Annotated in this window: 49 protein-coding genes (1 of these 49 running past the window's edge); 30 read left to right on the top strand and 19 right to left on the bottom strand. The window is 54.5% G+C overall.

The genetic code is table 11. The features are described from left to right. Nucleotides 1-715, bottom strand: the 5' portion of a protein-coding gene (locus tag RISK_RS21415) for a sulfotransferase domain-containing protein (protein ID WP_150122664.1). 131 nt of this gene lie to the left of the window's left edge; 715 of the gene's 846 nt are visible here — the first part of the coding sequence; it begins with the start codon at nt 713-715; the stop codon falls past the left edge of the window. Between the two features lie 224 nt (nt 716-939). Here RISK_RS21415 and RISK_RS21410 point away from each other — a divergent pair, with 224 nt between their 5' ends. Next, a complete protein-coding gene (locus RISK_RS21410; protein WP_047816376.1) occupies nt 940-2268 on the top strand; it encodes a glycosyltransferase family 25 protein in 1329 nt (442 codons plus the stop codon). A 261-nt stretch (nt 2269-2529) separates the two neighbouring features. Here RISK_RS21410 and RISK_RS21405 read toward each other — a convergent pair whose 3' ends face one another. Next, nucleotides 2530-3156, bottom strand: a complete 627-nt coding sequence (locus RISK_RS21405) for an ankyrin repeat domain-containing protein (RefSeq protein ID WP_236696543.1) — start codon at nt 3154-3156, stop codon at nt 2530-2532. 232 nt (nt 3157-3388) lie between these two features. Between RISK_RS21405 and parA the strand changes: the two genes are divergently transcribed. The 4 genes from parA (at nt 3389) to RISK_RS21385 (ending at nt 6827) form a co-directional block, all read left to right on the top strand. Next, nucleotides 3389-4009, top strand: coding sequence for a ParA family partition ATPase (gene parA / locus RISK_RS21400; protein WP_047816375.1), 621 nt, complete (start codon nt 3389-3391; stop codon nt 4007-4009). Further along, entirely contained in the window at nt 4006-4236 is a 231-nt protein-coding gene (locus RISK_RS21395; protein ID WP_047816374.1) for a plasmid partition protein ParG, read from the top strand. The genes parA and RISK_RS21395 overlap by 4 nt, the downstream gene beginning before the upstream one ends. Nucleotides 4237-4406: 170 nt before the next feature. Continuing rightward, on the top strand, nt 4407-5987 hold the full coding sequence (locus tag RISK_RS21390; protein WP_047816373.1) for a DUF4365 domain-containing protein: 1581 nt from the start codon (nt 4407-4409) through the stop codon (nt 5985-5987). Nucleotides 5988-6251: 264 nt separating this feature from the next. Beyond that, on the top strand, nt 6252-6827 hold the full coding sequence (locus RISK_RS21385; RefSeq protein ID WP_261340229.1) for a transposase: 576 nt from the start codon (nt 6252-6254) through the stop codon (nt 6825-6827). A 105-nt stretch (nt 6828-6932) separates the two neighbouring features. On the opposite strand, the gene RISK_RS21380 is transcribed toward RISK_RS21385, so the two are convergent. From RISK_RS21380 to RISK_RS33180, 5 genes are all read right to left on the bottom strand, one after another. After that, the gene (locus RISK_RS21380) at nt 6933-7949 is read right to left on the bottom strand and encodes a nucleotidyl transferase AbiEii/AbiGii toxin family protein (RefSeq protein ID WP_047816372.1); all 1017 of its coding nucleotides are present in this window, start codon (nt 7947-7949) and stop codon (nt 6933-6935) included. Further along, nucleotides 7942-8559 carry a DUF6088 family protein gene (locus RISK_RS21375; RefSeq protein ID WP_063838448.1) on the bottom strand — a complete coding sequence of 206 codons (618 nt, stop codon included), beginning with the start codon at nt 8557-8559 and terminating at the stop codon, nt 7942-7944. Before RISK_RS21375 ends, RISK_RS21380 begins: the two co-directional genes overlap by 8 nt. A gap of 218 nt (nt 8560-8777) precedes the next feature. Then, on the bottom strand, nt 8778-9263 hold the full coding sequence (locus tag RISK_RS21370; protein WP_160311481.1) for a DUF4145 domain-containing protein: 486 nt from the start codon (nt 9261-9263) through the stop codon (nt 8778-8780). A 247-nt stretch (nt 9264-9510) separates the two neighbouring features. Further along, a complete protein-coding gene (locus tag RISK_RS33185) occupies nt 9511-9783 on the bottom strand; it encodes a hypothetical protein (protein ID WP_047816371.1) in 273 nt (90 codons plus the stop codon). A 39-nt stretch (nt 9784-9822) separates the two neighbouring features. Next, complete coding sequence (locus RISK_RS33180; RefSeq protein WP_236696542.1) at nt 9823-9972, bottom strand: type I restriction-modification system subunit M N-terminal domain-containing protein; 150 nt, start codon at nt 9970-9972, stop codon at nt 9823-9825. A gap of 23 nt (nt 9973-9995) precedes the next feature. On the opposite strand from RISK_RS33180, the gene RISK_RS33175 reads away from it, so the two are divergent. From RISK_RS33175 to RISK_RS21350, 3 genes are all read left to right on the top strand, one after another. Next, nucleotides 9996-10781 carry a hypothetical protein gene (locus RISK_RS33175; protein WP_150122662.1) on the top strand — a complete coding sequence of 262 codons (786 nt, stop codon included), beginning with the start codon at nt 9996-9998 and terminating at the stop codon, nt 10779-10781. A 187-nt stretch (nt 10782-10968) separates the two neighbouring features. Next, complete coding sequence (mobF, locus tag RISK_RS21355) at nt 10969-13875, top strand: MobF family relaxase (RefSeq protein ID WP_047816369.1); 2907 nt, start codon at nt 10969-10971, stop codon at nt 13873-13875. Nucleotides 13876-13877: 2 nt separating this feature from the next. Then, nucleotides 13878-14285, top strand: a complete 408-nt coding sequence (locus RISK_RS21350) for a hypothetical protein (protein ID WP_047816368.1) — start codon at nt 13878-13880, stop codon at nt 14283-14285. 209 nt (nt 14286-14494) lie between these two features. On the opposite strand, the gene RISK_RS21345 is transcribed toward RISK_RS21350, so the two are convergent. From RISK_RS21345 to RISK_RS21335, 3 genes are all read right to left on the bottom strand, one after another. Continuing rightward, nucleotides 14495-14785 (bottom strand): hypothetical protein, encoded by a 291-nt coding sequence (locus tag RISK_RS21345; RefSeq protein ID WP_236696541.1) that lies wholly within the window; start codon nt 14783-14785, stop codon nt 14495-14497. Between the two features lie 201 nt (nt 14786-14986). Then, nucleotides 14987-15988 (bottom strand): ArdC family protein, encoded by a 1002-nt coding sequence (locus RISK_RS21340; RefSeq protein WP_047816366.1) that lies wholly within the window; start codon nt 15986-15988, stop codon nt 14987-14989. Nucleotides 15989-16132: 144 nt separating this feature from the next. Beyond that, nucleotides 16133-16576 (bottom strand): DUF6876 family protein, encoded by a 444-nt coding sequence (locus RISK_RS21335; protein ID WP_047816674.1) that lies wholly within the window; start codon nt 16574-16576, stop codon nt 16133-16135. Nucleotides 16577-16849: 273 nt separating this feature from the next. Between RISK_RS21335 and RISK_RS21330 the strand changes: the two genes are divergently transcribed. Further along, on the top strand, nt 16850-17074 hold the full coding sequence (locus RISK_RS21330; protein ID WP_047816365.1) for a hypothetical protein: 225 nt from the start codon (nt 16850-16852) through the stop codon (nt 17072-17074). A gap of 637 nt (nt 17075-17711) precedes the next feature. Here RISK_RS21330 and RISK_RS21320 read toward each other — a convergent pair. Further along, nucleotides 17712-18686: a DUF3991 and TOPRIM domain-containing protein gene (locus tag RISK_RS21320; protein ID WP_047816673.1), complete on the bottom strand. Its 975-nt coding sequence runs from the start codon at nt 18684-18686 to the stop codon at nt 17712-17714. Between the two features lie 685 nt (nt 18687-19371). Between RISK_RS21320 and RISK_RS21315 the strand changes: the two genes are divergently transcribed. The 14 genes from RISK_RS21315 (at nt 19372) to RISK_RS21240 (ending at nt 31585) form a co-directional block, all read left to right on the top strand. Continuing rightward, nucleotides 19372-20445, top strand: coding sequence for a replication initiator protein A (locus RISK_RS21315; RefSeq protein ID WP_047816363.1), 1074 nt, complete (start codon nt 19372-19374; stop codon nt 20443-20445). Nucleotides 20446-20790: 345 nt separating this feature from the next. After that, a complete protein-coding gene (locus tag RISK_RS21310; protein WP_047816362.1) occupies nt 20791-21843 on the top strand; it encodes a hypothetical protein in 1053 nt (350 codons plus the stop codon). Continuing rightward, nucleotides 21843-23225 (top strand): hypothetical protein, encoded by a 1383-nt coding sequence (locus RISK_RS21305; protein WP_047816361.1) that lies wholly within the window; start codon nt 21843-21845, stop codon nt 23223-23225. The genes RISK_RS21310 and RISK_RS21305 overlap by 1 nt, the downstream gene beginning before the upstream one ends. Before the next feature lie 280 nt (nt 23226-23505). Continuing rightward, complete coding sequence (locus tag RISK_RS21300) at nt 23506-24045, top strand: SprT family zinc-dependent metalloprotease (RefSeq protein ID WP_160311479.1); 540 nt, start codon at nt 23506-23508, stop codon at nt 24043-24045. A gap of 172 nt (nt 24046-24217) precedes the next feature. Next, on the top strand, nt 24218-25045 hold the full coding sequence (locus RISK_RS21295) for a FliH/SctL family protein (protein WP_047816359.1): 828 nt from the start codon (nt 24218-24220) through the stop codon (nt 25043-25045). Between the two features lie 146 nt (nt 25046-25191). Then, a complete protein-coding gene (locus RISK_RS21290; RefSeq protein ID WP_047816358.1) occupies nt 25192-25782 on the top strand; it encodes a MotA/TolQ/ExbB proton channel family protein in 591 nt (196 codons plus the stop codon). Next, the gene (locus RISK_RS21285) at nt 25775-26794 is read left to right on the top strand and encodes a VWA domain-containing protein (RefSeq protein ID WP_150122661.1); all 1020 of its coding nucleotides are present in this window, start codon (nt 25775-25777) and stop codon (nt 26792-26794) included. The genes RISK_RS21290 and RISK_RS21285 overlap by 8 nt, the downstream gene beginning before the upstream one ends. 248 nt (nt 26795-27042) lie before the next feature. Continuing rightward, nucleotides 27043-27951 carry a hypothetical protein gene (locus tag RISK_RS21275; protein ID WP_047816355.1) on the top strand — a complete coding sequence of 303 codons (909 nt, stop codon included), beginning with the start codon at nt 27043-27045 and terminating at the stop codon, nt 27949-27951. Nucleotides 27952-28033: 82 nt separating this feature from the next. Next, the gene (locus RISK_RS21270; protein ID WP_150122660.1) at nt 28034-28573 is read left to right on the top strand and encodes a hypothetical protein; all 540 of its coding nucleotides are present in this window, start codon (nt 28034-28036) and stop codon (nt 28571-28573) included. A 34-nt stretch (nt 28574-28607) separates the two neighbouring features. Next, the gene (locus tag RISK_RS21265) at nt 28608-29306 is read left to right on the top strand and encodes a hypothetical protein (protein WP_236696540.1); all 699 of its coding nucleotides are present in this window, start codon (nt 28608-28610) and stop codon (nt 29304-29306) included. A gap of 128 nt (nt 29307-29434) precedes the next feature. Then, a complete protein-coding gene (locus RISK_RS21260) occupies nt 29435-30208 on the top strand; it encodes a hypothetical protein (protein WP_047816352.1) in 774 nt (257 codons plus the stop codon). Next, entirely contained in the window at nt 30205-30411 is a 207-nt protein-coding gene (locus RISK_RS21255; protein WP_083435100.1) for a helix-turn-helix domain-containing protein, read from the top strand. Before RISK_RS21260 ends, RISK_RS21255 begins: the two co-directional genes overlap by 4 nt. A 497-nt stretch (nt 30412-30908) precedes the next feature. After that, complete coding sequence (locus RISK_RS21245) at nt 30909-31187, top strand: hypothetical protein (RefSeq protein ID WP_047816350.1); 279 nt, start codon at nt 30909-30911, stop codon at nt 31185-31187. Continuing rightward, nucleotides 31184-31585, top strand: a complete 402-nt coding sequence (locus tag RISK_RS21240; RefSeq protein ID WP_047816349.1) for a hypothetical protein — start codon at nt 31184-31186, stop codon at nt 31583-31585. The genes RISK_RS21245 and RISK_RS21240 overlap by 4 nt, the downstream gene beginning before the upstream one ends. Here RISK_RS21240 and RISK_RS21235 read toward each other — a convergent pair. Then, a complete protein-coding gene (locus RISK_RS21235; RefSeq protein ID WP_047816348.1) occupies nt 31567-33156 on the bottom strand; it encodes a type IV secretory system conjugative DNA transfer family protein in 1590 nt (529 codons plus the stop codon). The two genes, RISK_RS21240 and RISK_RS21235, sit on opposite strands and share 19 nt — an antisense overlap. Before the next feature lie 743 nt (nt 33157-33899). Between RISK_RS21235 and RISK_RS21230 the strand changes: the two genes are divergently transcribed. The 3 genes from RISK_RS21230 (at nt 33900) to RISK_RS21220 (ending at nt 39887) form a co-directional block, all read left to right on the top strand. Next, entirely contained in the window at nt 33900-36104 is a 2205-nt protein-coding gene (locus tag RISK_RS21230) for an EF-hand domain-containing protein (protein ID WP_047816347.1), read from the top strand. A 1-nt stretch (nt 36105) separates the two neighbouring features. Further along, entirely contained in the window at nt 36106-37230 is a 1125-nt protein-coding gene (locus tag RISK_RS21225; RefSeq protein WP_160311477.1) for a DUF1559 domain-containing protein, read from the top strand. Between the two features lie 524 nt (nt 37231-37754). Continuing rightward, on the top strand, nt 37755-39887 hold the full coding sequence (locus RISK_RS21220) for a hypothetical protein (RefSeq protein ID WP_150122658.1): 2133 nt from the start codon (nt 37755-37757) through the stop codon (nt 39885-39887). A 24-nt stretch (nt 39888-39911) separates the two neighbouring features. Here the strand turns inward: RISK_RS21220 and RISK_RS21215 are convergent, their stop codons facing one another. From RISK_RS21215 to RISK_RS32310, 3 genes are all read right to left on the bottom strand, one after another. Beyond that, nucleotides 39912-41810 carry an ArnT family glycosyltransferase gene (locus RISK_RS21215; RefSeq protein ID WP_047816344.1) on the bottom strand — a complete coding sequence of 633 codons (1899 nt, stop codon included), beginning with the start codon at nt 41808-41810 and terminating at the stop codon, nt 39912-39914. A gap of 573 nt (nt 41811-42383) precedes the next feature. After that, nucleotides 42384-43193 carry a hypothetical protein gene (locus RISK_RS21210; protein ID WP_047816343.1) on the bottom strand — a complete coding sequence of 270 codons (810 nt, stop codon included), beginning with the start codon at nt 43191-43193 and terminating at the stop codon, nt 42384-42386. Beyond that, nucleotides 43186-44172, bottom strand: a complete 987-nt coding sequence (locus RISK_RS32310; protein ID WP_160311476.1) for a hypothetical protein — start codon at nt 44170-44172, stop codon at nt 43186-43188. The genes RISK_RS21210 and RISK_RS32310 overlap by 8 nt, the downstream gene beginning before the upstream one ends. Nucleotides 44173-45580: 1408 nt before the next feature. Between RISK_RS32310 and RISK_RS21200 the strand changes: the two genes are divergently transcribed. The 3 genes from RISK_RS21200 to RISK_RS21190 are packed head-to-tail and all read left to right on the top strand — an operon-like array spanning nt 45581 to nt 48333. Beyond that, on the top strand, nt 45581-46507 hold the full coding sequence (locus RISK_RS21200; protein ID WP_150122656.1) for a MauE/DoxX family redox-associated membrane protein: 927 nt from the start codon (nt 45581-45583) through the stop codon (nt 46505-46507). Continuing rightward, nucleotides 46491-47339, top strand: a complete 849-nt coding sequence (locus tag RISK_RS28400) for a carboxylesterase family protein (RefSeq protein ID WP_053061259.1) — start codon at nt 46491-46493, stop codon at nt 47337-47339. The genes RISK_RS21200 and RISK_RS28400 overlap by 17 nt, the downstream gene beginning before the upstream one ends. Nucleotides 47340-47358: 19 nt before the next feature. Further along, nucleotides 47359-48333 (top strand): DUF1559 family PulG-like putative transporter, encoded by a 975-nt coding sequence (locus RISK_RS21190; protein WP_160311475.1) that lies wholly within the window; start codon nt 47359-47361, stop codon nt 48331-48333. 228 nt (nt 48334-48561) lie between these two features. On the opposite strand, the gene RISK_RS21185 is transcribed toward RISK_RS21190, so the two are convergent. Next, nucleotides 48562-49659 carry a tyrosine-type recombinase/integrase gene (locus RISK_RS21185; RefSeq protein WP_236696539.1) on the bottom strand — a complete coding sequence of 366 codons (1098 nt, stop codon included), beginning with the start codon at nt 49657-49659 and terminating at the stop codon, nt 48562-48564. A gap of 253 nt (nt 49660-49912) precedes the next feature. Here RISK_RS21185 and RISK_RS21180 point away from each other — a divergent pair, with 253 nt between their 5' ends. Continuing rightward, a complete protein-coding gene (locus tag RISK_RS21180) occupies nt 49913-50839 on the top strand; it encodes a class I SAM-dependent methyltransferase (protein ID WP_047816338.1) in 927 nt (308 codons plus the stop codon). A 314-nt stretch (nt 50840-51153) separates the two neighbouring features. Here the strand turns inward: RISK_RS21180 and RISK_RS21175 are convergent, their stop codons facing one another. The 3 genes from RISK_RS21175 to RISK_RS21165 form a co-directional block, all read right to left on the bottom strand. Then, nucleotides 51154-52434, bottom strand: a complete 1281-nt coding sequence (locus RISK_RS21175; RefSeq protein WP_047816337.1) for an HD domain-containing phosphohydrolase — start codon at nt 52432-52434, stop codon at nt 51154-51156. A 214-nt stretch (nt 52435-52648) separates the two neighbouring features. After that, nucleotides 52649-55612, bottom strand: coding sequence for a response regulator (locus RISK_RS21170; RefSeq protein WP_047816336.1), 2964 nt, complete (start codon nt 55610-55612; stop codon nt 52649-52651). Then, on the bottom strand, nt 55609-57671 hold a 2063-nt coding region (locus RISK_RS21165; RefSeq protein WP_047816335.1), incomplete at its 5' end, for an Ig-like domain-containing protein. The genes RISK_RS21165 and RISK_RS21170, both read right to left, overlap by 4 nt.

Genomic DNA, 57671 nt, shown 5'->3' with positions numbered 1-57671 from the left:
CGCTTAGCTCACCGAAGCCGTTTCGCATCTCAAACTCCTGAAGATGCTCAAATGAACAGTATTCATTCGCTCTGGCAATTCGTTGATGATCCACTGGCCAACCGATGAACCTGAGAACCTGAGTGAACACGGCAATCGCATTTTGCTTTAGGTCCTCGTAGCGAACAATCAAAACCGGAAAGGAATCTTGCTGAGTCCAGGACCGGACGTGGTCAGACCAAGTCCCTAGAAATTGCGTCACGAATGGATCTCCTGGCCCTCCAATCTGATGGCCCGGGTCATTCATCAGCTTGATTGCGTCTTTGATCGACAATCCGTTGTGGTCCGCAAGAGAATCGACAACGTCCACAGGGTTTCGGACGAGATAAACCGCGCACCGAGTAAATTCCGGGAAAATCAATCGTTCCCCAAAAGGCGAGACTGTCGCATTGTGTGTCTTGGCGACTTGAAAGTCTCCAATTTCTTTCGCAATCAACTCCTGTACATCCCGTCGGTAACTTCGAATAGCAGCTTCATCTAGACTAGATTCCTCAATTCCGGAAACCAATCCAAAATACCTGCGGCGACTTTCAGAACGAGAGATTTTCCCGATGTCATTTGGGTTTATGGGGCTACGAGCATCGACTTGGTATGCGCGCAAGAACGCTCGTGTCCACGTGTTTCCAGACTTGGGATACGATGCGAGCCAACAGATTCTTCGATTTTCCGCACCCATGTTCGTTTCGCTCAAAATTGAAGTCCTTTGATATTTTAATATTTGGGTAAGCAAGCACTTACCGCCTGGAAGGCGAGCAATCGTAACGGAGCGGCTTTTGGCGGTGCTAAAAAGGACGCCACGGAAAGCTGGCGCCGAGCCACGCTCTCGCGATACAGCCCGTGCGTGCGATCAATGCAGTGTTGCCCAGATGACGCGACCAAACTTTACACATTGGCAAATGGATGAGTGACGAGATGCAAGAGCTAGCCGATTTTTTTGACCGCGTGGTGGTAATTAGCCTGGCACGTAGCAGAGATCGCTTGGAAGCTTTTTACAGCCAACTGCCCTCGCCTTGGCCGTTCGCTCCTCCCAGCGTCATGCGAGCGATTGACGGCAAAATGGTAAAGCCGCCTCCTGGATACCAAGCGAAGCCGCCTGCGGGTAGCTGGGGCTGTTTCCGGTCTCACTACCGCGTGCTAGAAGACGCACTGAACGATGGCCTCGATTCGATCCTGATCTTTGAAGACGATGTCGCGTTTGTACCTGAATTTGCGGAGCGTGCTCAAACGTTCTTTGCTGCTTTACCTGCCGACTGGGAGATCATTTACCTAGGCGGAAAGCATTTGCACAAAGAGGTTCAGCTGCCGATTCACGTGAATCCCGAGGTGTACCGGCCATTCAATGTCCACTCCGCATTCGCCTATGGATTGCGTGGACGTTCGACAATCGAGCAAGTTTACGAACACATCAATTCACCTGAGCAATGGGGAAGAGGGCACTGCATCGACCATCGCCTAGGCGAGATGCACCACACATACCCGGGCGGCGTCTACGTGCCCGCCAAATGGCTCGCTGGACATCGTGCAGGACGCAGCACGATCCGCAGTTCCGAGAACCCGGACGAGTTCTTCCCAGACGCTGACTGGCTTTGCAATGCGCCAGTGGGAAAGCAGTTCGTAGCGATTGCTGGGAACAATGATCAATTAACAATGGCGGTGGCATCGGCGATTCACCTGCTGGGAATCCCTGTCGGGGAAAACCGGCGTGCTGAACGCATTGGTTCACCGCTGATTGCCCAATCCGTGGCGCCCGGGTTGAACCGGACCATTGGACACCTCTACGATTCGGTCTGGTGGGAACCTTCGACTCATTTCGATCATCGCGTGGCACTGCTACGGCAATGGGCTAGCCGTCGCTGCACTGCGATAAAGAACCGACACCGCACGTTACTGGCTGCCTACCACGAGTGCCTGCCAATCATGTGGCGGGAAGTGCTCGCCGCATGGAACGCACCAATGCTTTTGCTCGTTGAGTCCACGAAACCAAGAAGCTTGCCCTCCAGTCCAACGGCAGCTACACAGGTTCGGCACCGTAAACTTTCGGAAGCCTGGCGGGACATCAATGAAATTGATCCTAGCAAGCTGATTCGGTGCACGGAAAGGGAGCTTCATGCTCCAGATCGCTGCCTAGAGAAAATTGCGGCGGACCTGGGAGCCACTGTTCCTGCAGAGCAGTTGGCGGCAGCCAGCAACTTCCTGAGACAGCACTTGAAAGATGGGCTCTCTTACTAGCCGGACGGGCCGCCGCTGCACGAACCGCCAGGCAGCGACGCAATGCCGTTCCCCACGTGCCCGCCTAGATCAGCAGCACTCCCGGCCGAGCTTCCCGACTCGCAAACCCGCTTTTTTGACGGATTCTATGCGAATCCGGATTCAGGGAGCGCACGATATCGGACTGTTCCTCGCGGGAAGCGTGCGCGTTTCGCGAATGGACTTCGCTTGCCCTTTGCGTGAACACCTCCAACTCGCTTCAACAAGTAGTCCGAACCTCGGCTAATGAAGTTCCAAAGCGGGACCGGCCAAACGTTCTGTAAGGGCGAGCCGTGTTTTATCCTGGCCGTGAAGTTCGGCTACCCGGAGAACACGCCTGGCAAGCTCGGCTGATTCATGCTGTGGCCTGATTGCCTGCTCGTGTTCGAGCAACAACCTCGCGACTTCGGTATTCCCGGCCGCCGCCGCGTTGTGGACTGGAGTGTAAAGCTGATTGTTGGTGATTGAGGCATCTGCGTTGTACCTGAGCAGCAGCTTGATGATTGACAGACTGTTTACCTCCGCCGCCAAGTGCAAAGGAGTATCGCCACGGGCATCAACCGCATCGGGATTGGCACCGTTCTCCAGCAGCATGTTCACCATGAACTCAAATTTGCCTTTGGTAACGTGATGAAGTGCGGTGCGTCGGAGGTTTCCTCGACAATCTGGGCTTACTTCCGCTTCGAGCAAAACAGCTAAGAATCCGATGTCACCAGTCCGGGCGGCAAGATGAATCAGATGATCGCCCTTCTTTCCGATTGCCTCGTTCGGATCGGCTCCCAAGCTCAAGAGTCGCCGAGCGAGATCGGGACGCCCCTGTCGCAGAGCAACTTCCAACAAGCACCGACCATTGAGATCGCGAGCACGCATGGTCGCGCCTCTTCGCATGGCTTCGTTGAAATCTGCAGTGCATCCGCTTTGCATCGCATGGACAAGTTGAAAGTCTGGCAACATCGCGTGGCAGACTGCCACGGCGAGCGCGCGAGCGCAAGCAATGAATCACGTCGACATGGTGATACAGAAAACTGTTGCGCGTCGTGGAAAAGTCCTGTAACGTAAAGTCGTAACAACGCGCAGCCTCATGCACAGAAATACGACGAACATGATTTATGCATTCCTGAACCAAAAAGGTGGTGTCGGCAAGACAACGCTTTCCATCCACACCGCCGCCGAGCTCTCCAACCGAGGACGGCGTGTACTGCTGATCGATGCGGATCCGCAGGGCAGCTCGCTTGGGTGGTCGAACCATCGCGAGACGGCTGATTTCACAGTCGTCGGGATGGCAAAAGCGACCCTCCACAAAGAGATCGAGAGCCTCGCCCAAGACTACGACGACGTTGTGATCGACGGTCCGCCGCGAGTCACCGAATTGGCGAGATCGATCATCCTGGCCGCAGACATTGTGGTCATTCCGCTGCAACCATCACCAATGGACGTTTGGGCTGCAGCCGAAACGGTTGACTTGGTTCGCGAGGCACAGGTGTTTAACCCCGAAATCAAATGCTGCTTGGCTTTGAATCGAAAGATCGCCAACACGGCAATTGGAAGGGACGTGCGAGAGGCGTTGGTGGAACTTGACGTGCCGATCCTGAAAAGCGACATCGGACAACGAGTGGCCTTCGCCGAGAGCGCCGCAAGCGGAACGACGGTTTTGGATCAAAAACGATCGAAAGCCGCGAAGGAAATTACGAAATTTGTCAATGAATTGAGAAGGATCCAATGAACAAGAAAATCACGATGACAGCTCGCCCCAAACCAAAAGCCGAACTCGACAAGTGGGTCGAGACGCGAGAGCCGGCCATCGCGGAGAAGCCAGTCGTCAAACAGAAACGCCTAACTATCGACATCGATCCGTCGCTTCACACCGAACTGAAGGTCAGTTGTGCCAAACGCGGAATTCAGATTGCTGACTTGCTCAGAGCGCTAATCGAGCGAGATCTCAACAGCTGAGGGCAACCCGCCTCAGACAGTTAAATATTGAGATCGAGCCCAATTCGCATACCAAGTGACTATCCTCTCTCACTTTTTCGGTTTTGACCGCCATGGCCAGCAATCGGAATTCGACGGAGGCCCTAACCTATCCCCCTTGATTGGGCCGAAAGAAGCGTTAAACCTAATACATGGCAAAGCGAAGGCGGGAACATGAAATCGGTGATCGAGCGGTCAAAATAGCGTTGTCGCGCGCACCTGATCATTGGGTGCATCAGGAACAGAACCGCGACTACGGGGTTGATCTGAAATTTGAGGTATTCCGTGACGAACGACACTCAGGTTTTGAATTCGGTGTGCAAGTCCGTGGAACGGAAAAGGTAAAGAAGAGTAAGAAGGGCGATTTCATCTCGTGTGCGATCGAGGTCGAAAATCTCGTGGACCATGTCGACAAACGCCGCTACCCTATCTACCTATTCCATGTAGACGTTGTGAACGCGAAAACTTACTGGACGTTTCTCCAGGAACATGCAAGGGAGCTGAGTCGCAAGTGGCGGTGGCAAAAAGAAGTCACCATTCGTCTTCCTGTGTCACAGAATCTTGACGATCTCGAAGATTTCGAATCGCACTTCAATCAACACCTTGAATTCATGAAAGAGCTACACCCAAGCAGTGTAGAGGCGGCCCTGCGGAGAGCTCGAAACGAATACAGTTCGCTCGACAATCGATTTGAGCTCAACGTTGCTTCAACGGGAGAGTATTTGCGTTTGAATTTCACACCGAAGGAGCCCGTCAAATTAGCGTTGAAGATGTCGCAGCAAGACGCGGAGACCCTCCGTCGGTTTGAACAGAGAGAAAATTCGGTCGAGTTCAACGCGGAGGTCAGCGGATCGAAATTAATGGAAGAGATGGGTATCGGCCGAATCTCGCTAAGACGCCGGCCAGACACAGGGTTTTCTATCAAGATCGTTGGTTTTGAAAGCCGCCGACCAGTTGCCTCGATAGACCTGACCGAAACCCGAGTCTCGGGTGGAACGACAGAAGTTCGAATCGAAACATCTGAATCGCATCCGATCACAGTGAACGGAATCTGGAAGCTTGGCAGTAGCAGCGTTCCGACGACGCAATGGAACTGTTCGCTCGCGAAATGGAATAGTCACCGCATTCTCGACCTTCCACATTTCGATGCGACGCTCGCTTTCTTCAGAAAACTTGGTGATTGCGACTCCGTGCAAACCATAATTACAAAGGACAATGTTCAGCTTCCGAGTATTCCAGTGCCGGTGCCCGGCCAGTTGACGCACATCGGACACGCACTTGAGATGCTAAGTAAGTCCCGCGAACTTGCCTATCACTACAAGTTGAATCCCCCACTGGACCTCGATTGCGACCTATCGGATATAGATGTACTTCATTGGTTGACATTCGACCGAAAAAGAAGACACACATCTCACATCTTTTTCCTGGACGACGATCCGAGCCTTGCGCTGGCTGCAGTAGATCGCAAATCACTTCCAAATAAATCGAAGCGATTCGAATGCCCTGGTTTAAGACAAGTATTTTCGAGCCTGACTTTTGACTTATTTGGCGAGCCAATTGAATTGGGACCAATAACACTCGAATACCGTGATATTGAGACTCGGCTGAAGGAAGATGCGAGCCACATTGCTAAGTTGCGTGAAGATCAAGTGCTGCTTGAATTCGTAGGCGGTAAGCGCATGACGGTTGAGGGCTATCTTGATAACCTTGGCAAGCAGCCAATCGATTCATAAAGTCGCTTTGCTCAACCGCCATTCGATCCCATATGACCGGCATCCATCGACAGTGAACGCCTGAGCAGAATCACGGAAGCTTTCCAAAAACCCAGTCCATAATTCAATTTCCGAAATGGGATCTGCTACCCGAAACCGACAAATGCACGGGGCATAACCCCATTACGGATGCATGTCTACTTTGATGCTGGGCTAATCCAATTTTCCGTAAGATACATTATCACACCCAAAGTCGATTGACAGGATGCCCCAGTCCGCTATCGATTGGCCTGCACACCGGTTCGCCGTCACGATGTCGCTCGCCTGGAATACAAGTACCAACGCCATGGAACAACAGGACTCTTTGGCAATCTCCACGTTGCAACGGGACAGATCTGGGCACCGCTTCTTCGAGACACGCGTGGCGAACTGGACATGCTCGAAAACATCAACAATGTAATCAGCCTAGGTGGTGTAGACGCAACCTACCGGTTCGTGATGGACAATCTAAATACTCACTGCAGTGAAACACTGGTGAGGATGATCGCTACGATGATCGGCTTTGAGGACGACCTTGGGCTCAAGGGCCGCAAAGGGATATTGCAGTCGACAGCCAGTCGTCGCGAATTTCTCAGTGATCCGTCTCATCGGATTCGATTTATCTTCACACCTCGCCATTGCTCATGGCTCAACCAAATTGAAATCTGGTTTGGAACGCTACGTCGAAAACTGCTGAGGCGAATGAGCTTCACATCGATCGAGCATCTGGAAGATCGAATCCTGGCTTTCATCGAATACTACAACAGCACGCTGGCAAGGCCATATAAGTGGACCTATCAGGGCACGCTTCTGGCTGCTTGAGGGTCTGGGGGAAATGAGGTCTTCAAGCGGCACAAAATCGTTCCGGAGGCACTAGCTGAAGAATCTTGATGTCGGCGTCTCTGATTAAATCCAGCTCACCCGAATTCATTCAGCTTTATCCTTTGCTATTGTATTGATTTGATTTTCGAGAACATGCAGTCCTGCGATTATATCGCCCCACGTGGGTGGATCAGAGAAGAACATGGGACGCATTGCGTTGTAATCCTTCCGCAAAACCAGATCACCTGCTGCGGTCGGCATTAACCGAAACGATCCCGGCTTTGCCGTTTCGTAGCTTGCCCACGGACTTCGATAGAAACGCTGCTTGAACTTCACCACGTCGTCAAGCAGCGAGAGATCGGCAATCGCGTTTGTGGCGACGTTGCTGCTGGTCATTTGAAACAGGTCGTAGTAGTGCCGTGAGTATCGCGACGGCATCGGCTTGTCTTCAGCGCGGTGAGCTTGTTGATGCAGGATCGTTGCCTTTTCCCAAAACGTCCGTTCGGCGGTGATCGCGACCACCGGACAATCGGGATCATCGAAGACCTGCGGGAAGTCTTCGGCAGCATACGGGCGGACGATGTGATTGCCTTGGGGCACCCACGAGGCGAGCGGACCAATTTCCAGCTTCACCTCGGGCATGAACGCGGTCGATCCGAACGCAGCTGGATAATGAACTTCGATCACATGCGGGTCATCGGGGATGACACATTCAATACCATCGACTGACGACGTGATCTTTTCGACGAGCGGGCAGAGCGTTTCGCGAATGTATTTCGCCGCTTTCTCATTGAAGGTGGCGTTGAAGCGGTTCTGTTGGTTGGCTGACGGCATCTCTTGCCAAGGATCAACGCCCTCCTCCCCGTATCCAATCAATCCCCAAGCAAGTACGAGGTCAATGTCCTCCGAGAAACGTTCGATCAGACCGTGAACCTTCGATAGCGAGGTGCCGCCTTTGAAGACCATTTTGCCTTTCAGTTCCCGCGCGTTGAATAACTTTTTCAGCAGCCAGCAAACCCAAAAGTCCTTTTCAATGATCGCCGTTTGAAGGTTTCGCAGGCTTGCCGATTCCTCGAAAAGTTCGCTTCGCTGTCTCGCTGATAGGCCAGCTACTTTATCCATGAACTGGCTCCTTACAGATTTCTCGAATGGCAGCGCGAACCCATTGGGTCACGGTTTGGGTGTCCCGCAGCACCTGCCTACGTTTGGCCTCAGGCAACCAATCGCGAACCTTGGCAATCGTTTTGTCATTGATGTGGTCGGGACCGAGCGATTTCAGGCCATGGACAATGACCGCACTTTCGGGCTGCTTAAACTTCATTTCGCGGGTTGCCACTCGTTTGAAACGAAGTTTTGTTCTGTTGATCTGGTACTCCCGAGTCGGGCCATCGGAATGAAACAGGTATTGGGCAGGAACCTGCGTAGATAGCCCCATCAGATTGAGCGCCGACGCTCCATCAGGCTGAATCTCCCACTTAAATTTCCGGGCAAGGGCACTGGCAACCTGGAAAATATCCGGCCCAAGAGTCCGGTCCAGCAATTCGCTGTAACGCGGGTAATCGTACAGTCCGGTTTGAACTCGCCGAATCGTCTCCTCTTCCGCCAGTCGACGAAACACTGAGTTGATGGTTTTGCCACCCGCCAAATCAGCGAAGTCAGCCTGAGAGAAGGCCCAACCCCTCCCCTTCCCGTAAATTCTCGAAAGTGCTTTAGCAGCAATGGTTTGTGGCATCTGTACGAGCCTCCTTTTGCAGCAAAAAATACACACTTTTTGCTGCAAAAGCAAGCAGTTTGACTGTCCGCAGCCCATTCCCTACGATCTCCGATCGTAGGGAATGGGCTGCGGACACGGATAACCACGGGCATAAATCGTACTTTCGCAGAAGACGGTGAACACAAGAGCACCGCTTATCGGATCAATTTTGCGGCATAGCAATCGACCTGGCGTCGTCAGGTCATGTGCCATGTGACAAAGTCGCGAATGCCTTGAATCATGCGAGCAACATCGCTTTCTGCAAATTCGTCCGGCTTTCCGTGGGCTGCGGAATTTCTGATCTTCATCCAGGCACGAAGCTGATCAACCATCATTTTGTTGACCATGCCCTGCTTCGCAATGTCGCTGATCATTGTGTCAGCCTTACCGACGGTGGTTTCCGGATGCTGTTCGCACAATTCTCGGAGAGTGGTTTCGAGCACTGTGCCCGCAATGACTGCAGCAGGAACTTTGTAATTGCTTTCGAGAAAATGCTCCGCCTGCTCAAGCTCGTCGGAAAACACCGAAGCGTGAACTAGATTCCGAACGTCGAACAAAAAACCACCCTCAAATTGTTCCTTCGCAGAGAGAAGAACGGCTTCTTGACGCTCGAAGTCTTCAAAGTGGGAGCGTTTGCACTCCACGCCGAAACGAACAGTTGTGGGGGATGACTCCCCAAACACGCTTGCCAGCAGTGTCTCGACGGACGTTTGCCACTTGGTGAGCAAAGCGGAATCGACCACGTTGCGGTCTGCAAACATTTGGCCGCCACGAACGAGATTCTTGGAGCCTCTGATTGGCATCGCATCGTTTGCCAACTGCTCGAACCTTTGTCGAATTCGCTCAACACTCATTGAATATGACCTTTGGTGCAGTCGAAACTGAACGGACTGATGACAGGGAAAATTTACGAGAAACGAATCCGGCCGGCTAAAAGCTGTGCCGCATCAGGTATTCGTAGGCATCGCCCAGAATGTCACCGCCATCGGCGCGGTTCATGGAAAAGTCGAGTGCCCTACTCTCGAAAATTGCGATCAGTTTAGTCAGCCGTTCCGATTTCTCTTTCCCATCGCCCAATTTGCTGGCGTCATCAAAGTCAGGAAAGTCAGATCGGTCGAGTTGATCGTTAGCGGCAACAAGCGGCGCGATGATCTTCTCGTTGATCTGATCGCCGACATCCGTCGCCCCCTTCAGCCGCGTCATGTCGGCAAAGCTGGCCCCATCGGGGATCGTGATCGGTGCCTAGGGCTGGCCGGCGTATTTGTCGGAGATGTATTTCAGGAACAGCAGCACGAGGACGTAGTCTTTGTACTGGCTCGCGTCCATGCCGCCCCGCAGTTCGTCGCAGGACGCCCAGAGCGACGAATAGAGTTCGGATTTCTTCAATGCCATCGTGGCTCGTTCCTTCGAATCGGTTGCTGCAGATCCTGTTTAGCGAGTTTTCGGGTCCTGATCAACGTAGCATTTTACCGATCGAACCTTTGAGCGGGAGGCGGCGGAAAACCGAAGATATCGTCCAATTCGCCTTCGGTTGGCGGGGCATCTCCTGGAAGGAGATTGAGTGTCTTTTGAATTTGGTATCGGCCCGCCCACAACGGCTGTCCAATCCCTTGGTCGATGTGAATGCTCCCCTCGGTAAATTCGACTGTGAAGGTGATCTCAACGGATACGATATCGCCAGCATCGACAACGGCTGGGATCGGCAGCTCGACGCTCAGCTCATTTGGATTGGCAAATGGGATTTTGATAGTCGGAACTTTCATCGATTCCGGTACCGTTGGACGCTCGTCCATAGACCCGACCTTTGGTTCTTCATGGCCGGGATGAAGTTGAGCGCCAAAGATAACCGCCTGTCGTTGCCCGTCGTTTTGGATCGTCGCGATGTACCGGGTAGCAGAAAGCCTTTTGAACCGCAGCAGCGACAGTCGGGGCGTGGTCAGCGAAATTTCGTATTCTTGCATCCTGTGTGCAAACATTTGATTGTCGCGTTGCAGCATTTTGTTTTGTTGCATCGCATCCCAAGCGAGTTTGTTTGCTTCCGCAGCGGTTTGACCAGCCTGATCGGATTGGTAGCAGGCGTAGCTCGCAATTCCGCTTGTGATAAAGAAGCCAATCACTGTGGCGATCCAACCGACACCAGTGGCAGCCCAAGTAGCTATTGTCGTTCCGTTGAGTGTTGGTTCGTTTCGTGGGTTCATTGATGGTTCTCATGATCGCGAAAGCTGAAATTATCTCGCATGGAGTGCTCTGTGGATAGAGTCGCAGTGACGCGTTGCATTTGCGTTTTTTTCGTGTCACGGTTTAATGCCTAAGCAGTGCTTAGGGGACAAGCCTATCTAATTTTTTCTTCCATACTGACGCCCATCCTGGAACGTCATCGGGTGCATCATGCTGATCGCGACACAGAGCAAAAACATCGCTGCGACGCGTCAATATTTTGACCAGGTGCTCACTCAGGGTGACTACTACCTCGGCCAAGAGATCAATGGTCAATGGCACGGCAAAGGAGCCGAGACACTGGGATTAGGTCGTGGCACGGATGTGACCAAAGATCAGTTTTCCGCACTGCTTCAAGGCCAACATCCGAACACCGGCAGATCACTGACACAGCGCAATCGCAAGGACCGTCGTCCGGGGATGGATCTGACATTTTCCGTCCCAAAGTCGGTCTCCCTCGCGTGGGCGATCAACGTAGACGAACGATTGGTGGACGCTTTGCGTGATGCGGTTCGCGAGACAATGACCAAAGACGTCGAACCGTTGATGCAACGCCGTGTCCGGCACGGCGAACATCACAGCAGCGAGCAGAAGTCGACCACCGGTGAATTGATCTACGCTGATTTCCTCCACACAACGTCTCGCCCAGTCGATGGCAAAGCGGATCCGCATTTGCACATCCATGCTTTTGTCATCAATTGGACCCATCAAGACGGCAAGCACTACGCGGGGCAGATGGAGGAGATCGTTCGCCAGCGAGCCAGTCTTCAGGCCAAGTTCGAATCGCGACTTGCTCGGCGGCTGCGTGATCAACTTGGTTACGCCGTGAGCCCTACTCGCTTTGCCCAATCAGGACGCATCAAAGCGGGCTGGGAGATCGATGGATTGGATCGCAAGACGATTGAAAAGTTCAGCAAACGAACCCAGCAGGTCGAGGCAGCCGCTCGAGCCAAAGGCGTCCATGACGCGGCAAAGAAGGCAACGCTCGGCAAACAGACTCGCGAGAAGAAGGAACTTGGCACGTCAGTCGAACGATTACGGGACGAATGGTCATCGCGTTTGAACGATGAGGAACGCAAGGCGTTCGAACGATTGGCAACGCTAAGCGTCCAAGGCAATGGCGGTGAAGAGCATTGCGAGGCGAACGTCTCGGTCGAATACGCTCTCGATCATCACCTGTTCCGTCATTCTACCGTGGAGCGGCATCAGGTCGTTGCAACCGCATTGGAGCATGGGCTGACGTTCACACCTGAAGAGATTGAACGAACACTCGATCGACAACCAATCATTCAGCGAAGCCTCGACCAGGATGGTGCATCCCGGTCGTTCGTCACGACCCAAGAAGTGCTTGATGCTGAAAAACGTTTGATCGATTTCGCACGCGATGGACGCGGAACCAGGCAAGCAATTGGGAAGCAAGAACATCGATTTGATCGCGACTGGCTGAACGAGCAACAAAAAGCGGCCGTCAATCATGTCCTGACGAGCCGCGATACCGTGATGGCTGTCACGGGTGGCGCGGGCACGGGTAAGTCGTCGCTCATGCAGGAGGCTGCCGATGCGATTGCGCAGAACGACAAGAAACTGTTTACGTTCGCACCCAGCACGGGCGCGAAGGAAGTCCTGCAAAGTAAAGGGTTCCAACAAACGCAAACGGTCGAGCATTTGATCCGGAACACCAAGTTGCATCCCGAGGTCCGCGACCAAGTGATTTGGATCGATGAAGCGGGATTGATGGACGTGCGGTCACTCAATGCCGTTTTCGATATCGCCAAAGAGCAGAATGCCCGCGTGGTGCTCTCTGGTGACACACGGCAGCACGCGTCGCCACGCCGAGGGGAAGCGATGCGGCTGCTCGAAAGAGAAGCCGGCTTGAACATTGCCCGCGTGGAAGTCATCCAACGCCAGAAGGGCCAGTATCGCAAAGCCGTGGAATCGATCAGTCGTGGACACGAAATCGACGAGCGTTCCGGCAAGTCCGGACTGCTGGCCGGGTTTGACATGCTCGATGCGATGGGGAAGATCCAAGAGATCGACGCCGACAACAAACATGAAGTCTTGGCAGCAGGATTCCTTTCGGCAATGGACAAGGGCAAGTCAACACTGGTCGTGGCTCCTACGCATGCGGAAGCCGCCGCCGCGACCAGGGAAATTCGACGATCGCTTCGCGAGCGAGGCAAGCTTGCCGAGCAGGAACGCCCCTTCCTTCAGCTGCAATCAATGAACCTGACAGAAGCCCAAAAGCGTGAAGCCGCCACCTACGCGGAGCAAGCCGGGGCGATTGTTCAATTTCACCAGAATGCACGCGGGGGCATCCAACGAGGCGAACGCTACCGCGTCGCGGGGGCAGTCGAAAATGAAGTCGAGTTGATCTCGATAGGCAATGGTGACCGCAAGAAGCTTCCAATCGCGACACCTGATCGATTCGAGGTTTACCGCGAAGACGAGGTTCGACTTGCCGCTGGCGACAAGATCCGTTTTAGCCTGGGTGGAACAACCAAGAACGGACAAACCCGCTTGAGCAATGGGCGACTGGACGAAGTCAAAGGCTTTGACTCGAGCGGAAACCTTGTTTTGAAGGGCGGCCAGGTTGTCTCCAGGGACTACGGGCATTTGGACCTTGGATATGTCATCACGAGCCATGCCAGTCAGGGCAAAGACAGGGACGTGGTAATCTCTGCGATGGGTGCGACTTCCCTGCCCGCGATCAACGCCAAAACGCTGTACGTGACTGCGTCACGCGGTAGCGAAGATGTGGTGATCTACGTCGACGACAAATCCAAGGTCAGACGAGCGATTGAACGCAGCGGCCAACAGATGTCAGCAACAGAACTCGTTGGCCAGCAACCGCAGGGTCCCACCAAGACAAAACGGAGCGAGTCCCCTACTCCACAGACTAATCTCCCGATGCGTCAGCGATCGAGTCACCGGCGTCACTTCGAAGCGTTCCGTAGTCGCGTCCGAACATGGCTGAGATCGAATGCCATGAACCGTCAACGCCCACCGCAGTCCCCAGATCGCCGTGTTCACCAACGCAACGATCGTCGTCTAACGCCACATGTTCGAAGGAGCATCTAGTCATGTCCCAAGCGTCCAGAGCATTTCAAAACAGCCAAGGCGGACCTACCTTGCGATCGGTTCCAGTCTCTACGCAGAACACTGAGACACCACCCTACGCGTCGGCACTTCCCGCAGAGATGCCGCCGATGATGTTCCAGCTGCGACTCAATGACGGTCGTTGGTTGAGCTATTCCTATTCCGATGTTCGCGAGATCGAAAGTCGCGACGCGGGCCAGATCAAGCTCACTGTATTCGCCGCCTCCCGAACGCTGATCACGATCGAAGGTCGCAATCTGCGAGAATTGGCAACACTGTTTGGGATGGCGTCCGTGCGTTGGCTCGAGGAGGCCGACCCTCGCGGGCGACGAAGACCCGAATCCAGTGCAGAGATCATGAAGATCAACGTGGAAACGGCTCAGGCAGCATGAAGGGTCACGTCCCAAATTTGGGACGGCTGCGACTCGTGCATTGGGTTGGTCCGACTGCAGTTGAGGCACAGCGAGAAGCTCGTCCCAAATTTGGGACAAACTCGATTCGAGTGAAGCCAAGCCGCTGATTGTTTGCAGGTTTCGCGTTGCAATGAACGACACGACGATACGATGCGTCGTGTCGCCGTGCCCCGTAATGGGAGAATGGCCTATTGGCCCTCCTCCTCTGCATCGTTGCTTTGCTCTTGTTCACGGTCGCTGGCTTTGAGCTCCGCGATCCGGTCATTCACCTTCGGGATCAGGTAGCCCAGTTTCAGATTGTCAACTTCACTGAAACTACTGGTGTCTTTCCACTGACCTTCGGCCGTTTTGTAGGCTCGGACATAGTTAACCGAGTAGCGATCAGGTTTGCCGTCTTTGCCTGCGTTCTTCCAGATGACGCCTTTGAGTGCTCCGGTTCGAACGGTGCTGGCGGGTTGATTGTTGTTTGTTTGTGTCATGGCTTTTTCCTTTCTTTGTTGGTTGACCATGGTCCGCGTCCCAGCCACGATCGGGATCTCGTCAGCAAGGGGTTTTGGTGCGGGCAGAAGCGAAGCGACAACACGGCCCCTTGCTGACGAGATCGCGAGCGTGGCAGCGTATCCTGATAGTCAATTGACAACGAAAGGGAATGACTTGGCCGGAACGTCCCATCACCGCGTTCAAAACAGATCGAGCTGAGCAGAATTGGTATCGGTCCCCGCGGCGACGATCGATTCTGTTGTCACCGGCTTGTTTTTTGTCGGGGCGACATTGGCAGCGTCCTGGAAAGTTTCACCCAGGATGTGATCGACAGCTTTTTGGGCTGCTCCGGCTGCACCAATGACAAGTTTGCTATCGCCCTTGAGCACGTCGATCCAACTCTGCAGATAGGACGCGGACTGTTCAATGGTGGGCCGACTAATGCCACTGGCGGCACAAAGAAACGCGGCTCCCATCTCGGCAATCAGTTCTTCACGGCTGTAGTCTGGCGATCCGAATGGCGCCAACTCCGTGTCCAAGCCTCGGTTCAGTCGGCTACTGTGGCCGCTTGAGTGGGTCAGTTCATGGAACAAAACGGAATAGTAATTTTCTGGTGACTCGAATTTCTCTGGTTTTGGCATGTGAACGCCATCGGTGCTAGGTCGATAGAAAGCTCGGTTTCCGCCGTCATGTTCGATACTCGGCTTGTCCTGGTATCCGGCAACGATCCGTTCGGCCTCGATGATTGGTTCAAACGGTTCCGCATCAGACAAGTCATGCGGCGCATCAGGGATCTCGATGCCGTCTATTTGTTCGACGTTGAACGCCGTGTAGTGTTTGAGCATGGGGATCTCAATCGGTTCACCGGTTGCTTTGTCTCGGGTGGCGTACATTTTCCAGAACGTGACCAGTGAGCCCTTTTCACCTTTCTTGACCTGGCCATTCTTGGCTTGTGCCTGCCGGTACGTCATCCAGTAATCCGAACTGAATCCGGCTTCAAAGGATCGCATCCCCAGCAAGAGAACATTGATCCCGCGATACCGTTTTCCGCTTTCAAGGTTCTTCGGCCACCCATCTCCGGTGCCGCCACGGATCGGGTTCTTCCACGGGGCAGTCCCTTGTTCCAAATAGCCGATGATGCGATCGGTAACCTCCCGGTAGATGTCTCGTTTCGGCTTGTTGCCGTGTTTTTTCTTTGCCATGCCGCCCTACCTTTCGGCGGCGGTCTCTAAACTGCGTGTCATGGGACTGCCCTTTCTATCAATTGATTGTTGTTTGATGCCGTTTTGGCACGGAATCGATGCGAGCGTCAACGAGAAACCGCCGACGCCCGCAACGCCAGTTGGTTAGTGCTCGCTCGGTAGATAGAGCGTCCAGTGCTTTCCATCGAACCCGGCCCAAATGTCAATCTTGTCGAGCGGAAAGTCGGTAAACTCGATGTCTTGGACAATGAATGGTTTCTCGGGGCTATCCGCCTTCGCTTCCAGTGTGGCGGCGTTGCCTTGGATCCGTCGGAGCGTCCAAAAATGCATCTCGCCGATCCGGTCGTCTTTCGCGACAGCTTCGTTGAATGGTTCACTACCGATCCAGGATGCGATCGCGTCGATCAGCCAGTACGCCTCCCCTTTCTCGGCCACGTATTGCACGCCGGGCGTGTAGATGACGTTTCGATTGAGTGCATATCGGAACCGTTCGAGATCGCCGCTGAAGTTTCGCAGGTCGCCACTCGTTAGCGGATTTTGTTTTCGATCGCCTCGCTCTGCGTTTGTGGTTGAGATGTTGTTGTTCATGGTGTCGTTCCTTTCTGTTGATTGACCATGCAAGCGAACCCCCGCCTGGTTCGCCGGCGTCGGGGCAAGGGTCTTCGCGGAGCGATTTTCCGAAGACAAGCGAAGCGATGCTCTGGCAGGAAAACCCTTGCGGCGATGCGGGCAAGGCGGGAAGCTGCGTGAAAAAGTCAGTCAACCGAAAGGAACCGATCGCCCAACCAACAAAATGGTTGACACGCAGGCCCAGAAAATCGCACTATCCGCATCATAGATCCGGAAGAAACCTTTGCTGCAATGCTTGAAGCGCAATCACATGGCATGAACGATGCGGCCAAAGAGCATGCACACAATCTGCAACAGTGGCTCGAAAAAGGCGGGTTCGCGCCCTCGTTCTCGATCGCTGTTGGAGATCGGTCGGGCGTGATGATCGCTGGAATGCTGGCGAAGGACTTCTGCCGAGCGGCTTGCCGATCCATTCTTTCCGACGCCAAGGCAGACCCCTCGCCCCATCTCGGTTAGCGGCGATCGTGATGGCCTCGTCAAAATCTGCTGACATTGATGAACGATTCAGTCACGTCGAACCACCGCTGGCACCGGCTTTAGGGCGACTGTTCTGACATGTTCGATTCTGAACACCGAGAATTGCTTCAGAAAATCCGCCGCCTTCGCGGTAGCATTGATGAACTGAACGGGCTTTTACGATCGATCTTCACCTCGACAAACGACAACCTTCCCACGCGAAAACGAACATCGAAAAAGAAGAATCGCTCGGCGGGGGCAGTTGAAAAAGAATCTGGCGCGTCTGAGCCCCCTTCCTCTCTTCCGGGACGACATTTCTGAGGCGATCGCATCCGTGCGCAAACGCTTCGTCGCATTCACGGTCAAACGTATCAACGTGTCGTCTTGAAACCGTACAAACACCGAATCGCATAAACGAAAAATCGTAACACCACGTCGCCAGCCCGTCGTTTTTCAGTCGAGACGATTGACCGTGCTTGCGGGCACACGACGATCAGCCGATGCGATTCGCTGTATCGTCGCATCGACGACTAATCGCAAAGACGCTCGATCGCATTCACGGCAAGTCGTAGAACCTTGGCATCGGATCGACTTGGGTTCGCAATCACGATTGATCGCACAAGCAGCGATGAGATGATCAGCCGAGCTGTAGCGTCGTACCATCGCATTTGCGACGATCTAGCAGAATATCATTCCAGTCACTGCCTTTATTGGGTGGGTAGTGCTCGATAATCGGCAGCGACATCGAACCCAACGCTTCGCGTATTCGAGCCGCAATCATCTGCCCGCCCTGATCATGGTCCAGTGCCAGCAAAATCCGAGAATCTGTACGGGGCATTTTGTCGGCCGCTGATCGCAAGCATTCCGCTTGCATTGGGCTGATCTGCCCAGCGGTACTGAAGAAGCGTTTCCCGTGTGCGCCCTCGAGTGTCGCGACGCTGAGCATATCGATCGCCGTCTCGCAAACGATCATCTCGCGGTCATCGGGCCGAGGCCGAGAGCACGCCAGACCTTTGACTCCGCCCGGGCTGAAACCCGTAAACGTGGTTCCCGAGGCGTTTCCATTTTTGAGTTCGTACCCGCACAAACCAGATTGGTTGTAGTGGGGGAATACCGCATTGCCACGTGCATCGATGTGAATGCGTCCCTTGAAGATCGGATCGTGCTGCACATCCACTGAAATCCCTCGAAATTCGGCGAGATAGGGATGCCCCTTTGCTCCGATTGGTTTCGTATTCATCCATCCCGCCAAAACACGGGAGGCGTCGTGTTGGGAAGGCTGCAGCTTGAAAGGAAGAGTGGGGGAGGGGGCATGCATCGCGACTGACCCGTCGAAATTGCGAAGGGTCTTGCGAACATCTCCAAGCGATCCACCATCGAGGGTCTGCACCAAGTCGATGATCGTTCCGGAATCATCACCTTTGAAGTTGTAGTACACGAACGTGCCAGCGGGTGTTTTACCGACGCCGATTTTGTCTCCGTTGGCATGACGCATCACGATGCTGTTCCGACTACTGGCTCGTCGATCGACGACGTAACCCCGCTGACCGGCGTACGCAACAAGATCGATGCGTTTGAAACGGTCGAGTTCATCTGAACGTGATGAGGCCATGGATCGAGAGTATCCCGAACCAGAATTAATCGGCAAGTTATTAAACGAAGCAGTCCACAACTTGATTGGTGGCGACATTTGCGATTGATCGTTGATGCGATCAGTCGCCTCGTCGCAATTCATCACCAAAGTTGCGGTTGTAATTTCATCCTGTCCCATGATGGGTTCCTTTCATTGGTTGCGTTGAAGGACGCACACCAAGAGGCAACGGGACCATGCGGGACGGTCATGAGTAACACGGCTCCGCAACAGCGGAGGAGGGGCGGGCAGTTCATTCACGGTCCGGCGACCGGTGCAAAGGTGGCGGCATGCTCTTCAACCGCAATCCGATACAGCAGTCCGTCGGCTCATTTTCCAATTGCCGACTTCGATTGATGGTCAGGTAATTCGTGGATGACTAGTCCGCGTTTCGCGATGGGGTGGGTGTTTAATATGTGTTAAGTAGGTGTTAGGCCGTTTGAATTGCCCGTCAACCCCTTGGAATCAATCCGAGAAATTTCAGGCTCGGTGGGTGAAATGACGTTCGAAGGCGGGTGAAGTGACGTGGCAAGGTGTGTGAAATGACGTTGTAGCCACTTCGGTGTTTGATGTGACGATGCGCAGCTACAAGTGGGTGAAATGACGTTTCGGGTGGGAGAAGTGACGAAACGATTGACACAGTGTCTGAAATGACGTTTGATGAAGAATGACCGATTCTTCTTCCGCCGCGATCGAACCTCAGGCGCTCTTGCCAGAGCGGCACCCGATTGGGGACTTCTTCATTTGCGATGTCGTTGATGCCGCGCCCAAGGGTGATATGGCCGGGATGGAGCATCCGATCTTTAGCCTGTCCACCAAACCGGATCACAAGTTCCGCCGCTACGATCACAATGGCGATTGGCTGGAAGTCCGTCCCGGCGCCGAAGGCCTTGCCACGGTCTTCGACCGTGACATCTTAATCTTCGCGATCAGCCAACTCGTTGCCGCGATGAACGAGGGCAGGGAGGTTCACTCGGTGCTCCGCTTCCAGGCCATTGAACTATTGACGGCCACCAACCGTGAGACGTCCGGCCGCGGGTACGACCTACTCAAGTCGGCACTCGAACGATTAGTCGGAACCCGGATCACCACGAACATCTTGACGGGCGAAAAGGAGATCACCCGCGGCTTCGGATTGATCGAGCATTACGAGATTGTTCGCGAAGGCCGCGACGGCCGGATGCAAGAGATCGAAATCAAGGTCAGCGACTGGGTGTATCAGGCCGTCAAATCCAAAGAGGTACTCACGCTTCATCGTGATTTCTTCAGGCTCAGACGTCCTTTGGAACGTCGCATCTACGAACTCGCCCGGAAGCATTGCGGCCGCAAGTCCCAGTGGCGGATTGGCCTCGACCTTCTGCGAAAGAAGACCGGATCCAACAGCACACGCAAAGAATTCAAACGCGCGCTCAAAAAAGTGGTCGAGCGTGACCAGGTGGCCAACCACATGCCCGACTACGCGGTCACGCTGGAGGAGGGCGACCGCGACATTGTCGTGTTTACAAACCGTGGAACGATTCCCTCGAGTACCGGGGGGCAGTCGAAAAATGATCCCATTCGCAAGCTGAAAGACGACGTGTACCACGAGGCGAGACTGGCCGCGCCCGGCTGGGACGTGCGCGAGCTCGAAAATCAGTGGCGGGACTGGATCTCACTCTCAGGTGCCGAACCGCCTCGCCACCCAGAGGCGGCTTTTCTGGGCTTCTGCCGAAAGTGGTTTCAGCGGAAGGGCATGCCGTAAAGGAAGAAGTTACACTTACTTGCGAGCTCAAATCCATGGAGCGCAGTGCCGTCAAAGATAACGCGTCGAGCGACGAATACTGGCGCTGAATCGGGAAAACTCGCTTCATTGGGGGCGATGCTGCCCGATTTTGAAATTTGATTCAACCACGGACGCCAGACCATTGATCGCAAAACCAAGTCAGGGATGGTAACCTTTCGCAGTGGAATGTTCCAAGAATAACGTGTTCTCGTTTGTTTCAGGAGTCCCTTTTCAACTGCCCTAGTCAATGTTCGCTCGGTAGACATTGCGTCTGATTTGGATGTCTCACTTAGCTTTTCAGTCTCTTTCCTGAACGAGTTTAAGATGCCATTTTCATCATTTGATTTCAATCGTCGCGTTGCTCTCAAAACCGGAGTTGCTGCTTTCTTTGACCCGTCGCAGACGGGACATTTATGGGCAATCGAACCTTTTGGTGGCATCGACCGCGGTTTCTTATACACCCGATATTCCCGGCGTTGTCGCAAAGATTTCATAAGCACTGATGACTTGACGAAGGGTGGGGAATTCGATTTTTCAGGAGTCCATAAGCACGTCTGGTTCGGTCAAGCAGCAGATTTCCGTGGAACGGACACTGTCGCGAATTCGGTCGCCGATCAATGCATGCAAATCATTTTCGAGGGGAAGTCGCCCCGGAGAATTCGAGAGTACTTAGTGCAAGCATGTCGCTCTTACTTCGCTTCCGCATCACTAAAACGAGAATCGCTCGCCATCGTCATGGTCAATGTCGGACATCTTCGCTACGCCCGTTCTTTCGCAAAGTACGGTCTCAAATACACGAAGGCTTTAGACTATGTGGACGTCGTCACCAACCCACGGCAACTGCACGTAGCACAGTTGCCGGTGCCCACTCTGACCAACCCTCTTACCAGCTTGGATCGCCCCTTTCCGTGGCAGTTCGCAAATTGCCATGACGATCCAGACGCGAGGCTCTGGACTCGCGAAATTTCGAAATATTTTACACAGCATGGTGTGGATGACTACTTCCCTGAATCCATGTTCCAGGTTGGCCCCGGGCGAGCAACTTTCCAGGAATATGAAAGTGTTCAAGACAATCACGAGGGTTACTTCGAAAACACTCGCCCCCTACGGGAACAGACTGATGGTCTCGGCTTTACCGATACAATCGGCATTAACCTCATCCGCATCAGCCACGAGGACAGGATTCCAGTCGTTCATCATCTTATTTTCAACCTGAACGGTGGCATACTTCGGGGAAAGCAAATAAGAGGCGTTGAAAACCGTCCGGACCAGATCCTTAATTATGAGTACAGCGAGACTACGCTCCACCGCTTCATGATGATTTACGAAGACATGTTTGAGTTGATCCGTTCTACTATCAGTCATCGTGCCATTTAATGCCTGACGATTGTGAGAACGAGGAGGCGGCTGTACGAATCAATCCGGCCCAGGATCAACGGTCAATTGAAACCAACGATCAAGGCACCACGTCGCTGCCTCCGGTCGAAGTCGCTATTGAGTTGAGTGTCGCACCGCTTCACGGTCGCTTCTTCGTCAAGCAGCCAGTCGATGCCCCACTAGGCGATAACGCCGTTGGCTTCCAAAAAAAGCTTGAGTCTGTGGGACATGAACTCGTTCAGAAGTGCGCTTGTGAAACGACGTATTTGTTAGTCGCGTCTAGACTGCGCGGTTTCTCGGCGAACGCTCTTTCGTTTGCATTTTCAAAAGATGTGCTTTTTCTAGATTCCGGAAGGCCCCGTGCTTTCCGAAATTTGTCTCTGGTTACGCGCAAGGCAGTCTCCGAAGCCATTGCACTGTTCGCGGTCAAGAATGCACGCTCGATTGAGAACGGTGATTCGACGCTTTTGTCAGTACCGCCTTACGGCTCTGTCGCTGTTCAACTATCTACCGATTCACTTTTGAACGCTCAGTCACAAACAGTCGATTGGGCTAAACAGGACGAATTGCACTGGACCGACGATGATGATCCGCTTGAAAAATCAGCGTGCAAATCTCTCTTTCAAGACCTAGCTTGGTACCCAGAACGTGCGCCGGCACAACACTGGAAAGCGTTTGACGATTTCGTCCGAGCTTATCGCTCCGATCCGAAATTTGACGAACCCGAGCGACATGATATAGGGTCGGCAGGCGATGCAGAACAACCGGATGAGCCGGAGGGGGGAGAGAAGCGGCATCGTAGACAGGATGCCAAGGTGCCAAAGGATGGAGTACCCAAAAAAGACCGTAAGCGGTCAAAGCCCCGACAGTCTAAGTCGCAAAAGTCGAAGGTGGAAGGAGCTGTTCCGGTCATCGACACCGCCCCGATGGATTGGCCCGCGGTCAAGCACGCGATCGCGACTCTACCAGCAGAGCACATTGATGAAGCCGAAGCGATTCTCGCCAAAAGAAAAGCGGACGCTGAAAGCGATGCCAAACTAAGTGTCGTGTTCGACATGGCCAGGCGATTATTCCCCGATCTGGCGAAGCAGGAAACCATTACGGATCAGGACCTGACCGATCAGTTTGCAGCGGCTTCACTGTGCAGCCCAGCAGATTTCACGGGCAAAGCGAAAAAGCAGCGCTACGTCGATTTGGTTCGGGCTTACCGTGATGCCGATCGCAAAGTCGAGCTTGACGGCACCGAGGTAAGGTTGGGACTGAAAACACCTTACAAGGCGAAGGACATAGCATTCGCGACAATGCTACCGCTTGGCAAGCCAAAAGAAGTGCAAACCTTCTGGTCGCCACCCCCAATTAAATTTGTTGGTGATTCGCGTTGACATGAATAACCAATCCGCTAGAGTGTATCTGTCGATCGGATTGATCGATCTCAAAGCCGCTGCGATCACGGCAACACTTTGAGAGACGGCAAGAGGCCCCAACTCGAACACATACAGCCACCAGGGGAGGCTGACCATGTTGCGGTGGGGATCATGTGGAGACGAAATCCGTCAGAGCGAAGACCATGTCATCAACGGGCAACTGCTCGAACACCAAGCTCATAGCGATTGGGAGTTCGCTGCCGTAAGCCAGGAGCTACAGCTTTGGTTGCCTCGCATCGTGGACCGCTTCAACTTGAAGATCGGTGATCCGGCACTTTGCTTTCTAAAGCTGCGTGGGGCGTGTGGTCATTACCGTTTGAGCCGCAATGGTTTTGGTTTAAACCATGAAATCGCGATCGACATCAATCACCTCAATCGCGGCTTGCAATCGCCCGAGGGGTGGATCGAGGTATTGCGTACCCTTGCACACGAATGCATCCATCACTGGGAACACGTTCAGTGCGGCCGCAATAAAGGCGGACGCTATCACACGGTCGTTTTTCGCAAGAAAGCTGAGCAAATGGGCTTGCTTGTCGATGAGCGTGGCTACTCCTTGGGGATCATCCCAGACAGCCCGTTCGTTGCTCTACTAGAGGAATACGGCGTATCAGTGCCTCAGCTCGCACCGATACTAAACACACCGGCGAAGACGGCACCGACGAAGCTCAAGCTTTGGGAGTGCAAATGTGCTTTGCCGTTTAAACTGCGAATCGCACGCTCGAACCCTCGCGTCCGCTGCGAGTACTGCGGCAGGCTCTTTGAAGAACGAGGTGCGTGATGACATACGTCACTAGCTGTCGCGACTGCGATCGGCCGCCACCGATCAGCATCACTCGGAATGGCACGGGCTAGACCCGCCAGCCTCATTCCTATTGCCCTGTTCCTATTTCAAATCGGTACTTGAACCGACTCGCTAGCGATATGCCCTTGCTGAAAGTCACATAACGATCATGAACAATAAACAGAACCACAGCATCGCATGGAATGCGTTGCTAATCAGCGTCATCACTACGATCGCCGGTTGTCCAGATCCACAAGCCGCGAGAAAGCAACAAGAAGCCGAAGCCCGGCATCGACGTGAGTTGCAAATGACGCAGCAAACGGCCTCGGCGACCGCGACCACGCAAACACTTCTCTCTCAGCAGTCCGTCGTTCAAGCGGCGCGGCAAGAAGGCTTCCAAGCCGGCGAGGCGAGCGGACGTAACGCCGCGATGGAGGATGTTAATGAGCAAAAAGAGATTGCCCGCAAGCTGGGGCACCAAACCGGGATGATCGAAGGTGAACTGAAAGGACATCAGGCAGGCTTCAAACAGGGCGAAGCAACCGGCTACGCCAAGGCCGCCGCCGACGAGTTTCGAAAAGGGCAGGAGCAGGGGGCTATCTATGGGGAAATAAAAGGTCGCAGCGAAGCAGAGAAAGAGGCGGCTCAGAAGATCGAGCTGGCCGAGGAGATGGGCGAAGCGAGAGGCCTGAAGATCGGAAAGGTTGAAGGTTTCGAGGCGGGAAAGGAACAACAACGCCGGGAAAGCTTTTGGAAGATTGCTTCGGTGGTCGTTTGCGTGTCGTGTTCTTTCGTTGCGGTTCTGTTCTTCGTTCTCGTTCATCGCGAACCTGGATCGGCACTTGTGATCCAAAGACAAAACACTCTCCTCCGCCTGCAGGAGCAAGAGCGTGAGGAACGTTTGCTAGCGTTACTCGAACGTGCGGTCATCCCCCGCATATCTCAAGTCGACAAACAAACTGACGCTCCGATCGAGACGGTGGAGGTGGCAAAATGAGCGCTCCGCGTACACCCCCTCATCAAGATCCAGGACGGTTGCTCGACGTTAATACGACAAGCGGCGCGAGCAAGTGGATTCTTGTCGCTGCCTTATACGCCGTCTTCGGCATCGTTGGAATATTGACTGGATATACCAGTACCGCGATGAATGCTTACTTGATCTTCGTGGCGGTCGGCGGCGTCCTGAAAGTTTGGACGTGGTTGTCGAGGCTTCGTCATCACATTGGACGATCTGAGCAAGTGCTTTGGCTCTGCGCGAAGATGAATGTGCACGAAATTGTCGCTCACGACGAAATTGATAATCCCATCGCACTGCAAGCCATCAAGACGCTCGCATTGAAGTCAATCCGCGGACGCGAGACGGGCCATCAAAGCATTCTAAACAGCTTGGAGGGGTCACTTACACGTGAACTTCATCCGCTGACCTTGATTGCAAGCACGTTGCCATCGATGGGTCTCGTTGGAACCTGCATCGGCATGATCGGAATGCTCAACGCGATTGGGATTGGTGCGGCGGATGTCACCGATGTTCAGGCGGTAGGGACGGCGATCGGCGAATCCCTGCCGTCCATGGCTGTCGCCATTTCGACAACGTTGACCGCCGCATTCTTTGGTTCCGTGTTGTTGTTCGGTTTGATCAGCGTTGCGCAGGCAAGGGTCGATCAGTTCATTGATGAGCTCGATGCTCAGCTCGACATGTTCCCACTACGGAATGAAGGAGAGAACGATGCGTAGTAGAGAAAAACGTAAACGCATGCAGAATGACGCAACGGGGTTTGGCGACCTCATGATGAATTGCGTGCTCATCTTTTTGTTGCTCCTGTTCATCTTTATGGTGAATCAGGGTGTGCGAGCGATGGCGACCAAGGTCGATCAAGAGCTTTTGCAAAACCTGATGGTTATGCAACAAGCGAGCCTCGATGACGCAGCCAGTCGAGCTGCCCAGATGTCGAGTCAACGAGATGGCGAACGCGAACGCACGGCAGCGGAATTGTTGGCCATGTTGGAGTCACTGCAAGCGGCCGAGGATGCTCAACAGCAGACGAATGACGCTCTGGCAAACAGCGAGAGCCAACTTCGCGATAAGGACAAAGAAATCAATGAGCTCCAGAGCATCATTTCCAAGGCTAGAGCGGCGAAATCTTTGCGTATTGACATCTGCTTGGATTGCACCGGTTCAATGAGTGAAGCAATTTTGAGTTTGCAGTCCACGATTGCTTCGTTGATGCGAACGCTGCCTCACGTCCTCAGTGAAGTGTCGATCGGCATTGTGGCATACCGCGATCTCAAACTAGTCGAATTGCCAATCGAACCAGTTCTTCCGGACAAAGACGATAACGGCGTCTCGATCAAACGCGTGCAAAATCTAGTTGATCGCCTCGATGCAGCTGGGGGAACGGCGAACATTGAGGCAGCAGTCCGATCGTCCATGACGAGGATGCGGGCATTCCCAGACGCGCCACGAGAATGTCTTGTCGTCATCGGGGATGTCTCAACCCACGAAGTGTCCGGCAAAGATCAAGTCGTCGAGGACACGCTGCTCGACGATGTTCGGACGTGGGCGCGAGAGTCCGGAAAGCACCGACGGGTCGTGGCGCTCTATACCGGATCTGCTGGCACCGCCGACGAGAGTTTCTTTCAACAACTCGGTCAATCCAACGAGCATTCTACTTTCTCGACTCAGGATTCCCAGCTCTTCGAGTTGATTCTCAAAGCAGCCTTCGCCGGGGGAGACGATCAACCATGATCACTCGCGACGATGAATTGTACTCGGTGAATTTTTCGACCCGCGGACGTCCCGCCGGGCAGGCTCCTTCTGCTCGTCCTCACGATCAAGCACGCGCGCCGACGACATCGGCATGTGACGAAACGCCTGAGACCAACGACCAACCGAACATTCGAGTTGAAAACGTGTTTTGGACCATTGTCTTTGTTGGACTTAGCGCCGGTTTGTTCGGGTGCTTCTGCACTTTCTAGTTATTGAATTGGGATCGAATGATGAAAGACCTTTGTAAACAACTTTGCGCACGGATCGACGCGGAGATGCTTTCGAGTCGTTTGATTGACTCGCTCTGTCGCGTCGGCGACGACGAACTGAGGGAGTGCCTGGCTCGGGCTACGCCGCACCAACAACAAATAATCGCGGTTCGGGCGGTTGACTGCATCCGTCACTTGAAAGCGCAATCCATGTTGATAATCGGCATGATGATTCACGTTTTCATATTGGCGACGCCAGACATGGCACGCGGCGACCAGATCGAAGAGATGTATGAAGAAACGGGTGTGAGTCGTAGCCAGCAATACCGCTGCCGAAATGCTTTCCTCAGGTTTGGTCGAACGCTGCTCACCAATCCTAGGCTCGCCGCACTTTTCGTCGCCGAAGCCATCAAACTACTCAGCGAACCGAAGGTTCCTGAAGCAGCGAGCTATGAAGCGATCAAGCGTGCTCACAATGGTGAGATCATCACGATCAAAGTCGCCGAATCCATTATCAAGGCTCACTCGCCTTCTACCAAGTTCAATCCTGAAAGGATCGAAGCGTCGGGCCGGTCTGACGTCTCAGACGTTAGCGTAGGAACGGCGAATGATGTTAAGTCAGGACCAGCCGCTCCAACTCGTACCTGTTCAGGCCGCGGCCAGATCGACGCCGAGGCGATGAAGGGCATTGCTAAGCGACATGCCCAGCTCGAACGGCAAAAGATGCTCAAGGCGGATGGCATGGGCAAGTGCGTTCACCATGACAACGCCGTGCAAGTGTTTATTCGCTCGGTCAAGCAGGAAGGGGATCCAACCCCTGAAGAGATCCTTTACGGACTGCAGCAGGCCTACGAAAGACTGCGAATGAAGCACCCCGTGCTCGCCATCGTGGCGGGCGGCCTCGAAACCTCCCACCTAGGAGCGTAGACCCTTGTTAGATCGAAATTTTGTCAGCGATGACATTGACACGTTCGATGATGCCCTGCCGCGTGACGATGGGAACGAAGATGTGATCGCCATGCCCAAGCCGATCAAAAAGAAAAAGCCAGCCGGCGAAGTTGTCAAATTCTATTTGGTCAATGCCATCGTCATCCCGTCGTTTGGCACGCTGGGAATTTCCATCGCGGCGCAGGGCATTCGGGAACTACTGCCCATCATGCGAACGCGACTGCACCGGGCAGTTCCTGGCGCCGAATTTTTACGGGACTATCAAAGCATCGAGAATCTGGATTTGAGCCATGTCGCCAGTTGCCTTTTGTTTCTCGCCGTGACCGTCATTTGGATACGTGTCATTAGCGAATTCAAAGGTGTTGGGCCGGTGATGGGCTATCGCAAGACGCGTCCGTTCGCCTTTGGTTTTTATGCCATTGTCGCGAGCACGATTTTGATCGCCGACGCCTTCGTGTTCTTTATCGCCCTAGCGGCCCGCAACAATGGCTGGAGCGATGCACCGGCCTACGTTCCAGTTGTCTGCACCTGCATGTACGCCGCCGGCATCGCAGCATTTGCTGCGTTCCATCAGTCCTATTACCACCCCGATCACGTTTAATTCAAAGGAGATCCCGATGCGATCGACCCACCCGATGTCAATGTTCATCATCTTACCAGCCATCTTCGCGAGCTTGTTGGGCGCGAGCGGCTGCGTCAAGAAAACCGAATCGGCTTCTCGTCCAATGTTCGCACCGAAACCGTTGGAAGCCTGTTTGGTCATTTCCATCGATTTGAGCGGAAGCTTTTCCCAAGACTTCGGCGAGCGAGCCTATCCGATGGTACTCGGTTTGATCGAGTCGTTCGGCGAGCAAACCATCGGAGGTGACTGCAAGATTGTTTTGTCGCAAATGAGCGGTCACGCTCAAGTGGTCCTTTTCGAGGGAAGTCCAGAAGAACTGCGGCACCGTTTCAAATCACCCGAAGCGATGGCGGCGTTTCTAAAAGATAGTTCGGTGCCCAATCAGTCCCCGGTCTACATCGCCACGCGCAAGACCATCGACTACGTCAACACGATGCCGGACGTGACTGAGAAAACGCGGACGCTCACCGTGTTGCTGAGTGATTTGGTCGAATCCGAAACGGATCAACCGACAAAATCCAAAGAGGGGTATCGGATGCTCGAGTCCTTAACCCGTTACCGCGAACACGGCGGCAACCTGGCGCTGTACTACGTCGCACAGGACGAAGTCTGGCGATGGAAGGAAATCATCGAACGCGCCGGGTTCGAGCCCGGTCAATTCGTCATCAACAATGACCTGACCTCGAGGCCAGAGCTTCCTGAGTTTTATTAGGACGCGGTTTACTTGGCCGTGTCGGTACTCGTCCTCGTCGGCCGAGGGAACGTCTCGGTCGATCGACAACGTGCCGATTTTCTCCGTGACATACTCAATTCACTCAAGGCACTCTGATGATGAGACGAATGGTTGATCCAGGACTGCCAACCTCGCCGGCGCTCTACTTTGACGCTGAACGAGGAGAGGCTTACGTGTCGACCCGAGTGGTGGATTGGCGAGCAGTTGAACGCGGCTATCAATTGACACGATTGGTCCTTCCTCTGATGCACCTTGGCGTCTTGTTTTGGGTTTGGAACGCCTTGCCATCGGCCAGAGGATTGACCGGAGAAGATGTCATTGTGTGGGGCGCAATTGGTCTTTTCGGATACATGATTGTCTCGCTCGTGACCTCACCGCTAATCTGGTATTTCATGCCGCGTTGCTTTTCGGGACTCTTCTTTTCAAAACGGCTGACGTTCCTCTTTACCAGCAATGCCATTGGCTTTCGCTCTTGGTTTTACTCCAACGGTGTCCGAATCACACGTCGTTTTCGCGGTCGACCGACTCAGATCAAGATCGCCATCCGGTCTGATCTCGAAGCCGAAAGTTACTCCGAATATGTCTCGACGACGCGGCCCGGTGGGCAGCCTCGCATCTGGCCGAAGTGTCATTTCCGTCATGCCCGAAAGCTGGAATTTGTAATCGTCGGCGGATCGGGCAATACGCCGCAACTGCATCCTTCTGGCCCCCACCGCCTAAGAACACTACCGGTCGCGACACTCCCGCTCACACAAGGTGAGTCTTTGACGGTGGTCCTAAACGCGGCGATCTCACTCACACAGCCGGAAACAGATGCCGGCCGACACTTCCTAGGAAACATCGCGATGGACCTCGATCTTTCTCAGATGAGCAGGAGATGAGCATGCTTCTCACGGTCAAAGAAGTTTCTCAACGACTGAAGATCAGCGCCAGCTTGGCCTATTCCTTGATCGCGAAGGGGGACCTTCCATCCTACCAAATCGGATCTTGCCGGCGGGTTAGCGAAGAAGATCTCGATCGGTTCTTGGATGAACGCCGCCATGAACCCACGCAGTTACCCAGCCGCCAACACCGTCACTTTTAGCTTTCCTACAGCCGGAGAAACTTGATGAGCCATCGCAAACGCTGCAAGATCCCACGGATTGCACGCATCTTCGCAAGAAGGGCCCAACGGCCACGTGTCAATTTGAAAGAAGCGTTCAAACGATCGCATCATGTGCCGAAGATCCACGCCAGCTTTGCGACGGTCGTGCGTGATCGCTTGAAGCAAACGCTATCCGAACGGCACTTGACGCTCACACCGTCCGGGTCCCGAGCCGTACGCGGTGCAGCGCGACGCAGCGTCGCTAAACGGAACGTTGATATCCGCAAACTTCCCAACACTCGGCCCGCACGGGAGCGGCCAATACGCAAGCAATTTGAACGCACCGCCGGAAGGAGAAACAAAGGCTCTGCCGGCCGAAGTCATTGAGGACCTGCAAATGCAGGGAGGCATCCGGAATCAAAGAGCGAAGTCCTCTTCAACACATCACGTCAAACTTAAAGCTTGCGCGGCATTGCGCAAGTTTGCTAGGGTTGATCATGTATTGGACAGAAAAGAAAACCGAGTTCTGGTTGACCCACAAAAGCCGAACCCTGACCGACCGACTTGGGAACGCAATCGTTGTCGAGCAATCGCTGTTGTTCTGGGGACAGTACGACTTCCTGGTCGAGGGTGGTCACTTCACCGCGGCACAGCTGATCGAGTTCGGGCACGACACCGTCAAAGAATTTTCACTGCCATTCACGCTTGGTCTCCAAGATGCGGTGGCACATCTTTTCATCGCTTTCAGCGAGGACGAGGAAAGCAGGGACCAGTGAACCCATACGCGAGTTCTGCCGCGACCGAGAAGGCCACTCGAAAAGATTTGGCAGAGGTTGCGAGTGAGTATGCTTGGCTGATCATTGTGATTGGCTGGGTGGCCGGACTGCTCATCCTGGATGCATCGGATGACAATGGCTTTCAGCTTTGGCAAGAGCATTGCCCAATCATGATCCGTCCTCTGCAGTCGCCACAAAGTGTGCTGATCGGCTACTTGCTTCTTTTCTGTTCGTCTTGGATCGCGTTTCTTTTTATTGGCGTGAGCTTCATCTGTGCAGTCTTCTTCTGCGTAGCGAAGGTGGCTGTCGGAACGTTCGTCCTGACCCGCTGGCTCACTCGAAACCTGATTTTCAGCTCATCGTTCATTAATAAGGCCAATCAACGGGACAACGTGTGACGTCCCAAGCGATCTTTGATGAATTCGCTTTTGTCGTAAAAGCATCGCTGCAATACCATTGGCCGATAGCCGGGTCGAAGGACCAACTGCCGCAACTTGGGATCGTCCCGAGCAAAGAACATCTCGATCTCATTGGGAGTCATCAGCGGCTTGTTTCCAATCGCCCACGAAGTCCCCGTGGCGGCGTCTTGCATAACCTGCTCTCGACTGGGTTGATGACTCGATGGCGTGGACGTCAGGGCTTCGCCCAATCGTTTGCTGATGTAGGTCAGTGAAGCCTCGTCGAATCCAGCAAAGGTTTGAAACGTTCCCGCATTGCCCAGGAATGTCTGCCATGACTTTGGATACAGGGCTTGAATCTGCGAAATGTCCTGCAGGATGATCGCCAGCTTCACGCCCAAACCAGCAAACTGTGCGATTGCGATCTCGATGCATTCCAGACGCCCAAGACTGTGGAATTCATCCAAGTAAAAAACGGTCTGGTTGCCCGTGGCTACCGTCTCGGCCTCACAAGCGGAAAGGCAAGTTTGAACAACCAAACGCTTGAATCCTTTCATCGCCTTGTCTCGCATCGCCGGGATCGAAACGTAAAGCGTGAGCGAACCATTCTTCAACTGCCGCGGATTGACCGACGGTCCTCGCAGCACGTTTCGAACCGCTTCAATGCCGATGAATGACAAATGACGCCGCGTCCCCGAAACCATGCTCGAAAACTCATCGCCAGTTCTCGAATAGAACGCGTTTGCCCCGGCGCGAACATAGCCTCCGCCTGCATCGGATTCGAGCATCTCAGTTTCCAGTGCGTACGCATGCGGATCGTTGGGATCTGGCTTGGTCGCCGATGCCATCAGTTCCCAAACCGTGACAAGGTCACGCTGCCCCTCGTAATTCGGATGCGTTGCAACGTGGACACAAAGACAAGCAATGAAGTCCTTGGCACCCGCATCCCAGTGAGGATCTTTCGCTGATTCATTCTCAATCACCAGTGCTTCACTGATCTGCATCGCATCCGCGGTCAGAACCTGGCGATCGGAACGCAACAACTCCTCGATGACGTTGAAGCCGATCCGATAACGGCTTGTACCAGACCCGGAGCACCCGAACGGATCGATCACACCAACGTCTTGCCCGAGTACTTCCGCTCGATAGCCCGCAGTCTCAGCCGCCAAGTCGCCTTTGGGGTCGAGAACCAGATTGGAGGTCGACTTCGGAGCCAGGAAGAGATTGTTGTTGAGAAACGCACGTCCCTTTCCGCCGCGGCTGCCGGCCAAAAGGAAGTGATGGCGGTCGTCGGCCACACCGATCGGAACACCACCATGAACCCACCGCGGTATCCTGCCATCCGCTTGTCGTTTGCCGGTGACAACTTGACCACCAACCACCCCCAAAAACAACTTCGATTCGTGGTTGTGCTTCACGTCCATTCGCATCGACGGGGTCGAAGCAACATACGCAGGATGCTCGAAGTAATTGCTCGGCGGCTGCCCGACGTGTTTCGCAAATTGGCCACGCGGCAGGTCTTCGAGCAGTTCTCCAAAACGCTCGAACTCGCGTTGCGCACTCTTTGACATTAACGATCCCAAGAACAAGTGGCGGCTTTCTCAACGACGAAAAGCGATTGTACCGTGGATTGCGTTTGGCAACTCGGGAGCTCGCGATCATGACGGAATCCAATTTGACTTACCTCGGTGACCGTCACCTCTCTCGGGATACGATTGCAGTTGGTCAGAGCAACATTGCAAGCGAATGGGAGATCACGGTGATCGGTTGTGACCTCGAGCTTCTTCGAAGTTGAATGAGTACCGCCTTAGCACAACCATACTGCAGCAACTACACAAGCAACCAATCGTTCACGCCGCAGGCTTCGACGACGGCGACATATTCATCTTCTTTGAACGTCTGCTTGTGGAGCTTGTTGAAGAATTCGACGCAACGCTCCACCTGAGTTGAGACCGGTGGTCGAAGTCAGACGTTTCCATCTTGAACTCGCAGCGAAATGGAAATTGCATTTGCGTGCTGGTCCATTCCGAGATACAGCTGGCAGGGGTTCTTTGAGAGGGAATCGCTTACGGTTTCAGTCCGTTGAAGAGCGGTGACGAGAAATCAGCATCTGCGTCCGAACGCGTTTGCATTTTCTGAATGACGATTCACCTGCGAAAACTTGCTGAAGTAAATCGAAAGAAAAGCCTCGAGGCAGCTGCAGCGGGCCGTTGGTTTTGGTTCAATGGGGGGGCGCGAGGGCACTGCTGGATGGCAAGTCCGTTTGCCGCAGCGATAGTGGGCCATTTCTCCCTTGTACAACAGGTTAACGTAGATGTCGCACGGTTGGCTTCAGTCGCGTCTGGTTACTCGCTTGCAGTATTTCGCGGCGATCATGCTTGCTTTCATACCCGCTAGCAGAGAGGCTTTCGCCCAGCAGCAGGTCAGCCGTTCGAAAGTGTTCCAGTTGAAGGACCTTGATAACAACGATTCTCTTGACAAAGAGGAGTTTTCGGGTGGTTCGATTGGCAAAATGCGTGAAAGGAGTGACTCCGAGTTTGAGCGAAAAGACCTGAACGGAGATGCGAAATTAACCGTTGACGAGTTCTTAGCAGCGGCAAATTGGACGGAAGAAGAGCGACAGGTGATGCGCCGTGAGGACTTTAAACGGGAAGACAAGGACGAAGATGGGGAACTTAGCCGAGAGCAATTTATCGGCAACAAAGAGGGAGTGAATAAGCGATATGCAGAAGAGATGTTCGCGGTGCTGGATCGCGACAAGGATGGCTCGCTCAACGAAGGTGAGTACGCAGATCGTGCGAACCTGTGGGACTTTCCTCGTATTCAGTTTCAATATCGTGATTCTAATCGAGATGGGGAGTTATCGCTGGAAGAGTTCATTGTCAAAGACATCGGGAAGTCTTGGGAGAGCTCACGCAGAAGTCAGTTCTCGGTGTTCGATGTAGATCGCAATCGAAAATTATCCATTGATGAGTTCGATAAACTTGAGACGGAAGCCACGCGCCGACGCGTCTTGAGTAAACTTCCAAAAGAGCAACGTCTCCTCGCAACCTACGACCTCGACCGCGACAACCTGGTGACGGCGCGTGAGCTCACAGTCGTGCTGGCTGGCGAAGGCAAAACGCCGGAGCATGCTGAGCAACTATTTAGCATTCTTGACGGTGATGGCGACAAGCAACTTGAACAGACAGAGATCAATCGCCTGAGTGAGAAAACACCTCAAATCGAGTTTGCGATTCGGGACGTCGATGGCAGTGGAACCTTGACGCTCGCAGAACAGATCGGCGACAGCCGCGGCAAACCACATGAGAAATGGAGGCGATTGCACTTCGATAGCAGAGACACCGATTACGATGGCGTGTTGTCGATGAACGAATATTCCATACCCGATGGTGACCGGCGGATGCTCTTCGTTCAACGAGACGCAAATAAAGATGGCGAGTTGACATTGGAAGAACAACTTGCCGGTGTTGTGGGCACTCAGTACGAAGAATGGCGGCGACTGAACTTTCGCGGGCACGACCTGGATCGCGACGGGATCACAACACGTGAAGAGTTCATTATCGACGATAAAGACCCTCGCATCGATTTTTCCCGGCGAGACGCCGATGGCGATGGGATCGTGACGCTTGACGAGCACGTCGCTAAGAACCTCGGCAATCCTGGCGAGAAGTGGGATCGCATCTTTTTCCGCTCACACGACTTTGACGATAGCGGAACGTTGTCGTTGGATGAATTCTCCGTTTCAAAGGATGACATTCGAGTTAAGTTTGGGGAGAAAGACGAAGACGGCGATGGATCGCTCAGCCAAGCGGAGTTTCTGGCCAACGCGATTGGCAAGAAGTGGGAGCCGCACGCTCGGCGGACGTTCCAATTGCACGATCAAGATGAAAATGGCTCGCTGTCTTTAAATGAGTTTACAGCGACTGACGAGGAGGCGGCCGAAGAACGACGTATTCGTGGCCTGCCGCCGGAAGAACGTGGCTTTGCAAGGCTGGACAAATCACGGGATTCACGGCTTAGCGAGGACGAGTTCGCGTCGCGTCATGGCGAGTCATCGTTCGTTCAGACCCAGGAGAAACGTTACTTTCGCGTGCTGGATCGGGATCGAAACGGCAGCTTGGATCTAAATGAATTTCTTTCTAAGGACGAGCCGATCCCGCAGGTGATATTTGCCAAACGTGACGCGGATGGCGACGCAATGCTTACCTTCGAGGAATACGCACGCTGGATTCCGCCGCAAGCTCAGCAGGGCGAACAAGTGGTCTTCGATGACTATGACCAAGACAAAGATGCGGCGTTATCGCCAGAGGAGTTTATCCGGCTGGAGAACGGTCGATCCGGTCGCGAGCGTTGGGCGTGGATCGCCGGATTGATCGGTTCGCCGATGAACTGGCTGACGGTCGTCATCGTCATCTTCGATGTCCTGCTAGTGTTCCTGATAGGACGTGCGGTGATTCGCCGGTTGCATGGAAAGAACAAACAGCCAGCCGCGACCGATGTCGCCTCGGAGTCGTGAGATGCTACGTCGCGGTGTTGGGCTGACCGAGGTGTTCTTTCTATGCGGTGCGGCCTGTTTGGTGGTCGGCCTCTTCTTGCCGCAATTATTGAGCGTGCGTGAGTCGGCCAGAAATTGGGGTTGCCAGAACAATCTGCGTCAAATCGGTGTGGCAATGGACGCCTATCACGAAAGACACCTATCGATGCCGAGCGGTTATGCTCCATCGGGCTACACCATTGACTCCGACGGAGCGGAAACGTGGGGATGGAATGAACCATCGTACGCCTGGTCAGCCCTGTTGTTGTCCGATCTAGGGCATCCGGAATTACATGAGTCACTGCAGATTGATAGCGGCGACTTGCCGGTGGCGATTCGTGATCCGGCAAGAGCGAACATGCTGCGTTTCCACGTCGGCGAGTTTCGCTGCGCCAGCGACCGCCTGGGCGAAGCGATGGATTCCGCGCCATTGCCGCGATATCAGCGATCGCTCGATCGAGGTTCCGGTAGTGTGTATGCCGGCGCGTCCAGCTACGTTGGAAGTGCTGGTTACTTTGAACTGCAGCACCCGTTCTATTTGGCTCCGCCGAACCAATGGTCCAAGCAATTCCAGAAAGCCACCGGACGGAACAACGGTCTGTTCTATCCGGCCAGCCGAGTTCATCGACGCCAGATCGTCGACGGAGTGAGCCAAACGATCGCGGTGGGAGAGCGAGCGTGGTATCAGGGTGGCGCAAGCTGGGTTGGGACCGCCAACATTCGAGGCGTTGGCGTCGGAGACGGCGGGATGTGCCTGGGGCGAGTCTGGTGGCGGATCAACGAATTGCCCCAGTCGACCACGTCCGAGATGACAGGCCAGCCCCCGACATTAGTGACTCGCCAGAACGGGCTGACCGTGAGCCGGCCACACACGGCGAGGAACGGCTTTGGTAGCTACCACCTCGGCGGCGGAGCAAACTTCTTGATGGCCGATGGAAGCGTTCGATTTATCGACGACCAAATTGATTTCCACAACACCATTCCAGCCGAAGGAGCCAATCCTCTCGACCCAATTCCTAACATCGACAAACTCGGACTATTTCAGAAGCTTGGTATTCGTAACGACAGCTTGCAGACGAGCGAGCCAGCATCAGGAGCCGGCCCATGAAGCGGTGGAAACGCAACGCAATCATTGCCGGTGTCGTGATCTACGCGTTGGGACTTGCCAGTTGGCTGACGCAAGATCGCATCGTTCGTTTCTTGGATGAACGCAAGCTAGACGATCGCGGATTTGTTCGTCGAGTGTTGATTGACGACAACGGGACCGAGCATCGGTACATCGTCTTCGTTCCGCACGTCGATCCGCCACCGGACTGCGATGGCTATCCGGTCTTCTTCTTCCTTAACGGCCATGGAGAAAACGGCGAGGATGGACTGCTGCAAATTTCGAACAACTTCGGCCGACCGGTTTGGGAAATGCAGCGGGACTTTCCGTTTCTGGCGGTCGCTCCGCAGTGTGCCGAAGGCGGTTCATGGTCGCGTGAGCCCGATCCATCGATTGCGCTCGAAGTTCTAAATACCGTGCTGAGTGATTACCAATGCGATGACGACCGAGTGTATTTGTCGGGAGTTTCTTCCGGCGGTGCCGGTCTGTTTCAAATGCTCGGGGACAATGTCGATCGGTTCGCGGCCGTGGTTTCTGTCGCCGCGACGTCGTACGGCGATACCAACGCAACCGTTGATGTATTGCGGGAAAAGAAACTACCGATTTGGTTGTTTTACAACGGAGGCGACAATCCGGGCGTCGTCAAGCAAAACCGATCGCTAAACGCGGCGTTGCATTCCGCGGGCTGTGACTACCGAGTCACCGAGTACGACCGACCGGGGCATGATACTTGGAACTACGCCTATCGCGACCCCGCGATGTATCGCTGGCTGCTCACCAAATCACGACCGATCAATCAAGCAACGCTAACCTATCAGCCCATCAATTCCCCTGCAGCTTTAGAACCTATCCAAAGATCTGGCTCCCCTCGCCCCGCTTCGGGGAGAGGGGCTGGGGGTGAGGGGCTTTCTGCCACACCCTTAGTAGAAGGCGAGACAACAAGTCCCCAGTCACAGGCCCCATCGTCCAACGCAATGGCGACTAACCTAAAATTGAGTTTCAAAGAACGCCAGGACTTCGATTTGGTCTTCGAAGCCACATTGGCTGAACCGGTTTATCTCATCTTGGACTCCGGTGGTTTGAGCGAACCAGTATCGTCACATCGCCTTTGCGTCGCTCGCCCCGACCAGATCGTTCCGCGAACAACCGCTCAGGACGAACCTCTCGACCTCACAGGCAGCTTTGCGATCCGAGCTGGGCAATGGAACACGGTCAGCGTCTCTCGTAGCGGTGAAGCAGTCACCGCATCGGTCAACGGCTGGCCCATCTGGAGCCTGCCCGATGGAGCGGCAGAATTCACACAACTGAGTATTCAGCATGCGCGTTCCGGCCAGATGGATGTTTCTGAAGAACCGCAATCAACAGCCGCTTTTCGACGTTTGCGATATCGAATGGACAGTGCGAAGTCCGAACCCGTGATCGTCGAGGCAATTACTCCGTCGGAGATCGAAGCCACCGCTATGCGAACCAACCGCGAGAGGATCAAGCCATCAACCATCGAGCTACTGCAAGCCCGCTCCCAGCAAGCCATTGGCGAGCATATTACCTGGAGCAGACAGAGTGCAAGCGAGTTTGTCCGAAGCTTCGCAGATAGCGATTTCGAACGCCGCGTCGAAGTCGCCACAGATCAAACCTACTTTGCTTCACAACGCATTGACGACGATCCGGCGCGAATGAACTTAGCGTTTGCGCGCGGCGATGAAGCCTCGGTCGTCCAGTTCCGGCCATACATGCTCAATATGCCAGAAGCACCATCCGATTTTGCGACAGCGATCGCCAATGGCTTCGCTAATCGTCAACCTCGGCAGCGGAACGTCAAAACCTTCCAACGCTGGATCAAAGCAAATGAGTCAATCGATTTCCTAGACTGCGGCGACCATGGGCTTTCAAAAGCCGTTCGTCGCTCCAATCTTCTCGACGATCCCGCTTCGTGGGCAAGGCTTTCACCAGAGTTTGATCCAACAGACCAAATCGACTCCCTGCACCAATCCGCAGCGTTGTTGTCTCTCGGACGCATCGACATCGAACCATTCGATGTCGACATCACCAACCTGCAACAAGTTGCGTCAGATCAATTCGTCGCCGGTCACAAGTGCGAAGTATTCGAGGAGGTCCATCCCGATGACGATCGATACATCCGGCGATTTTGGATTGACTTGGACGCAGGCGGGCTGATCCGCTGCTACTACGGAAAAGTTATCACTGCGGACGAGTCCATCGAGTTCGAATACGGCCGCCCGCTCCCACCGATGTTCGGTGACGTGTGCATCGAAATCAATTACGACGAGAGCAATAATCCGGCAGGCTGGACAATCGTCAACGGCCAATCGAAGGAGGCACCGATACGATTTGTCGACGTTGCGTCCGCTCAAACAGACGGTGAAACTCCAGCAAATTCAACGGATAGTTCGGAACAGTGTTTTAACGAACCCGATGTGTGGGTCGTCGATAAGGTTGAAAAGCAGCAGTACGTCACGATGGACTCCGGAGAGAGGCAGCGCATCAGGTCAGCATTCGTGCCGTCAGTTAGGCATCTTACCCAGACTGGATCAAACTACCCTTTTTCAACGACTTCAGTTGCTCGCATAGCCGCATGCTTAGCCGGGTTGGTCATGATGGGCATCGGGTTCAGACGTTATCGAACCCCAACAACAACATAACGAAGTTCACGTACCAGGTTTCATTCACCGATCGCGATCGAACCCTAACCAAAGTCGTGGCTGTGTTGGTGCGGCGTAGGCATCGCGAACCTGCTGAGCCGAAAAGATGCGAATTGAGTACCCAGCCCAGCCGACCGGTTCTTGGCTTCGCAGGTAAGCCATAGGGCGGTTGTCAATGAAGTAACGCCGCCCATCGCGGTCGCGAACGGGCCAGGGAAATTCGTAAAGCAGATTAACGCTGACCGCGTAAAGTCCGTCGGGCACCAATTGTTCGTTTGAGTCGTCACGGCGGAACGGCCAGGGCTCGATGTCTTCGATTCCCAAATCAAACGGGTTGTAGTAGTTGTAAAACGCAAGATGAACTGGCGTTTTTAGCGAGTGGCCCTCATCTTGAATCCACTCTTCGAGGAACAGTAGATCCTGCCCCCAATCGATGTTGCTGTTGAGCAAGTGCGATGGCCCGTTTTTCGGACCACCCGCCAGTTCATTGAAGTGCGAAATACTATGGGGATAGACCGCTAAGCTGCTGGCAGTCGTCCAGCTAAGTAGGCAAATCGAAATGAAGCCTATCGCAGTAGACCGCCAACGACGATGGCTGATTGATACCAGCACGGTTCGTCGTCGCCAGATTGCCGAGGCCGTCTCCCAAAGCGAAACGACGTGGCGTGACAGACCGCCGATCCAAATGAAAACGAACGGGACGCATGGTAGAATGTATCGGCTATGGTGGCTGAACCCGAACTTTGAGCTGGCTACCACGAAGATGATCACCGCCGGAGCCAGCAAGATAAGCAAATCCCGCCGGTCGGCTCGCGGACCACAACCGAACAACGAGCCCATCAAAGCCATCAGAATCAGACCGAGCGTCCCCAGCGGAGCCTTCACCAAGATCGCGTATGCGTAGTAGTACCACCAACCTTTTGCCTGATATTCACCACGCAAGTATGATGGCCGACTGAAATTTTCAAAATCTCGCTGCTGCACATCAATGCCGATGACGTAATTGGCTGGAAGAGGAACCGGCACTTCGCCGAGCCAGGTATCGGCAAACCGGTTGCCGCCGATACCGACGTTATCATCGTCGCCGGTAAGCATGTCGCTGACGAATCGGAAGTCTTTCAACTGGGCAAAGCTACCTTCGCCCAAGTAGCCGAGGTTGAGAACGTACAGCCCGATCAACATGCGCAGAATCAACATCCCGGGTTCATCACGCCATCGACGGAACGTCATCGACGGTCGTTCACTCCACCGATACGCGATCCACAGTATCGGCCAAAGCGGATAGAACAGGATCATCGTCGTCTTCGATAACTCGGCCAAGCCAAGCACGAAACCTGTCAGGATGGCCTGCCGCCAAGAAGGTGTTGTCAACCACCGCCAAAACGTATAGCAAGCAGAAAGCCCAAGCGACGTCGCGTGTGCATCCGGTGCAATCATACAGGCATGTCCCAGCACTACCGGCGAGAAACACCAAAGCGTCGCCGCCATCAGTCCGGCCAGATCGCCAAAAAGATCTTTCGCCCAAGCGAAGCAAACCCAGGCACCCAACAGGCTGAACGGGATGAGCGACCAACGAGCCAGGCGGAAATAGAGCAGCGAACGGCTCCCATTGGCTTTAACGAAATCTTCGGCCAGGCCGAATACCGGTCGACCGCCCACATGCTCCTGGTTAACCAACCAATCCTCTTCGTAGCCCTGAAACGTAGCGGGAACCGAGGCCACCAAGCGAATTAGTGGCGGATTGACACGGTACAGCGAAAAATCCCCGGTCTTCCAGTGGTGCGACCCGGCGACTAAGTGACCAGGCTCATTCAGCGTTGGACTTTGCCACCACCCGCTGTACGCCAACAGCATGGTGTGTGCCCCGAGCAGCAATGCAAGGCAAATTTTCAAGTTTCGAAGGGAGAAGTGTTTTCGATTCAATCAGACTTCTCAAACGCGCAGGAGAGCGAACCGTCAACAACCTGCTAAACGGTGATAAAGATGAGACTTCTGATCTTCGCCTAGACGTTTAGGTTAGTCTACCCTATCTGGATGAAGTCGAAACATTGACATTCTGCATCAAAGAGGTTCGTGGGGCGCCTCCCATTTGTCCCAACATGCGTAAGACTACTTTGAATTACATCAGAGTTGAAAGCATAACGATATAGATGTGACCGAAATCGCCAGCGATAAAGATCCCGAGCTAACACAGAAAGCGGCGCGTCGCCGCTTCAACACCGAGCACCAACACTGTATCGCCCTAGAGGCCGAAAGGCAGGCGGCTTTCGCGAGTCGATGACTGTCACCTTTCCCTCTGGGACTACGCCAAAAAGCGAAAAAACTTCCAAAGTGGATGCTTAAATCACGAGGCGAAGGACGCCATCAGGCTACGTTTCCATCCATCGGTCGATTTCCGATTCCCGCTGAACCAGCTCAACTGGGGCCGTTTGCTCAGCTCGAGCGCGGACAAGCAGAACCTGAGGTCCATTTCCGAACATCGCTCGAAGACTAAAGTCACAGGCGTTCCAGTGCCTTGTCAATCCTCAATAGAGCCTTTGCCTTACCCAACTCCACCCCCTCGTGGCTGACCAGCGAAATATAAAAAGAAACTGGCTTAGATTTGACGTCAGATATTTTGAAAGCTAACCTCCAAGTCTCAGAGACTAGAGCATCTCCGTTAAGACCTTGACTTCGAATTGACTCCAATTTCATTAGGTGAACACTCTCGTCAGAAATATTAATGCTAAACTCCCCAATCGCAAGCTTCGAAACCGATGTAACCTTGGCATCTAACGAGAAAGTCCCGCATTGCCCTGTTTCGTCAAACACGATCTCGTCAATAACATCTGGCGAAACTGAGATTGGCGCAACGAGCACCAAAGAGGACTTCAAGACAATATTCGACCTTTCAGAATCCTGCAGCACGACACTGACCGAACGAACCGTAGGGCGATCGACTGCAGGCAACAGCATTGTAATTTTCCGCTGCTCAGCAGGAGTTACAACAACTGCGTCACCTTTCGATAGCTTCTGTTGATCAGCATAAACTGACGCGCAGCTGCAGCTCATTCCCATATACTTGAGCTTTCGAGCAGGGCAGCCTGCATCCCGCAGTGTCAACGGAAAAGTAAAGCAGGTTTCCGAGAGGGTTGAATCGGGTTGAAGCAATCTGTAAATCGTAACAGCCCGGTCTTCAGTCCCAATCAAAGGATCGCATTCTCGCGAACCCCGGATGGGGAAGGCCAGCGTCACGAAAGTAGCGAATACAACAAAAACAATACAGAAAAGCCAGCGATGCCATGCCGGCCCAGCAATCTTATTCACTTCTCTTGCGACCCAGAAAAAGGAAAGCGGCTAAGAGAGCAGCTCCAACTCCAGCGGACAAAGGGAGGAATAATCTTCTGGCCGCGGGTCTTTCAATAACATTTACTGTAGGCTCAGCCATTCGATCAGCCTGCTTGATAACATCGGAATCGCCACGGCTGGCAACATACACCTTAGGTCTTGAGAGGCTTTCCCTGCTGTCTACGACAACCGCCCCCTCATCAACCGGAACCGAAAATGACTCCGGTTCAATAAGTCCATCAATAACCGAGGAGCTAATCAAATTCACCGTTAGCATGGTTAACACATCCTTGCGAAAATCAGCCTTTACAAATAACTGGGGCAGAGGCGACTCTCGGCTATCGTCCACTAGGTTCTCTTGGAAGATCAACCGGCGAAAAAACGGAACTGAACCTTCGTCACCTTCATCCGAACGAACCGTGGCTCTGTAGCTAGCCACGAGTGCAGTATCTCGCTCAATCGAAACCACGGCTTCAGAAACGGTGCCACCCACCACTTCCCTTAAGTCCCCTACGATATACGAACTGGATGACGTGTTTTCTCGGATTTTAATAAGCCGGGAATTACGTTGCGAAAGAACGAAAGACAAGTCACTTATTTTCAGGGATCGCAGACCAAGACCTCCGCTTGGGTACAAAGCTATCTGGGAATTACTGCTTTCTGGACTCTTAAGGTCAGTCGAAAGGATATCAGTGTCGCCAGTTCTGAGTGAACTAAGACTACCTGAGTCATGCTTGTCAACCACCTTCACGCTTGCTCCCCTTAGAAGCAGCCTAGTCGATGACATCGTGCTTTCGTTTGGCGCCAGGTCCTTGTCAAGCGATCGCAGAAACTCGTCCCTCTCGTCCGCAACCATAAGGTTTTTCGCAGCCAAAAGGGCCTCGAATTCAGAAGGGGAAACTGGCTCCGTGGGAGAACGAGAATACCGGAGCAGTAAAACATCAGCAGTCGCAGGCAAGACTCTCCAGTTGGACCAAGTTTGCTCGATTCCCACGGGGGCCTCCGCGCAAGCAGACGGTCCAACAAATAGAATCGCCGATAGGACCACCCCGAGCGGAATCGTGACCCGCCCAGGAGGCTCGAATCTTGAGCAAACGTTTTTAGATGAGAAAGCGTGCATACCTACGAAAGAACTCCGGGACTGCATTTGAAGTGCCAATGCAACCGCTAGGCAGGCTGTGCCAAGCAAGCTGTAAAGCATGGACTAGAATCGAGGACTGAAGGCTTTTTATCCATACACACCCACTGGTAATGCAGTCAACGCCATTAACTTTTACATGCAGAAACAAGTTGTGCACCTCCTGTAACCCTGCGTAGGGGCATGGACCGCATTCCACTTCGTCCTGATGGCTTTACAAAGAAATCAGCGCAACAAAGGCTTTTGACTCCGCTTGGAAACCGCTTGACGCTACGCCCAGTTCGATCGTACGGCAGCCTTGAACCGTTTCGACACGCGTCCTAGGCGGTACTGGAAGATAATAAACACATTCGCACCCGCCGTCCCCGTCTCCGTAACATGTTTCGATTCCTGTAATGATGGTTAAATTCTCTTCAATCGGTTCCCCTTCGTCATCGGTCGTCGAACAGGAGTTATTATACACCGAGTCAACACATGTACCTTCGTCAAAATTTTGGTCGACAAAATCCCCGCAGTGTTCATCTGCGCCGGGCGCCATTCCACAATCTTGCAAAATAGGATTGAACCAACATTCACCCGCGGGGTCAGGGCCTGTAGGATAGGTCTTCGGGGGCTCGCATCTTTGTGGTGACTCTTGTGCGGAAATCGCCGCTTTCCACAATACAGCGGCGCATATTCCCAGGGCCAAGCACAGAACCTTTGATTTTTTCGAGTGCGACATAATTTTTTACTGTAAGAGCAACTAAAACCTATAGAAGACCGAACCGATTGGATGCTCCCACTTTCGCACCCAAATGCCCAAACGACATCTTTAGCAAGAGCAATCCTGAAGGAGGGCCGCTTCTGGAATCGCTGCTGCTACGGCAGTCTATTGCACGAGGTGCAGTTCGGTCAACCGCTGGGAATTCTCGCTGAGGTGTGGGGCGTGCCAAAACGCTGATTATTGGCTTGAAGGGCTTTGTTCCGGTGCCTCCGAAGAAAACCGATGTCACAAGCCAGCAACACGCAGTTTGGGGCAATCGACTAAATCGCTCCGGTGAGTTCGACGTGTCGGTCGCCCTGTCCGGTGCCTGCGAGAACGTTCAATCAAGTTCGCGACACGCGTTGTCTTCCTGCGACACGCGTTCGTGCGGGTTCGTTGTCATCGCGATAGTTGCAAATATACGGTAACCTTGGCGGACGGCAGATCCTGAAATAAACGTTCAGAACATGGGCAGGTTTCAAAGCAATGCTTTTCGATGCGGGGCGGATCTGCCTAAGCGTTCTTCTGATGCTGACTGCTGCGTTGAAAATGCTTGGTGCGTCAGCGGTTCTGGGGTCGGGCGGTTTGCTCGCATCGCCGGTGCGGCTTTCGCTTGCGGTTGGGTTTGAGGTGTTCGCCGCAGTATTGATCGCGATGGCACCGCCACGCTTTGCCCATCGTTTTGCTTTGCTGGTGTTTTCCGCGCTTGCTTGCATCGCTGCGTGGGCGTGGTTGACTCAAGCCGACTGCGGCTGTTTCGGGGCACGAACACCGAAGGGTGTGCCTTTGATCGTCGACCTGGCGGTAGTTGGGCTGCTGCTTTGCAGTCGCGGGCTGGGACAGCATCAACTTCGCGAAGGCTTTAATCTTCTGCGACGCCACTTGTTTATGCCGGCTGGCATTGCAGTTACCGCTGGTTTGCTCGCCGCTGGTGGGACGATGTGGCAGATTGAGCGGATCAGTAGCCCTAACGAAATTCCGACGTGGTTTGGCGATAACCTGATCGGGATGTGGTTTCCGCTACTCTGTGACGAGAAATTTGCCGAAGCCATGCCTGCGACGGGCGATGCATTAGTTGTGATGCTAAGGCCAGATTGTGAGCATTGCCGCGAGGTGGCGGCAGAGTGGGAATCTCGGAACGCAGGCCAACGCGATGCATTGAGCGTGATCGGTATTTCCGTAGCGGAGGGCCGATGGACCGTCATGCCGAACGAGGTTTCGCCGATGCCGATTGGTGCGGGCGATGAATTTGTGATCACTTGGGAGGACACCGAAGAACCCTTCATCGCCGCACCGACTTTTATTGCTGTGCGGGACCGAATTGTCGTCGGCGTTGCGACCGGTAAGGATGCGTCCGAATTGATTGAAACAAACGACTGGATCCGAAAGTTGTTTGGTGCTGCCGATGAATAGCGACGCCGATGCAATTAGTGCGACTTGCGAGGCCAGCGATGGACGCAGAAGATTGTTCCTAAAACTGTTTCTGGTCTGGCTCGCTGCGGATGTTGTTCTTTGGTTCGCGCCCGGTCTGTGGGAATCCGGTCAGCAATCGCTGGCCGACTGGCGTATCGAGCAGAAGGCGTCCCGTTACGAAACGAAGGGCTTTGCTGCACCTGGACAAGCAAAGGCCACTCTGCCCTACCTGCTTTTCCGGCCCGATTTGCAAGCAGCCCAAAAAGCGCCGCTGATTATCGTGCTGCACGGGTCGGGGGAACGGGGCAACGATTGCCGTGCTCAATTGAGCACCTTGGGCACCTTCCTCGTCGAACCATCATTCCAGTCGTCGCAGCCTTGTTACGTGATCGCCCCGCAATGCCCTGAGAATCTAAATTGGCGATCGAGCGGTCCGCTCGATATTCAAAGTGCGGTGCTTGGGATCATCATGGAACTGGTCGAATCAGAAGCGGTCGACGAGTCTCGGATCTATCTGGTGGGATACTCGATGGGAGCCTACGGTTGTTGGCACTACCTAGCGGAGATGCCGGATCGATTCGCCGGCTGCATTGCCGTCGCCGGCGGTGGTGATCCGAGCGCGGCGGACGCGATCGCCCGCACTCCCGTCTGGGCTATCCACGGTGAAAACGATGGCGTCGTTCCTCCCGAGCAATCGCAGGAAATGGTCGACGCGGCCTTGGCCGCAAACGGAAAAGCTAAGTTGACCATTCTGGAGAACGTTGGCCACAACAGTTTTCAAGTTGTCAGGCAGCCTTCGAATAAGTACCTTGAATGGCTGTTCAAGCAGTGACAACCTGAGGGGAGGAAGAGTGAGTCATTACAAATGCCGGTCGCAGCTACGAGCCAAACACGCATTCACTCTTGTTGAACTATTGGTGGTGATAAGCATCATCGGTGTCTTAGTGGCGATCACCGTACCTGCGGTTCAATCCGCACGTGAGGCAATGCGCCGTTCAAGTTGCCAAAACAACCTGCGTCAACTCGCATTGGGCCTGCATAACTACCAGACCGCATTCAAGTCGCTGCCGCCTCCCGTCGTTATGACCCGAGAGATTCATCTCGTGCCAGTTTGCGGGTCCGCAACGATTTTACCTGCAGCAAATATTTGGCATGAAGCTGCCCAAGGAGACGGGCATCATGGGACAAGCTGGATCCTGGCGTTGCTGCCCCACGTTGAGCTAGCGTCTGCATACGAGAAGTGGGATTTTTCGACGAGTGTTGTGGGAAACGAATCGGTTGCTCGGCTGGACCTTCCAATTCTTTACTGCCCCTCGAGACGCAGTTCGGTAGACAATCCCACAATCATGTTCCGCGGTTGGCTTTCTGGCGGAAATGACTATGGTGCCTGCCTAGGCTCGACGAATGGTTACCACAACTGCGGCTCTCACGAACTCTGGCAGACGGACTACCAAGGACGAACCTTTTCTGAATTCAAAGGCATCTTCTACAAAATGAATCACGGAACGAAGTTCTCTGAGATCCTAGATGGTTTGTCCCAAACAGTAATGCTTGGAGAGCTTCAGCGTCTCGATGACGGAGATTACGAAACGACCAGTCACGATGGTTGGGCCACAGGCGGAGTCTCAACACACTTTTCTCTATGCGGTGACGGTTGCAGATCACCAAACAAGCCTCATTTCGAAACGCCAGGCAGCCATCATACTGGTGGTCTAAATATTGTGACCGCCGACGGTGCGGTTCGGTTCACTACAGATTCAATCGAGCTGGACTTGCTAGAGGCGATTGGAGGAATGGCCGACGCATCAACCCGGCAACTCGAATAGTATCGTTCGCTTGTAATTCGGCTTCAGATCTACAGGTGGGATCTAGATCACAAGCGGATTGCTAGCGAAGGCTGCAAGTTGTTGCGATCAAGCCTTTTTCTTTGGGACGAGTTTTTACCGCTGGTAGACGTCAGAACGTTTTCCATTTAACCGCCAAAGCCTTCTCCGATACAGATCGGAGGTCTGTGACTGGATCAAGATGCTCAGCAACCAACGTTAAGCTGTCGATCAGCTACCCTGGGCCGCGATCGCCTGCTGCAATAAAAATTTCGTGTTTTGGCTGAGATGAGCGTAGTTGTTGATCATCCGCGTGTCCTTGTGCCCCATCAAATGGGAAAGTGACACCGTATCCACGGATCGGATCAACGCATTCGTTGCGTAACTGTGCCGGGCGCCGTATGCGATTACTCGGAAACCAACTTTTCGGCTAATCCTCCTAAGCCTGCAAACCACGGCGTCTTTCGTCCACGCATTTCCGCGGCTATTCAGAAAAATCGGCCCTGTCGGATGAAGCTTGATTAACCTTTGAGCGATGTTTTTCGCCTCTGGTGCCATGAAAATGACGCGGGAATCGGCCTCACCTTTGGACTCGATCGGGGGAAAGATGACGAGGTCTTCGTGCACATGCCGGGCTTCCATGGTGCGTGCTTCTTTTGGGCGGCATCCTGTGCTCCATAGAAAATCGATCAAATCAATCAGCGGACCAGTCGCATGAGCTTTGATCTGGATCCACTGTTCGGCTGTGTAGACGATTTCTCGCCGCTTCATCTTCGGCTTCTTGATGCCGGCAATCGGATTAGACGAGAGGTGGCCTTCACGGACGGCCCAGTTCAACATTCGGCCGACGATCGAAATGGCATCGTGGCGGCTGCTGGAATTCCAACTGTCCTTGTTCGTCCACTGGGTCAAGTGAAACGGCTTGAGTCCCACCGGTTTGAGCCGCTTGCCAACACTGCCAATGAAGCTGGCAAGATAGTGCTTGTGCTTGTCGTAGGTGTTGGCTTTGCGGTTCGCTTGCACCCAGTCGAGATAGGCTTGGGACAGATCGTAGAGCGTGTCAGACGAAACCGTCAGGCACTCTTGATCGGCCATCATCTCGTAGAATTTCGTGAACGCGGCTTCACGGTCTTTACCGAGATTGAATTGCTTTCCGCCGGTGGAGAAGTACCAGGTTTTGGTTTGCTTGCGGAAGTAGGGTTTTGGTTTGCGTGGCATAGGTTCCCTCTGGAATCGTGCACTGATACGTGCATTCTCAGAGTGGAAGTGCCTAAAAGCAAGCAATTTCGATGGTTTCTCGATGCCGTGTGAAAGCAGCGCTCTAACCAACTGAGCTAATCGCCCGAAGGGCCTGATTCCGCTGCGAGTGGGACTCGCGGCGGAATCAGGGGCTTCGTGGCGGAAAGATTAACTTCCGCGCCGCGGTGTGACAAGAGTCGATTGCCGGATGGGGGATGGTTGGTGGGTGAGCGCGGGAATCTCCGCAGGATGACCGGTCCCTCGCTGACGCGGTCGGGTTGGGAGTGAACAATTGATTTGCCCTGGGGACACGAGGCGGGAGGTTGGGGATACACTGCTCGCCATGAACTTTTCGGATCCCTCTCGCTCGACTGAATCACCTCCCTCGGGGATGGCTGGTGGCCGCACGGATGATCGGTACGAGCTGGTTGATTTTGGTGCCGGGCGGAAATTGGAACGGGTTGCAGGTCGATTGATCGATCGACCTTCGCCCGCCGCGGAGGGTCACGCCAGCAGGCAACGAGCGCGGTGGAAGGTGGTGGCCAGCCGTTTCGACGAAAATGAAAAACGTTGGAATCATCGGGTGGAGTGGACACCGGGACGCAGCGTGGAGTGTGGCGGATTCCGGATGCCGGTCGCGCCGACTCCCGCTGGGCACATCGGCGTCTTCCCGGAACAACAGTCCAATTGGGATTGGCTGCGAACGCATGCGTTGCCAGAGATCTCGGCCGACGATCGCCCGAAGGCTCTGAATTTGTTCGCTTACACGGGGGCGTCCACGATGGCGCTGGTGTCGGCGGGCTTCGTGGTCGCTCATGTGGACGCGGCCAAACCGAACGTGCAATCGGCTCGCGACGCGGCCAAGGTGAATGGATGGGAGGATCCACCGATCCGGTTCTTGGTCGATGATGCGGTCAAGTTCACCGCTCGAGAAGTCCGCCGCGAAAATCGCTATCACACGATTGTGATGGACCCGCCGGCGTACGGGCACGGTCCCAGCGGCAAGGCGTGGCGATTGGCTCGCGATGTGTGGCCGTTGATCGACGACAGCCTGAAGTTGCTGGAACCGGATGCGTTTCGATTGCTGATCACGGGGCATTCGCCGGACGTGACTCAGGTCGATGTGCAGACGTACTTGGCGGAGAGAATTCCGAGCGTGGTCCGACCAGGAGGGACGCTCCAGTTCGAGACCGGGCGATTGCGGTTGCCAGATCAGGCAGGCCGGAAACTGGACGCGGGGTTCTTTGTTCGCGTTTGGAACGAACGCTAGTTGTGTCGGTGGCCGTGGGATGCCCTGCAGGGGGCCTGGTCCCTCGCTGACGCATTCGGGTTGGGATAGCATCAGCCAACACGGTGAATGAACGCTAGCGAAGTCGGTCGAGCGATCTTGCTGACGCGGCGGGTTGGGACGGGAGGATTGCCCCTGTGCAGCGAGTGGAAAAGCCGGGGCGAAGCCTGTTAGGCAGGTAGGCAGGAGTCTTTCGGCATTTGGACTGTTTGGGTAAGCGTCGTTGCTCCCACGTCCAACCGGGGTGAACGCCGAATGGCTCACATGATGATGCCCGATCATTCCTGCCGACCTGCTTAGGCTTCGTTGTTGCTGGGCGGGGCCGTGGTCGTGGGTTGGGCCGTGGTGGTCGCGGGCGTGGGTTCGCAGTGATCCATGTAGTCGAGCTGCACGCGAACGATCTCTTTGGTGCATTCGAAGAAGGCGTCCAAGACGTCGGGATCGAAGTGGGTGCCGCGGCCTTCTTCCAGGATGGAGAAGCACTTCTCGCGGGGCATGGCTTTTTTGTAGGGCCGTTCGGCGGAGAGTGCGTCGAACACATCGGCGACGGCGGTGATTCGGCCTTCGAGTGGGATATCGTTTCCGGCCAATCCGAGCGGGTATCCCGAACCGTCAAATTTCTCGTGGTGGGTTTGCGCGATGCTGGCGGCCAGTCGCATGAGCGCGCTGCCGTTGCTGAGCATGTCGGCGCCGAGCTCGACGTGGGTTCGCATCCGGCGAGCATCGGTGCTGGTGTGGGGTTGGATGATTTGGTGCCCGAATTTGACGTGATTTTGGATCACATCGAACTCTTCTGGTTCAAGTTTGCCAGGCTTCAACAGGATCGCATCGGGGATGGCGATCTTGCCCACGTCGTGCAGCTGCGCGGCCATTTCGATGTCGCGAACAAACCAATCGGGCAATCCCATTCCGGCGGCGATGATTCCGGCGAAGCGTCCCACTCGGATCACATGGTTGCCGGTGTCGTTGTCACGCATTTCGGCGGCGCGAGCCAAGCAGTAAATGACTTCGCGACGGGAGGCTTCGAGTTCCCGGGTGCGTTGTTCGACTTTGAGTTCGAGTTCAGCGGCGTGGTGTTGCAGTCGGTCTTGGAAGTTTTTGTTTTGCAGTGAGTTGCGAACGCGAGGCGTCAAATCCATTGGGTCGACGGGTTTGAGCAAAAAGTCGGTCGCGCCCAATTCCAAGCACACCAATTTGATTCGTTCGTCGGTGTTGGCGGTGAGGATCAACACGGGCAGGTGTTTGAAACGGGGGTCTTGTCGAACCCGCTCCAAGACTTGGATGCCATCGACGTTGGGCATGTTGATGTCGAGCAACAGCACATCTGGCATGCTGGTTTCGAGGATCCGAAACGCCGACGTGGAATCGGTCGTGGTTTCAAAGTCGCGGTAGCCGGCTCGTTCCAGGTACTTCTTCACGACCAGGACATTGGCGATCTCATCGTCCACAATCATGACCTTGCCGGGCAACGCCGCGACAGGCTTGGCTGAGTTTCCTTGCGGGAGAACACCATGACTTCCTGGGACAACCGGCGCGCTGAAGATGGCGGTGTCGGTGGAGGTGCTAGGAGCATGCATTGAGTTTGTTCCGAAGGAAGCGGTTTCAAAACGTGGTGAAACAGATGTCGTTCCTAAACATGCCTCACGGCGTGCAGCGAACGATCAAGCGATTGAAAATGTCGCGGATTGCTTTTTGCCCCCCGACCGACCTGTGCGGTTACAACGGTTGCAGCGGTGCAGGGAAACGAGTGTGCGAAGGCGCTGATGCCTGGGGAACTTCCGGTTCGTGGGATCAAACGGTGTGTGGCACGGGGCCTGGAAGAATCATGCGGCGACGCACGGCCTCGATTTGTGACAGACAGGACTCGCATTCGTCGAAATTGGACGCCAGTGCGGCATCAATCAATTCCCGTGATGGTTGGGTCAAGTCGCCATAGCCGACTGTTCCGCCGGCTCCCTTCAGCCAGTGAGCGCTGAGTCCCAATTCCTCAAATCGTTCGGAGTGCAATTCTGATCGCATGTCCTTCAATCGTGCATCGAGTCGCACGATGAAGTCCGAGACGATGGCATGGAAATCAGGGTCTTCCAGGGGCAGGGTGCAGTGAATCGGATTGACGATTTGCATCGGATCCAGGGGAGTGTGGGACGCGTCGGTCAAGCCGTCTGCGTCGGGTGGGGACAGCGTGTCCATTCCCGGGATCATGATCCGACTGTGCAATTCGCGGATTTGTTGAAGGATCGATTGGGCGTTGCCGGCCGATTCGTCCTTGGCGGCTTGTTCCAACGTGCGTGCGGGTTGAGTGAAGACGTCCAGGCCAACCGTTCCCCCGGCACCTTTGAGCCAGTGGGCTTCGCCGTGAACGAAATCGAACTTGGCCTCTTCGATGGCCCGTTCAATGCCGTCCAAGCGTGCTTGCAGACGCGAGACAAAGTCGCCGGCGATGGCGCGGAAGTCTTCGTCGTCCATCGGCAAGGTCGGCACAATCGCGGACGATGAGAGTGTGGTGGTGGCGGGAGTGACTGGTGTCAACGGCAGCGATGCGATGCCACTCAGCCCGCTGTGAGCCAAGCGAGACGTTGTTTCAGGGGAGAGGACATTGGGGGATGACAGAACATTGGCGTTGGTCAAGGTTCCTGGGTCGACCGGGCCGAGGTACTCCGAAACCATTTGCAGCAACTCGTCCAAGTTGACCGGTTTGGTGAGGAAGTCGTCGCAACCGGCATCGATGCATTTTTCACGGTCACCACGCATGGCGTTCCCGGTCAGGGCAATGACGGGAGTTTTGTCCTCTTGTGCTCGCAGTTGTCGAGTGGCGGAGTACCCGTCCAGGACCGGCATTTGCATGTCCATCAACACGAGTGCGTACGGATCGCTGGCTTGATGGCCTTGTTCGATCATCTCGAGGGCTTCTTGTCCGTGTTCGGCGGTCAACACCACCGCACCGGCCCGTTTGAGCACCAACTCGATCAAGCGGCGGTTGGCTTCCCCGTCGTCGACGACCAGGACGCGTTTGGAAGGCAAACGCAGCAATTCGGAATTGACTTCACCGGCCGATTTCTCTTGTGCCAAGCGAGTCAATTCTTCGGGGCTGATCATGTCCTGCAGATTGGCGACGCTGGTTGGGATTTCGACGCGGAAGGTGCTGCCGATGCCAACTTCGCTGTGCACCGTCAACGCTCCGCCCATGGCTTCGGCCAACCGGCGGCTGATGGAAAGCCCCAGCCCGGTGCCGCCGAACTTGCGCGTCGTGGAGCTGTCGGCCTGCACAAACGAGTCAAAGATTTTGGCTTGTTGATTCGGCGTCATTCCGATCCCCGTGTCGATGATGTCGACTCGAATGATGGGGTCGAAGCCTTCGATGGAGTTCGAAGGTGTCTTCAGCAAGGAGGTCACAATGGAGACGGAACCGCTTTCGGTGAACTTGATCGCATTGCCGACCAAGTTGGTGACGACCTGGCGCAGTCGGGTCGGGTCGGACTGGATCGTTCGCGGGATGGCGGTCCGGAAATCGACTTTCAGTTCCAGGCCTTGCTCATCGGCTTTGACCTTCAAGGTGTTGGCAACATCGGTGACGATGTCGTCGAGATTGGTGTCGATCGATTCGACTTGCAGGTGTCCCGATTCGATCTTGGACAGATCCAAGATGTCGTTGATCAGTTCCAACAGGTGGGCGCCGGAGCGGTGGATCATGTTCAGGTGGTCAACCGCTTCATCACCGCTGGAAACCAACCCTCGGCGCAGCACATCGGTGAAACCGAGGACGGCGTTGAGCGGCGTGCGAATCTCGTGACTCATGTTGGCCAGGAAGTCACTCTTGGCCGCGTTGGCGTTTTCCGCGGCGTCACGGGCTTTTGCCAGTGCGACTTTGTTTTCTTCGATCAGGGTGATGTCTTCGAAGGTGACCAGGTAACCTTGGCCTGCGATCGGAGTGCAGTTGACGCTGAACGTCAGCATGCGACCGCTGTTGTCGTATTGAAGGATTCGATCCATGACCGAATCATCGTTCTGCTTGGCTTCTTCCCAGGGCAACAATTCATTGCTGTCGGCGAGCGCTTGCCATTCCAGGTCGTCGATCTTTTTGCCGGTCATCTCCGCAGGTTCTTGCGAGAGCAATTGGTTCAGGCGCCGGTTGGTGAACAGGATTCGGCCTCGTGAATTGAGCAGGACCAATCCGACCGTGATCGTGTCCAATGCGTTTTCAACGTGGGTGGGGACGGCACCGGAGGGATCCAGGCTTTCCAGCGTCTTCTTCAGGAAGAACGAAAACTGAATCAGGCAGGCGGGGATCAGAACGATCAACAACCAAGCGGGGGCCCAGTAGTTCAGACCAAACAGACCGCCGGTGGAGGCAAACGCAACCTGCAGTTCGCCCCACTGCTTGCCGTAGCGAAACACCGGGACACGCATCTGATTGACGTCGTCTTCGAGGCTTTCGTCCCAGAAGTCGTCGTGTTCCCCGGCAGAGACAAGCAGTTGTCCTTCACTGGAAACCAAGCCAATCGAGTTGATCTGCGGGTCTCGGTGAACGACCGATTCCAGGGTGACCCGCAACGAATCGACTTGCCCATGACTGGCCATGGCGGTGCCGCTGATCGCCAACGACTCGCACAATCGCGCACGGCCGTGCAGGATTTCTTCCTGTTCATTGGGGAAGAAACCGGCGGCACTGGCAACCAGCAGACTGCCAGCCATCAGACCGACCAGACCGAGTGAAATCCGAATGCGAATCGGGATACGCTGATAGAGGCTCATCATTCGTCTGTCATCGCTTTATCGTGGCGGTCCATGAGTTCTTCGAGAGTTTCTCCGTCACCGTTTCCAGAGAACCCTTGCATGATCAACAACGGGTCCACGGCACTCCAGGCGGGCATGTGGGCGATCAAACCTGATAACAGCAATCCACTTCGCAGTGCCCAGGCAACGACACCCACGGTCACACTGGAGGCGGCTGCACCGGCGGTGCCGACCACGATCAAGTCACCATTGATTTGTGAGTTGACCTTTTGTTGGTAGTTGTCCAGTTGGTCCCACATCTCACCCGGTTGGCTCATCAGGGCGTAATCAATGGATGTCATGGTGGCACCATCGGAGCCAAAGTCGAAATCCAGATCCAAACGTTGGATGCGTCCGCTCGAGTGGCCCAGTGCAAGTTGCGTGCTCGCGAATTCGTGCTCGCGTTCAGCAGCTTCGTTCGCAAGCCGAGCCTCGTTGACACTGGCGTTCATGCGTTCGAGTTCCGACGATGTCTCTTCGGCACCAGCCGATTGGGATCCTGGTTGCCCGCTTCCATCCGGGCCGGTGACAGCATTGGGAATGCCGACTGGGACGTCGGTTGATTCCGCTTCGGAATCGGATTCGGATTCCGAATCGCTGGAACTGTCTTCGGAATCGTCTTTGCTATCGGAATCGGATTCGGAATCCGTTTGGTCGCTATCAGACGCATCCGAATTGGACCCTGACCCATCATCCGGCGATGGTGGTGCAGGAGGCGTCGGGATGGTGGGAATGGGGAGGAAGGTCAGGGTGGCCGTCGCAGCAGCACTGTGTTGGCGTCCGTCGTGCGACGTCCATTCAAAGGTGATGGAACCAATGAATCCAGGAGGCGGCGTGAAGGTGAATCCGCCGTTGGTGCGCAGGTCCAAGGTGCCAATGGATGGGCCTGAATGAAGGTGAGCCGTCAGCGTTTGACCATCCACGTCGTCGGATAGCCCCGCAAACACGGAGGCAGGTATCTCCATGGTCTGGCCGACAAACGAACTGTTTTGCCAGTTGTTGAGCGTCGGTGGTGTGTTCGTGGTGGTGACTTGGATCTGCAGCGTTTGCGTGTCTTCCGGACCACCACCCAGGCTGGCGTCATCCAGGTCGATGGTCACGTCCAAGTTTGGGTTCGTGATGGCGTCGAGTGCGACTCCCGCTTTGAGTCTCAGTTCTGTTCCAATCACTTCAAACAACGCGGCATCATCGCCACGGAGTGAAAAGGTTTCAGATCCGATCGCATCGTCTGTGATCAACAAGTCCGCTACTTTGAGCCCGCTCGACAAATCCTCGTCTTCGGTCACCAAGGTCAGAGGGGAATCCAAGGTGAAGCTGGGGGCTTCGTTGACGTCGGTGACCGTCAACGTGAAGTTGGTCGATGAGTCGATGCCCGCGCCAAGCGAGGTGTCGTTGACATTGACGGTCACGTTCAGGGCGGGTTTTGATTCGTAGTCGAGGGCCGAGTCACCGGTCCAGAACAATTCGGTGCCGTCGATTTCAAACAGCCCGGCGTCGGTGCCTGACAGCGACAGCGTGTTCGTGCCGGTTCCATCATCGGTGAGGATGATGTCGGCCATCTTGATGCGTGAACCGGTGGCGGTGGATTCCGGCAACGAGTCGCCGCTCTGGCTCAGCGAAACGACCGGGGCGGTGTTCACATCGGTGACGTTGATCGAAAACGCTTGGCTGTCGTCCGGCGTGTTACCCACCGTGTTGTCGTCCACGGAAACGGTGACATCGAGGACGCTGTTGCTGTCAAAGTCGAGCGTGGCGTTGTCAATCAACCAGAGCTCTGTGCCATCAATGCGGAACAAGGCCGCATCGGCTCCGACTAGCGCAAGCGTTTCGGTGCCGAGGGCATCATCCGTGACGACGATGTCAGCGACCTTCATGCCGGACGACAGGTCCGCACTTTCGCTGATCGTGGTGACTTGATTGGCCAGACCGAGCGTGGGGGCTTCATTGACGTCGGTGACGGTCAACGTGAAGTTGGTCGATGAGTCGATGCCCGCGCCCAGCGCGGTGTCGTCGACATTGACGGTCACGTTCAGGGCGGGTT

Origin of the sequence: Rhodopirellula islandica (assembly GCF_001027925.1) — a bacterium.
Lineage (GTDB): Bacteria > Planctomycetota > Planctomycetia > Pirellulales > Pirellulaceae > Rhodopirellula > Rhodopirellula islandica.
Note: the sequence above shows the minus strand (reverse complement) of the source record. Positions and strands in the feature narration are given on the sequence as shown.

Excerpts from the sequence above, each read along its gene's own strand:
- RISK_RS21410 (WP_047816376.1), top strand. The coding sequence starts at position 940 with ATGAGTGACGAGATGCAAGAGCTAGCCGATTTTTTTGACCGCGTGGTG.
- RISK_RS21405 (WP_236696543.1), bottom strand. The coding sequence starts at position 3,156 with ATGCGTGCTCGCGATCTCAATGGTCGGTGCTTGTTGGAAGTTGCTCTG.
- parA (WP_047816375.1), top strand. The coding sequence starts at position 3,389 with ATGATTTATGCATTCCTGAACCAAAAAGGTGGTGTCGGCAAGACAACG.
- RISK_RS21395 (WP_047816374.1), top strand. The coding sequence starts at position 4,006 with ATGAACAAGAAAATCACGATGACAGCTCGCCCCAAACCAAAAGCCGAA.
- RISK_RS21390 (WP_047816373.1), top strand. The coding sequence starts at position 4,407 with ATGGCAAAGCGAAGGCGGGAACATGAAATCGGTGATCGAGCGGTCAAA.
- RISK_RS21380 (WP_047816372.1), bottom strand. The coding sequence starts at position 7,949 with ATGGATAAAGTAGCTGGCCTATCAGCGAGACAGCGAAGCGAACTTTTC.
- RISK_RS21375 (WP_063838448.1), bottom strand. The coding sequence starts at position 8,559 with ATGCCACAAACCATTGCTGCTAAAGCACTTTCGAGAATTTACGGGAAG.
- RISK_RS33185 (WP_047816371.1), bottom strand. The coding sequence starts at position 9,783 with ATGACGCGGCTGAAGGGGGCGACGGATGTCGGCGATCAGATCAACGAG.
- RISK_RS33180 (WP_236696542.1), bottom strand. The coding sequence starts at position 9,972 with ATGGCATTGAAGAAATCCGAACTCTATTCGTCGCTCTGGGCGTCCTGC.
- mobF (WP_047816369.1), top strand. The coding sequence starts at position 10,969 with ATGCTGATCGCGACACAGAGCAAAAACATCGCTGCGACGCGTCAATAT.
- RISK_RS21350 (WP_047816368.1), top strand. The coding sequence starts at position 13,878 with ATGTCCCAAGCGTCCAGAGCATTTCAAAACAGCCAAGGCGGACCTACC.
- RISK_RS21345 (WP_236696541.1), bottom strand. The coding sequence starts at position 14,785 with ATGACACAAACAAACAACAATCAACCCGCCAGCACCGTTCGAACCGGA.
- RISK_RS21340 (WP_047816366.1), bottom strand. The coding sequence starts at position 15,988 with ATGGCAAAGAAAAAACACGGCAACAAGCCGAAACGAGACATCTACCGG.
- RISK_RS21335 (WP_047816674.1), bottom strand. The coding sequence starts at position 16,576 with ATGAACAACAACATCTCAACCACAAACGCAGAGCGAGGCGATCGAAAA.
- RISK_RS21330 (WP_047816365.1), top strand. The coding sequence starts at position 16,850 with ATGCTTGAAGCGCAATCACATGGCATGAACGATGCGGCCAAAGAGCAT.
- RISK_RS21320 (WP_047816673.1), bottom strand. The coding sequence starts at position 18,686 with ATGGCCTCATCACGTTCAGATGAACTCGACCGTTTCAAACGCATCGAT.
- RISK_RS21315 (WP_047816363.1), top strand. The coding sequence starts at position 19,372 with ATGACCGATTCTTCTTCCGCCGCGATCGAACCTCAGGCGCTCTTGCCA.
- RISK_RS21310 (WP_047816362.1), top strand. The coding sequence starts at position 20,791 with ATGCCATTTTCATCATTTGATTTCAATCGTCGCGTTGCTCTCAAAACC.
- RISK_RS21305 (WP_047816361.1), top strand. The coding sequence starts at position 21,843 with ATGCCTGACGATTGTGAGAACGAGGAGGCGGCTGTACGAATCAATCCG.
- RISK_RS21295 (WP_047816359.1), top strand. The coding sequence starts at position 24,218 with ATGAACAATAAACAGAACCACAGCATCGCATGGAATGCGTTGCTAATC.
- RISK_RS21290 (WP_047816358.1), top strand. The coding sequence starts at position 25,192 with ATGAATGCTTACTTGATCTTCGTGGCGGTCGGCGGCGTCCTGAAAGTT.
- RISK_RS21285 (WP_150122661.1), top strand. The coding sequence starts at position 25,775 with ATGCGTAGTAGAGAAAAACGTAAACGCATGCAGAATGACGCAACGGGG.
- RISK_RS21275 (WP_047816355.1), top strand. The coding sequence starts at position 27,043 with ATGATGAAAGACCTTTGTAAACAACTTTGCGCACGGATCGACGCGGAG.
- RISK_RS21265 (WP_236696540.1), top strand. The coding sequence starts at position 28,608 with ATGTCAATGTTCATCATCTTACCAGCCATCTTCGCGAGCTTGTTGGGC.
- RISK_RS21260 (WP_047816352.1), top strand. The coding sequence starts at position 29,435 with ATGGTTGATCCAGGACTGCCAACCTCGCCGGCGCTCTACTTTGACGCT.
- RISK_RS21255 (WP_083435100.1), top strand. The coding sequence starts at position 30,205 with ATGAGCATGCTTCTCACGGTCAAAGAAGTTTCTCAACGACTGAAGATC.
- RISK_RS21245 (WP_047816350.1), top strand. The coding sequence starts at position 30,909 with ATGTATTGGACAGAAAAGAAAACCGAGTTCTGGTTGACCCACAAAAGC.
- RISK_RS21235 (WP_047816348.1), bottom strand. The coding sequence starts at position 33,156 with ATGTCAAAGAGTGCGCAACGCGAGTTCGAGCGTTTTGGAGAACTGCTC.
- RISK_RS21230 (WP_047816347.1), top strand. The coding sequence starts at position 33,900 with ATGTCGCACGGTTGGCTTCAGTCGCGTCTGGTTACTCGCTTGCAGTAT.
- RISK_RS21225 (WP_160311477.1), top strand. The coding sequence starts at position 36,106 with ATGCTACGTCGCGGTGTTGGGCTGACCGAGGTGTTCTTTCTATGCGGT.
- RISK_RS21200 (WP_150122656.1), top strand. The coding sequence starts at position 45,581 with ATGCTTTTCGATGCGGGGCGGATCTGCCTAAGCGTTCTTCTGATGCTG.
- RISK_RS21180 (WP_047816338.1), top strand. The coding sequence starts at position 49,913 with ATGAACTTTTCGGATCCCTCTCGCTCGACTGAATCACCTCCCTCGGGG.
- RISK_RS21175 (WP_047816337.1), bottom strand. The coding sequence starts at position 52,434 with ATGCATGCTCCTAGCACCTCCACCGACACCGCCATCTTCAGCGCGCCG.
- RISK_RS21170 (WP_047816336.1), bottom strand. The coding sequence starts at position 55,612 with ATGATGAGCCTCTATCAGCGTATCCCGATTCGCATTCGGATTTCACTC.